The organism is Nitrospirillum amazonense (genome assembly GCF_007828035.1).
Taxonomy (GTDB): domain Bacteria; phylum Pseudomonadota; class Alphaproteobacteria; order Azospirillales; family Azospirillaceae; genus Nitrospirillum; species Nitrospirillum amazonense.
Window position 1 is genome coordinate 797,690 of the sequence record NZ_VITV01000001.1, and the last position, 55,502, is coordinate 853,191.

A 55,502-nucleotide genomic window follows, 5' to 3' on the forward strand; every position below is an offset into this window, starting at 1 on the left:
ACGAAGGGTTATACGAGCCATGGTGTAGCGCTCCTTAAGCGTGGGCGACGCGGGCGCGGACGGCGGCCATGATGGCGTCGACGGTGATGCCGAAGTGGCGGTAGAGGTCGGCCGCGGGGGCGGAGGCGCCGAAGCCCCCCATGCCGATGAAGGCGCCCTGGTCGCCCAGCCAGCGGTCCCAGCCGAAGCGCACCGCTGCCTCCACCCCGATGCGGGGCGCTGAGCCCAACACCAGGGCGCGGTTGGCGGGCGGCTGCCGCTCAAACAGTTCCCAGCAGGGCATGGACACCACGGCGGTGGCGATGCCCTCTCCGGCCAAGCGTTCCGCCGCTTCCACCGCCAGCGCCACCTCCGATCCCGTCGCCAGCAGGGTGGCGTCACGCGGGCCGGGGGTTTCCCGCAGGATGTAGGCGCCGGTGGCGCTGCGGTTCCAATGGGCGTCCCGGCGCAGGGTGGGCAGGTCCTGGCGCGACAGGCACAGGGCCGACGGCGTGTCGGGACTGGTCAGCGCCAGTTCCCAGCACTCCGCCGTCTCCACCGCGTCGGCGGGGCGGAAGACGTGCAGGTTGGGTGTCGCCCGCAGCATGGCCAGATGCTCCACCGGCTGGTGGGTGGGTCCGTCCTCCCCCAGGCCGATGCTGTCATGGGTCAGCACATGGATGACGCGCACGCCCATCAGGGCCGACAGGCGGATGGCGCCCCGGGCGTAGTCGGAAAACACCAGGAAGGTACCCCCGTAGGGGATGACGCCGCCATGCAGGGCCAGGCCGTTCATCACCGCGGCCATGGCATGCTCGCGGATGCCGTAATGGATGTAGCGCCCGGCATAGTGGCCGGCGTTCATCACATCCATTCCCTTTGTTTGAGTCAGGTTGGAATGGGTCAGGTCGGCGGATCCGCCCACGGTCAGGTCGGTGGCGGCGTTCACCACGCCCAGCACCACCTGCGAGGCCTTGCGCGTGGCCATCTTGGGCCGGGACTCCACCAGTTCCTGCCGGTAGGCCGCCAGGGCATCGATCACGTCAGCCCCCGGTTCTGCCGCCATGACGCGCCAGAAATTGGCGCGGGCGGGATGCGCGGCCAGACGCCGTTCCCAGGCCTCGCGGGCTTGCCGTCCCGCCCGGCCCACGGCACGCCAGGAGTCCCGGATGTCGTCCGGTACGGTGAAGGGCGGGCTGTCCCAGCCCAGGGCCTGTGCCGTGGCCTGCGCCTCCTCCACGCCCAGGGGGGTGCCGTGGACGCCGCAGGTGCCGGCCTTGGTGGGGGCGCCATAGCCGATGACGCTGCGGCAGGCGATCAGGGTGGGGCGGTCGCTGGCCTGGGCCCGGTTCAGGGCCGCCTCGATGGCCCCATGGTCGTAGGCGTCCACCCGCTCCACCGCCCAGCCGGAGGCTTTGAAGCGCGCCAGCTGGTCCGTGCCGGTGGACAGGGTGGTGGCCCCATCGATGGAAATGCCGTTGTCGTCCCACAGCACGACCAGGCGGGACAGCTTCAGGTGGCCGGCGAGGTCGATGGCCTCCTGGCTGATGCCCTCCATCAGGCAGCCGTCGCCGGCGATGACATAGGTGCGGTGATCGACCAGGGCGTCACCGAAGCGGGCGTTCAGGTGCCGCTCGGCCAAAGCCATGCCCACGGCGGTGGTGATGCCCTGGCCCAGGGGGCCGGTGGTGGTCTCGATGCCGGCCGCATGGCCGTGTTCCGGATGGCCCGCCGCCTTGGAGCCCAGCTGGCGGAAGCGTTTCAGCTCCTCGATGGGCATGTCCGGATAGCCCAGCAGATGGTGCAGGGCGTATTGCAGCATGCTGCCGTGGCCGGCCGACAGGACGAAGCGGTCGCGATCGGGCCAGTCGGGCCGGGCGGGATCGATGCGCATCACCCGGGTGAACAGCACGGTGGCGACGTCGGCCATACCCATGGGCATGCCCGGGTGGCCGGACTTCGCCGCCTCCACCCCCGCCACGGCCAGCATGCGCACGGCGTTGGCCATGTCGGCCAGATCAGGGGGGGTGTCGGGCTCCGCGCTTTCGATCTGACGCAGCGATAGGGTGGGGGTCATGGCGGTGTCCCTCCTTCAACCGGCGCGGCGCTTGCGTTCGACCAGCTGCAGGATCAGCGGCGTCAGGATCAGCTGCATGGCCAGGTCGAGCTTGCCGCCCGGGATGACGATGGAATTGGCGCGCGACATGAAGCTGCCGGCGATCATGGACAGCAGGTAGGGGAAGTCGATGCCGCGCGGGTTGCGGAAGCGGATGACGACGATGGATTCGTCCGGGGTCGGTATCCACCGCGCAATGAAGGGGTTGGAGGTGTCGACCGTGGGCACCCGCTGGAAATTGATGTCCGTCTGGGTGAACTGCGGGCAGATGTAGCGGACGTAGTCCGGCATGCGCCGCAGGATGGTGGTCATGACATCGTCGGTGCTGTAGCCCCGGCTGGTGCGGTCGCGGTGGATCTTCTGGATCCATTCCAGGTTGATCACCGGCACGACGCCGATCTTGAGGTCCGCATGGCCGGCGATGTCATAGCCGTCGGCTACCACCGCGCCATGCAGGCCCTCGTAGAACAGCAGGTCGCTGGGGCCCGGCAGATCCTCCCAGGGGGTGAAGGTGCCGGGGGGGCAGCCATAGTGTTCCGCTTCGCCTGAGTCGTGGACATAGTGGCGGGTGCGGCCCGTGCCGTCGTCGCCGTAGCGCCGGAACAGCTCCTGCAACTCGCCCAGCAGATTGGCCTGGGGGCCGAAATGGCTGAAATGGTGATCGCCATCCTTGTCGGCCTGCGCGATGGCCTGCTTCATCTGGGCGCGGTCATAGCGGTGATAGGCGTCGCCATCGATGCAGACGGCGTTCACCCCCTCGCGCCGGAAGACGTGCTCGAAAATCTGCCGGACCGAGGTGGTGCCGGCGCCGGACGAACCGGTGACGGAAATGATGGGATGGCGGATGGACATGGTCTGGGCCCCTTCCATCAGGCGCGCAGCAGGCCGCGCTGCCCGAACAAGGGGGCGCGATCGGCCAGGAGGGGCGGGGCGGCATGGTGGTCGGCCACCCGCTCCACCTCGACGCGTGAACCGAAGACCAGGGCCGTGCGCTCATGCAGGTGGCTGGGCGTCAGGTCCAGGATGCGGGTCTGCCCGTCCGTTGCGGCCCCGCCCGCTTGCTCGATGACCAGGGCGATGGGGTTGGCCTCATAGACCAGGCGCAGGCGGCCGGTGTGATATCCCGGACGCTCGTCGGTGGGGTAGAGATAGACCCCGCCCCGGCGCAGGATGCGGAAGGCATCGGCCACCAGGGACGCGATCCAGCGCATGTTGTAGTTCTTGGCCCGCGGCCCATCCGACCCTGCCAGGCAATCGTCGATGTAGCCCCGGATGCTGGGCGCCCAGTGACGCTGGTTCGACGCGTTGATGGCGAATTCCTTCGTTTCCGCCGCCACCGTGATGGGGCCGGCCATGCGGACGAACTCGGCCGTGGGCGTGGGCGGGGGCGGTGCGGCCCAGCCGTTGCCGGCCTGCACCGACACCACGGGCGCCACCGGCCGCTTATCCAGGAAGAAGATCTCGGTGCCCGTTCCCAGGGTCAGGACCAGGGCGGTCTGTGGCCCGTAGACCAGGAATCCGGCCGCCAGCTGGCGGTGGCCGGGTTGCAGCAGCGCCGCCGCCGGGTCGTCGGCATCCTCCACGCCCAAAATGGAGAAGATGGTGCCGACCGAAACGTTGGTTTCGATGTTGCTGGACCCATCCAGAGGATCGATGGCCACCGCCAGTGTGCCTGCGGGATCCAGCAGGACGGGGGCGTCCGCCTCCTCCGACCCCACCACTGCCACCGGGGCGCCGGCCAGGCGATCGATGACGATGTCATGGGCCCTGAGATCCAGTTCCTTCTGGGTGTCGCCATTGCTTTCGCCGCGCACCGCCGCCATCTCGCCCGCCAGGGGGCCCATGGCCACCAGGTCGGCGATGGCCAAGCCGGCGTCGGCCAGGGCCAGGATGGTGCGGACCACGTCCGCCCGCCGATGGGCCGCGCCGTTATGCGCCGCATTGCTCCAGGCTACCAGGTGCCGTGCCAAAGTCGTGGCGTCCGCCATGATGTCCTCCCGTTGTGAGCCGGGTTCCCAGTCCCCGTGTCGTTCTTGAAAGGAGTGTGCGGACGATTGCCTTGTTAGAAAATTCGAATAAACTTAGCTTCTTGTTCAGTTTTTCTGAAAACCTGCTGAGAGGGCCCATGCGCAACGTGACGCTGAAGCAGCTGCGCGCCCTGGCGGCGGTGGCGGAGACGGGTTCGGTGACGGCGGCGGCCAAGCGCCTGCACGTGACGCCGCCGGCCGTCACCATGCAGGTGCAGGCGCTGGAGGATCTGCTGGGCGTGCCGCTGCTGGACCGGCTGGGCGAGCGCTTCAAGCCCACCGATGCGGGGCGCGAGGTCATCGAGACGGTGTCCCGCATCGAGGCGGAGCTGCACAACTGTGCCGCCGCCATGGAGGCGCTGCGCAACCTGTCGGGCGGCCGGGTGGCGGTGGGGGTGGTCAGCACCGCCAAATACTTCGCGCCCTACGCTCTGGGCGCCTTCCGCGCCGAATACCCGCAGATCGAACTGTCGTTGATGGTGGGCAACCGCGAGGACATCATCGCGGCGCTGAAGGCCGACAGCATCGACATCGCCATCATGGGCCGCCCGCCCCGGGATCTGCAGGTGGACATGCATGCCATCGGCGACCACCCGCACATCATGATCGCCCCGCCGCACCACCCGCTGGTGGGGCGCCGCCACCTGAAGCTGGCGGAATTCGCGCATGAGACGTTCCTGGTGCGCGAGGTGGGGTCCGGCACCCGCATGCTGATGGAATGGTTCTTCGCCCAGGCCGATCTGCACCCCCCCATCAGCATGGAGGTGGGCAGCAATGAGACGGTGAAGCAGGCGGTGATGGCCGGCCTGGGCCTGTCCTTCATCTCCGCCCACACCATCGCCGCCGAACTGGAAAGCGGCCGCCTGGCGCCCCTGGATGTGGAGGGCCTGCCCATCGTGCGCCAATGGTTCTTGGCCAAGCGGTCGGACAAGCGCCTGGCCCCGGCGGCGGCGGCCGTTAAAGCTTTTCTGGTGGAACGGGGCCGGGAATTCCTGCCCAGCGTGAAGCCCATCGCGTGATGCATACTCTTTAGGGTTCCTTGCGCGCGGACGGGCAACGCGTTCAGATCTTTGATAGGCGGGCAGGAGCCGCCGAGCCATGCGGATCAGCCGTCTTCCCATCCTTGTCCTGTGCCTGTCGGTCCTGTGCCTTGCGACTGCCTGGCCAGCGGGCGCGCGCGCCCCGGCCGAGGGCGTGCCGGCCTGCAATTACCAGCCCTTCGAACCCGGCCCCAGCCGTATGCGCATGGGCTGGGTCACCCTGGATTTGGGACCGGGCGATAATCCCAAGACGCCGGAGACCTGGCGCGGCCCCATCATCATGACGCGGCCGGACCGCAGCTATTGCATTACCGACCTTCACACGGGTGTGCTGCAGCGGCCCTTCTTCACCGATGGCCAGAACTTCGTGATGACGACCTATGCGGACGAACAGCAGACGGTCTTCTTCATCGAAGCCGCCAGCTGCCGGGTGCTGTGGAAAAGCCCCGCCTTCTCCGGCGACGTGGCGTTGACGGCCACGGTCCTCCACACCGGCCGCAAGGCCTGGAAACTGGGGCCGCGCTGCCTGCCGGAGACTGATCTTCCCTGAGGTCCCCAAGGGGGTAATCCAGCTGAGGAGGTGGCGGCGGCGCCCAGGCAGCGGATCTTGTTAGGCAGACAGGCTATTCCAAGGACCGCCCTGCCCATGAACAAGCCCGCAAAAACATTGCTTCCATTGGCCGTTTCGCTGGTCGTTGCCGCCACCACGGCCCAGGCCGCCCCCCAGCGCCACCTGCCCGTGGTCTGCCCCTACCAGCCGGTGGAACCCGCCTCAGGCAAAGTCCGCGCCGATGTCCTGACCCTGGACCTCGGCCCCGCCACCGGTGGGGACGCCAAGTCGTGGAAGGGGCCGCTGACCATCACCGGCCAGGACGGCACCACCTGCACCGCCGACGCCGCCGTGGCCCCCATCGAGGGCACGCTGTACAGTGACGGCCAGCATCTGCTGGTGACCACCTCCGCCGGCGGCAGCCGCAAGGTGTTCGTGCTCAGCACCACCAGCTGCCAGCCCTTGTGGAAAAGCGGCAGCTTCACCGGTGCCGTCTACCTGAAGGACGGTCAGCTCTACACCGGCAAGACCGCCAACAAGCTGAACCCGGATTGCCTGCCGCTGCCGTAACGGACAAATGACGCTGGCGGCGCGCCTCCCCTTTCGGCGATGATCCCCTCAAATTCCGTGAGGGAGCCCGAACCACCGATGATCGACCAGAACGGCCAGCCCGTCCGCAAGGCGGCGCTCAAGACCTATCTTGAGACCTACAACGCCGGCGCGCGCGGCTCCAAGGAGTTCGGCGGCCTGCCCCGGGCCCTGGTGATCATTTGCGACGGGCTGGTGCTCGGCAAGACCACCTATGTGAAGTGCGTGGACGGCCAGGTGCAGCTGTCCCGCCGCAAGGACGGCTCGGTGGTCGGCGGCGGCCTGTAGACGACGGCCCACGCCGAAAAAGGAAAAGGAATCTGATCATGCTGGGACGTCGTACCGTGCTCGCCGGCGGTGCCGCCGCTGCGACCGCGCTCGCTTTCGGTGGCGCCCGCCGGGCCCTGGCCGCAGAGGCGCCCGCCATCCCCACGGTGCCGCTGGGCGGCGGGGTGGCCATGCCGGCCCTGGGCTTTGGCACCTACGGCCTGCGCGGCGATGTCTGTCGCAGAAGCGTGGCGGACGCCATCGCCGCAGGCTACCGCCTGATCGACACCGCCAAGGTCTATGTCAACGAGGAAGAGGTGGGTGCCGGCATCCGGGACAGCGGCATCGACCGTAAGTCCCTGTTCGTCACCTCCAAGATCTGGGTGGACGACGCTGGCTATGAGTCAGGCAAGCGCGCCTTCCAGACCACTCTGGACAAGCTGGGCCTGGACTATCTCGACCTCTATCTCATCCACCGGCCGCGCGGCGACCTCGCCGGCGCCTGGCGGGCCATGGAAGAACTGCATAAGGCGGGCCGGATCAGGGCGATCGGTGTCAGCAACTTCGACGACGCACAGTTGGCCGGCCTGATGGCCCACGCCACAGTGAAGCCCGCCGTCAACCAGATTGAAACCCACCCCTTCTTCCAGGAGACGGCGGCGCTCAGCTCCCTGGCCGCCGCCGGCATCGCCATGGAGGCCTGGGCCCCCTTCGCCGAGGGCCGCAACGGCCTGTTCACCAACCCCACCCTGCAGGCCATCGGCCGCGCGCACGGTAAGACCGCCGCTCAGGTGGTGCTTCGCTGGCATTACCAGCGCGGCGTGATCGCCATCCCCCGGTCCTCCAACCCGGCCCACCGGCGCGAGAACCTGGCCATCTTCGACTTCCAGCTGGACGCCGAGGAGATGGGCCAGATCGCCAGGCTGGATTTGAACCGGTCACAGTTTCCGGAGTGGACGTGACAAGCCCGAAATTGCCGCCCGAATGGTTTAAGGCCCGCCCTGGATGTCGGGGCGGGCCTTAAGTTTTAAGCTTTATGCGAAGCGGGCGGGTGCTTCATGGCACCGCCCACCATCCCCTCAGCTGCACCCGGTCGTGCTGCCGCAGGTGTCGCACTTCAGGCACGTTCCATTCCGCACCAGGGTCATGTTCTGGCACTCGGGGCAGGGGTCGCCTTCGTAGCCCTTGGCGCGGGCTTCCTTGACGCGTTCCCAGCGGGCGTCACCGCCGCCGGAGACGGCGCCGCCGTAGCTGGTGCCGGTCACCACCTTTTCAGCACGGCTCAGGGCCGAGAAGGCCTGGGCGGCGCCGTGGGTGCCGGTGGCCACGTGGGTCTCGACGCTGGCGGTGGCGGTCGCGGTGGCCGTCTGGAAGGCGGCGACGGCGCGGCCGGCCTGGCCGCCGGGCAGGACCCGCAGGTTGGGCAGGTTGTTGCGGACATAGCCGGTGGAGGTGATGCGCGCCACCGCGTTCAGCGTCTCCTCCGCCACCTCGGCCGCGTGCGGCGGCAGGTCGCTCTGCTTCACGCCGCCGCCCATGGTGTCGGGCAGGATGTCGTCCGGCGTGGCGTGGGCGAGATCCGTGCGCGACAGATAGCTGATGGCCAGCTCCCGGAATACATAGTCCAGGATGGACGTCGCCATCTTGATGGCGTCGTTACCCTGCACCATGCCGGCCGGTTCGAAGCGGGTGAAGGTGAAGGCCTCCACATACTCCTCCAGCGGCACGCCATATTGCAGGCCCAGGCTGATGGCGATGGCGAAATTGTTCATCAGCGAGCGGAAGGCGGCGCCCTCCTTGTGCATGTCGATGAAGATTTCGCCCAGCTTGCCGTCCTCGTACTCGCCGGTGCGCAGATAGACCTTGTGGCCACCCACCGTGGCCTTCTGGGTGTAGCCCTTGCGGCGGTGGGGCAGGCGCTCGCGCTGGGCGCGCACCACCTTCTCCACCACCTTTTCCACGATGCGCTCGGTCACCACCTCGACGCGGACGGCGGTCGGGGCCTCCAGCACCTTTTCCAGCGTGGTCTCGGCGATGGCCTCGTCCTCGTCATCCTCCTCCAGCACCTGGGCGTTCAGCGGCTGGGACAGCTTGCTTCCGTCGCGGTAGAGCGCATTGGCCTTCAGGCCCAGGCTCCACGACAGCATATAGGCGTCCTTGCATTCCTCCACCGTGGCGTGGTTGGGCATGTTGATGGTCTTGGAGATGGCGCCGGAGATGAAGGGCTGCGACGCCGCCATCATGCGGATGTGGCTTTCCGCCGAGAGATAGCGCGTGCCGATCTTGCCGCAGGGGGTGGCGCAGTCGAACACCGGCAGATGCTCGGCCTTCAGGCCCGGCGCGCCCTCCAGAGTCATGGCGCCGCAGCAGTAGACGTTGGCGGCCTCGATCTCGGCCTTGGCAAAGCCCAGATGGGACAAGAGATCGAAGCCGAATTCCTCCAGCTTGTGCGCCGGCACGCCCAAGGCCCCGGTCAGGAAGTCGGCGCCCAGCGTCCACTTGTTGAAGGCGAACTTGATGTCGAAGGCGTTGGCCAGGCCCGATTCCAGCTTTTCCAGCTGTTCCGCGCCAAAGCCCTTGGCCGCCAGCGTCTCATGATTCACGCCCGGCGCGCCCTTCAGCGTGCCATGGCCCACGGCATAGCGCTCGATGCGGGCCACGTCCGTGGCGGAATAGCCCAGGCGAGCCAGCGCTTCCGGCACCACGCGGTTGATGATCTTGAAATAGCCGCCGCCGGCCAGCTTCTTGAACTTCACCAGCGCAAAGTCCGGCTCGATGCCGGTGGTGTCGCAGTCCATGACCAGGCCGATGGTGCCGGTGGGGGCGACCACGGTGGCCTGGGCGTTGCGGTAGCCGTGCTTCTCGCCCAGCTCCAGCGCCTCATCCCAGGCGCGGCGGGCGGCCACGATCAGCCGCTGGTCGGGGCAATCCTCCGCATCCAGCGGCACCGGGGTGACCGACAGGCCCTCATACCCCTCCCCGGCGCCATAGGCGGCGCGGCGGTGGTTGCGGATGACGCGCAGCATGGCCGTGGCGTTGGGGGCATAGCCGGGGAAGGTGCCCAGCTCACCCGCCATCTCGGCGGAGGTGGCGTAGGCGACACCGGTCATGATGGCGCTGATGGCGCCGCAGATGGCCCGGCCCTCGGCGCTGTCGTAGGGAATGCCCTCGGCCATCAGCAGGCCGCCGACGTTGGCGAAGCCCAGGCCCAGGGTGCGGTACTCATACGACAGGCGCGCGATCTCCTTGGAGGGGAACTGCGCCATGAGGACCGAGATTTCCAGCGCCACCGTCCACAGCCGGCAGGCATGGCGGAAGGCGTCGGTGTCGAACGAACCGTCGGCCCGGCGGAATTCCATCAGGTTCAGGGACGCCAGGTTGCAGGCCGTGTCGTCCAGGAACATGTATTCCGAGCAGGGGTTGGACGCGTTGATGCGGCCGGACTCGGGGCAGGTGTGCCAGTCGTTGATGGTGGTGTCGTACTGCACGCCGGGGTCCGCCGACTGCCAGGCGGCGTGGCCGATCTTGTCCCACAGGTCGCGGGCCTTCAGCGTCTTGGCCACCTTGCCGTCGGTGCGGCGGATCAGGTTCCAGTCGGCATCCTCCTTCACCGCGCGGATGAAGGCGTCGGGCACGCGGACGGAGTTGTTGGAGTTCTGGCCGGAGACGGTCAGGTAGGCGCTGGAATCCCAGTCCGTGTCATAGGTCTGGAACTCCATCTCCGTATAGCCCTGGCCGGCGAACTGGATGACCCGCTGGATGTAGTTTTCCGGGATCATGACCTTGCGGGCGTCGATGATGGCCCGCTTCAGCGCCTTGTTCTTCGTCGGGTCCAGGCGATCGGCGTCGGGGCCCATGCCCTCCGTCGCCGCCGCCATGATGGCGTTCAGGTGCTTGTTGGCCAGCTTGGATCCCGCCACCAGGGCGCAGACTTTCTGCTCCTCCACCACCTTCCAGTCGATGTAGGCCTCGATGTCCGGGTGGTCCAGGTCCACCGTCACCATCTTGGCGGCGCGGCGGGTGGTGCCGCCCGACTTGATGGCCCCGGCGGCGCGGTCGCCGATCTTCAGGAAGCTCATCAGGCCGGAGGACTTGCCGCCGCCGGCCAGCCGCTCGCCATCGCCGCGCAGGCGGGAGAAGTTGGAACCCGTGCCCGAGCCGTACTTGAACAGGCGGGCCTCACGCACCCACAGGTCCATGATGCCGCCCTCGTTCACCAGGTCGTCGGCGACGGACTGGATGAAGCAGGCGTGGGGCTGCGGATGCTCATAGGCCGACTTGCTGGCCACCAGCTCGCCGGTCTTGAAGTCGACATAGTGATGGCCCTGGGCGGGGCCGTCGATGCCATAGGCCCAGTGCAGGCCGGTGTTGAACCACTGCGGGCTATTGGGCGCCGCCATTTGGCGGGCCAGCATGTGGCGCATCTCATCGAAATAGGCGCTGGCGTCGGCCTCGCTGTCGAAATAGCCGCCCTTCCAGCCCCAATAGGCCCAGGTGCCGGCCAGGCGGTCGAACACCTGGCGGGCGGAGGTCTCACCACCCCGGCGTTCCTTTTCCGGCAGGGCTGCCAGCGCGTCCTCGTCGGCCACCTGGCGCCACAGGAAGGACGGGACGTCGTTTTCCTCCACCTTCCTCAGGCGGGCGGGTACGCCGGCGCGGCGGAAATACTTCTGGGCCAGGATGTCGCAGGCCACCTGGCTCCAGTCCGCCGGCACCTGGATGTCCTTGGCCTGGAAAACCACCGAGCCGTCGGGGTTGCGGATCTCGCTGGTCGCCGTGCGGAAGGCGATCCCCTCGTAAGCGTCCCGACCGTCGACCGTGAACCGTCTTTCGATGCGCATGGTGCCCCGACCCCCGAATGAAATGGCGCGATGGTGGGGTGGGTGTCGCGGGGGCGCCGATTCCGGAGATCGTTGTCCGGACCTGGGGTCCTGGAAACAGGCAAAACCACCCCAAAACCTGGGCTGGTCCCCGGTGCTCTACGCCGCGACAGCACCCCTAGATGCTGTATGTCGGGGAAGCGTATGCCACCATGTTTCGACCATCAACGACATTTTGTGGTCTCTAAAGGGGAGGTGCATACGGGTTGTGGTTGACTCTTCGGGTAGGGGGCGATTCTTCAACGAAACCGAGCCTTTCATGGTTTTGGCTCACCCTGGTTCGCAAGCTGAAGAATGCGTCTGGCCGCCCACTTCCCGGGCAGTGCGCCCGGCGAGCCGGGAACACCCGGGGCGCGGCCGCGCTTTTGGGTTTCCAACCCCCCTGGAAGATGGCAGGGTGCCCCTCCGGCACCGCAGGTGGTGCGGCGTCTTGGCCCCTTGTTCTTGAGAATCCCCGTCCCGAATGCCCCCTGAGCGCAGCCCAGACCAGCGCCCCAACCGACCGACTTATCATCACCCGGTGGTCATCGATCCGGCGGCGCGCGCCCCGGCGGGGGGAAAACCGGAAGGAAGCGCGGTGGATGACAAGGCGGTGGGCGGTGGCCAAGTGACTGGCGATGGGGCCAAGCCCAACTGGATGAAGCGCCTGACCACCCTGGTCACGGCCCTGGTGCTTGTGGGCCTGGTGGTGCTGGCCATCCGCCATGTCGCGCGCGACTTCCGCCCGGCGGAGGTCTGGGCCTATGTCCGGCTGCTGCCCTGGGCCAGCGTGGCACAGGCGGCGGGCCTGGTGGCCGGCGCTTACCTGGTGATGACGCTCTACGACGTATCCGCCCTTAAATACTTGGGCATCAAGCTACCCTACCGCACGGTGGGCTTCGGCAGCTTCGCCGGCTACGCCATTTCCAACAACGTCGGCTTCGCCGTCATCAGCGGCGGGTCGGTGCGCTATCGCGTCTATTCGGTGGCCGGCCTGTCGGCGGCGGACATCGCCAAGATCGTCGTCTTCTCCACCACCACCTTCACCCTGGGCATCACCTTCACCGGGGCGCTGGGCGTGGCCATCGGGCCGGAGGTGGGGGCCGGCCTGCTGAACGTGCCGGCCTGGCTGCTGCAGGGCGTTGCCGGCCTGGTGCTGGTGGGTCTGGGCGCCATGACGGTGGCGGCGGCGGTGACGCACAAGCCCGTGCGCCTGTGGCGCTGGTCCTTCGCCCTGCCATCCTCCGGCGTGATGCTGTCGCAGATCGTCATCGCCTCGCTGGAAATCCTGTTGTCGGCGGCGGCCCTGTGGACCCTGCTGCCGCCGGAGACGGGCGTGGGCTTCATGGAGTTCACCGCCCTGTTCTGCGCGGGCCTGGCCATCGCCATCGTCAGCCATGTGCCCGGCGGCCTGGGCGTGTTCGAGACCATCCTGCTGCTGGGCCTGCGCGACCACGGCCCTGCCGGCGGCGCCATCGGCGCCCTGCTGGCCTATCGATTCCTGTATTATGTCCTGCCCCTGGTCCTGGCCGGCATCCTGCTGCTGACTTGGGAAATCCGCGCCGACCATGGCCCCGTCGCCGCCTGGCGCCGCTGGCGGGCGCGCAAGGCCGGCCGATCCCAATAGGCGTCACGCGGGGGAGCTACCCGCTGGCTGCGGCCCCTCAGCGTATGGACGCGGGGGGCCGAAACTGCCATAGTCCGGCCGGTCCGTTTCGGGGGGCCCGCTGCCAGGCGCTTGGCCCTGTTCACACTTTTCTGGTTTTGGCCCATGACCCAACGCATCTCCATCCTGACCTGGCTGTCCCAACTGTCGATCCGCCTGCTGATTTCCCGGCGGGGTGAGCTGGTGGGCACCGACCGGTTCGGCAACCGTTACTTCCGGGAAAAGAAGGCGCGTCCGGGCATGAAGGTGCGCCGCTGGGTGCTGTTCGCGGGTGAGCCCGAGGCGTCGGCCGTCCCGGCCGAGTGGCACGGCTGGCTGCACTACTCCATGGAACAGCCCCTGCCGGAGAACAGCGCCTACCACAAGCCGTGGGTGAAGCCGCACGAGGCCAACCAGACCGGCACCGTGGACGCGTACCGTCCGCCCGGTCACACCTATGAAGGTGGCCACCGCGCCGCCGCCACCGGCGATTACGAGCCCTGGACCCCCGCGTAAGGGACGCCGGCCTGCAGGATGCGCGGCGTATCGCCGACGGTGACGCCGCCCCGACGTCGTGACAGGTTGGATGACAGGGCTGGGGACCGGGCAGTGGCACCGGTGTCCCCCCGACAGGCGTCGGCCAAGGCCCCTCCCGGGGCCTTGCGTCTTTCCGGACCTGTCCTATTTCTAGAGTTTTCCAGAGGAAGCGAATGCGCAGCAATGTGATCGAGACCGTGCTGGGGGCCGTCGTCCTGGTGGTGGCGGCGTTCTTCCTCTATTTCGCCTACACGACGGCCAATATCCGTGCCGTGTCGGGCTATGCCCTGCAGGCACGCTTCGCCAGCACCGGCGGCTTGACAGCCGGCAGCGACGTGCGCATCAGCGGCGTCAAGGTGGGCTCGGTCACCAAAGCTTATCTCGATCCCAAGACCTACCAGGCCGTGATCGAGATGCAGATCGACAACCAGGTGAAGCTGCCTGAGGACACCAGCGCCGGCATCGCGTCCGAAAGCCTGCTGGGCGGCAAGTTCCTGAACCTGCAGCCCGGTGGCGAGGAAGAGATGCTGAAGCCCGGCGGCCGCATCCAGTACACCCAGTCGGCGGTGAACCTTGAGGATCTGCTTGGCCGCTTCATCTTCAGCGCTGGCGGCAACAACGCCAACAAGGGCGGCGACGGCCAAGGTCAGCAGAATCAGGGCCAGCCCGCACAGCCGGCCCCGCAGGGGCAGCAGCCCGCCCAGACCCAGCAACCCAAGGCCGACCCGTCCAAGGGGCTGCTGAACGGCGGCGGCAAATGAGCCAGCGCCGCCTGCTGATGGCGGCGGCCTCGTGCCTGGTGCTGGCCGCCGCGGCCGGCGCCTGGGCCCAGAACGCGTCCCAGAACCCGCCTGCGGGTAACGCCCCCACCATTCCAGGCACGCCGCCGGCCCCACCGGCGGTGATTCCGGATCAGAAAAAGTCCGGCGACCAGGCTCCGGAGGAGCAGCCGCCCACCAGCCAGCCGGTGACCGGCCCCGGCGCCGCCGGCCAGCCGCCGCAGCAGGCGCCGGCGGAGGGGGCCGCCGCAGTCCCGGCCGAGGGCGCTGCCCCGCCGGTGACGCCGCTGCCGCCCCTGCCGCCGCAGCCGGCCGTGGCGCGCACCTTCGAGGACATGAAGATCGCCGTGCTGGGTGGCCTGGACAAGGTGACGGGCCGCGTCTCCACCGTGGAGATCGCGGTGGGCCAGAGCGGCCGCTTCGGGCAGCTGACGGTGGCCGCCCGCGCCTGTCGCAAGACCACGCCCATCGAGGAACCGGAATCGGCCGCCTTCCTGGACATCGTGGAGGCCAAGCCGGACGATCCGGCGGCCAAGGTCTTCACCGGCTGGATGTTCGCCTCCAGCCCGGCCCTGTCGGCAATGGAAGACCCCGTCTATGACGTCTGGGTGGTGGACTGCAAAAACCCGGCGACCAAGGCGCCCTCGTCTAAGCCGCAGTGAAACCGGGCTGGCCGGGGCAGCGCCCGGGCCAGCCGCGCCTGATACTCTGCGCGGGGAATTTCCACCGCGCCGAACTGCGACAGGTGGGTGGTGACGAACTGCGTGTCCAGCAGGCTGTAGCCGCCGGCGCGCAGGCGGGCCACCAGGTGGACCAGGGCCACCTTGCTGGCGTCCGTCTCGCGCGAGAACATGCTCTCCCCGAAGAATGCCCCGCCAATGGACACGCCGTAGAGGCCGCCCACCAGCCGGCCTTCGCGCCGGCATTCCACGGAATGGGCATGGCCCTGGCGATGCAGGGCGACGTAGGCCTCCAGGATCTGGGCGTTGATCCAGGTGTCCGGCCGATCGGTGGTGGATTCGCCGCAGGCCCGCATCACCCCTTCGAAGTCGGTGTCGACGCTGACCTGGAAGCGCCCCTGGCGCACGGTGCGCAGCAGGCGGCGCGGCGCGTGGAAGCCGTCCAAGGGCAGGATCCCCCGCTCCGGCGGGTCGAACCAGAAGATTTCGTCGTCATCGGCGGATTCCGCCATGGGAAAGACGCCCATGGCGTAGGCGCGCAGCAGCAGTTCCGGTGTCAGGCGCATCACGGTGTCTCACCTGGCGTTGGATTGGCCGGCGCCCGTGCCGGTGCGAACACCACCCGCTGGTAGACGTAGCCGATGCCCATGAGGCACAGGCCCAGGCCAAGGAAGGACAGGATGCGCAAGAGGCCGGTCAGGTCGGCCATATCGGACAGGAAGACCTTCAGCACCGTCACCAGCAGCACGGCCAGCGAGGCATAGCGCAGGTCCGCCCGGCGTGTGCGCACGCCCAGCGCCAGCAGGACCAGGGCGAAGGCCAGCCAGGCGGCGGAATAGCTGTACCACTCCGCGTCCGTGCGCTCGCCGCCATGGGCCCACAGGGTCAGGGTGCTGCCGTGGAAGGCCTGGCGCACCTCCAGCGACACCCAGGTGAACGCCAGGACCAGCACCAGGATGACCAGGGCGCGGCGGGCCAGTCCGGCTTCCCGCCGCCAAGCCGCCAGGCCAAACAGCAGGGCGGGCAGGGCGTAGACCAGCAGCAGCAGGTTGAACACCGGCCAGGGCCCCACCGGCTCCACCGCCCACAGGGGGTTCAGCACGCCCAGCTGCACCAGCACCACCTGGGCCGCCGCCACCCGTACCAGGATGCGGGCGCCCCAATGGGCGACGGGGTGTGCCACGGGCCCTGCGGCGCTGCCGGCCCGCCCGGTCAGCACCAGCGCCACCGCCAGGAACAGCACGCTGCGGAGGCTGGTGGGCAACAGGGCGAAGGGATCGCTGGCCAGGCTACCGGTCTGCATGACCTGGATTTCCAGGCAGGCGAACAGCAGGCCCAGCACCAGGGCCGCCGCCGCCAGCCCCTGCGCCGGCCGGTCGTCCCGCCGCTGCCGCAACAGCCAGGCGCCGGCAGCGCAGGCCAGCGCCGGCACGCCATAGCCCCACAGCAGCCAGTTGAGGGGGGAGGTGCCGTTCAGCGGATAGTCCAGCAGCCAGGGGTTCAGGGTGAGGCGTGCCACCACCACGACAGCCACGGCCACCGCCCCGCGCCGCAAGGCATTGGCCAGCGGGGCGGCCAGGGGGGCGGCCGTCGTGCGGCTTTCGATCAGCGCCGCTGCCGGCACCAGCAGCGACACCGCCGCCGTCAGCCACGAGGTACGCAGCAGGGCGGCCAGCGCCAACCCAGCCAGGGCCAAGGCCGCCAGCACGAAGGCGCCGGGCACGGGCTGCGGCCGGTCCGCCTGCCCCGCCCAGGCGGCGGCCCAGGCCATGCTGGCGCTCAGCGCCATGGCCACCCCCGCCCAGGCGAGGTCGGGCAGGACGCCAGTATGATCGAAGGTCCAGCCGGCCCAGGCCAGCCCCACCAGGGGCAGGGCGGCACCCCAAGCCCAGGCCCGGGGCAGGCGGTGCGTGCCGGTCAGGGCCCGCAGCCCTGCCGCCGCGAAGCCCAGGCCGAAGGCGGCGGCCACGCCCAGCTGGACGGGGTAGGACAGGCCGGCGGTGCGCACGGTATAGCCCTGGGCCAATGCCAGCGTGGCCAGCAGGGCGGCGATGGGCGCCAGCGCCTCCGTCACCTCCGGCCTGTGGGACGGCGCGCGCGCGGCGGCGACGGCCAGCAGGGCCAGGGCCGCCAGCCCGGCCACGCCAGCGGCGTCATAGTCCGTGGCCACCAGCAACAACCAATCCAGCACCATGGGCAGGCCGCCTAGGGCGGCGACAACCCAGGCATCGGTGACAACCGGCCGCTCCCGCCGCAGGTCCAGCAGGCCGAAGCCCAGCCCGGCGGCGGACAAGGCCACCAGGAACAGGACGATGGGCGTGGCTTCCACGGTATGCGCGGCGGCGGTGACCACCCATAACGCCGCCCCGGCCAGCACGGGCAGGCCCAGCCAGGCGGCCGGCAGGCGCCAGCTTACGGCCAGGGTGGCGGTATTCAGAAGGGCCAGATAGCCGAACAGGGCCCAGGCGGAGGGGTGGTCGCTGGGCACCAGGGCGGGCACGGCCAGGCCGCCGCCCAGGCCCAGCAGGGCGATGAAGGCGCCGGGGGACAGCCCGTCGCCCCCGCCATGGCGCAGGGCCAGCAGGAAAGCCACGGCCGACAGGGCGCCCAGGCCGGCGAAGGCGGCGCCGGGGCCGATCAGCCCGTGCAGGGCGTGCGCGGCGTAGACGCAGGCGAAGGCGATGGCAAGGCCCGCCGCCGTCAGGGCCGCGGGGATGGAGGCGGCGGACAGGGGCGCCTTGGTCGTGGTCGTGTCCCCGGCGCGGCCGCGCATCACGTCACCGGCGATAACGAGGGCCGCGCCGAACAGGCCGCCCAGGGTCAGGCGCACGGCGGGGCCCAGCAGGCCCTGGTCCACGGCATATTTGGCCAGGAACACGCCGGCCAGCGCCACGGCCAGCGCACCCAGCCACACCAGCCAGCGCGTGCCCAGCGCCTGTTCCAGCGACGGGGCGGCGGGCCGGTAAACGGGCTGGAGAACGGCTTTGGGAATGGGCGTCGGCGGCGGTGGGGCGACTGGGCTGAGCGGCGGGACGGAGGCCGGGAGGGTGGGGGCCGGCGGCGGCGCCACCGCAGGCTGGACGGATGGGTCACCCCCCTCCAGGTGGCTCAACCGGCGGGTCAGCGACTCCAGCCGGGCGTTCACCTCCGCCAGACGGCGCTCCGACTTTTCACTACGGATCAGGGCCCACAGGGCTACCATCAGGGCGATGAAGACAAGAAAGGCCATGCCGGTCCCAGGGTCGCGCTCAGTGACAGGAAGGGTAGTGCATTTCCCCGGTCCGTGCAGGCCCGGAAACGCGACGGGCCCGGGACCGACCGTCACGGTCGCTCCCGGGCCCGCGCTGAAGCGATGCCGAAGGATGAAAATCAGCCGGCGGGCTGGTTCTTCATCCATTCCTCCAGCCAGCGGATGTCATAGTCGCCGTTGATGAAGTCCGGCTGGGCGATGATGCGCTGGTGCAGGGGCAGGGTGGTGTCGATGCCGCCGATGACGAATTCCTCGATGGCGCGGCGCAGGCGCATTAGACACTCGTTACGGCTGTTCCCGTGGACGATCAGCTTGGCGATCATGCTGTCATAGTGCGGCGGCACGCGATAGCCATCGTAGAGGGCGCTGTCAACGCGCACGCCCAGGCCGCCCGGGGCGTGGTAGCCGTCGATCTTGCCCGGGCTGGGGGCGAAGGTCACCGGGTTCTCAGCGTTCACGCGGCATTCGATGGAATGGCCGTTGAACTTGATGTCGTCCTGGCCGTAGCCCAACGGTGCGCCGGTGGCCACACGGATCTGCTCACGCACCAGGTCGACGCCGGTGACCATCTCGCTGATGGTGTGCTCAATCTGCAGGCGGGTGTTCATCTCGATGAAGTAGAACTGCCCGTTCTCGTACAGGAACTCCATCGTGCCGACGCCGCGATAGCCGAAGGCCGCCGCCGTCTTGGCTGCCAGGTTGCCGATGAAGGCGCGCTCTTCCGCGTTCAGCGCCGGCGACGGCGCCTCTTCCACCACCTTCTGGTGGCGGCGCTGGATGGAGCAATCACGCTCGCCGAAATGCACCACGGTACCGTGGTGGTCGCCCAGCAGCTGGATTTCGATGTGGCGCGGCTTAGCCAGGTACTTTTCCATGTAGACTTGGTCGTTGCCGAAGGCGGCGCGCGCCTCGCCCCGGGCCAGCTGATAGGCCTCCCGCAGCTCGGACTCGCTCCAGGCCACCTTCATGCCCTTGCCGCCACCGCCGGCCGCCGCCTTGATCAGGACGGGGTACCCGATGCGGCTGGCGTTCACTAGGGCCGCTTCCACCGTCTCCACCGGGCCGTCGGAACCGGGGACGACCGGCAGGCCCAGGTCCAGCACCGTGCGCTTGGCCGTGACCTTGTCGCCCATGATGCGGATGTGTTCCGGGGACGGGCCGATCCAGGCGAAGCCGTGCTCCTCCACCATCTGCGCGAACTGCGCGTTCTCGGACATGAAGCCGATGCCGGGGTGGATGGCGTCCGCCCCGGTGATGGCCGCCGCCGACAGGATGGCCGGAATGTTCAGGTAGCTTTCCTTGGCCGAGGGCGGGCCGATGCACACGCTCTCGTCCGCCAGGCGGACGTGCATGGCGTCGGCGTCGGCGGTGGAATGCACCGCCACGGTTTTAATGCCCATCTCGCGGCAGGCGCGGTGGATGCGAAGCGCGATCTCGCCGCGATTGGCGATCAGGACCTTTTCGAACAGGCCGCCCATGGTCAAACCCTCACTCGATGATCAGCAGGACTTCGCCGTATTCGACCGGCTGGGCGTCGCCAACCTGGATCTGGGTCACGGTGCCGGCCTTGGTCGCCTTGATCGGGTTCATGACCTTCATGGCCTCGATGATCAGCAGGGTCTGGCCCACCTTCACCGCGTCACCGACCTTCACGAAGGTGCCGGCGCCCGGCTCCGGTGCCAGGTAGGCGGTGCCGACCATGGGGGACTTCACCGCACCCGGGTGCTGGGCCGGGGGCACGGCGGCCACCGGGGCCGCGGCGGGGGCGGCAGCCGCCACCGGGGCGGCGGCCACGGCGACCGGGGCCACGGCGGCGGCTGGTGCCGCGCGGGACAGGCGGATGCGCTTTTCGCCTTCCGCGTATTCGATTTCGGTGAGACCGGTCTCGCCGAGAAGCTCGGCCAACTTGCGGACGAATTCGCTGTCGAGTTCGAAGGTCGCCATTGTCATGATCCTGGGTACTGGGCTGCGGTTAAGCCGCCGATGGGTCGATCGATTTGTTGGGTTAGGCCGGTTGCCCGTAGGTGCTGCGCCGGTGCCGGCGTTACGGTTGCCCTGTCACGGGTCACGCGGGTGGTGGGCTGTCGATCAGGCGGGCCGCCGCCTGCAGCGCCAGCAGGTAACCCTGCGAGCCGAAGCCGCAGATGACGCCCTTCGCGACCGGCGACACATAGGAATGATGCCGGAACGGCTCGCGCCGGAAGATGTTGCTCAAATGCACCTCGACCACCGGCAGGCCCACGGCGCTCAGCGCGTCGTGGATGGCGATGGATGTATGTGTGTACGCGCCGGCGTTCAGGATGATGGCGTCGTGTTCGCCACGGGACTCCTGAATCCAGGTGACCAGTTCGCCCTCATGGTTGGACTGGCGGAAATCGACCTCCAGGCCCAGGCGCGCGGCCGTCTCCTGGCAGGCGTTCTCGATATCCTCCAGCGTCTCCGCGCCATAGATGTGCGGCTCGCGAATCCCCAGCATGTTGAGGTTCGGACCGTTCAGGATCAGGACGGAGGGCGCGATGGCCAAGGATGTATCGCCTTTGCGTACGTACGTCTCAAAAACCGAACGTGGGGGGGTATGCGTCCCCCGCGCGCCGTTCGTCGAAGGGCGCTTTATAACACGGGCAGCAGCGGGGGCAAGAATCCACGCACACATGCGGCGGGGACCGCCCATGCGCCCCGCTGTCCGCCTATCGCCCAGAAAACCGGCCTGACGCCTGCTGGCGTGACCGATCGGGGATCAGCTCTTGGCGCTGCGGGCCTTGGCGAACAGATCCTTGAAGGCGTCGGCGCCGATGGCGCCCGGCACCAGGGTGTTGCCGATGACGAAGCCCGGCGTGCCGTGGATGTTCAGCGCGTCGGCCAGCGCCAGGTTGGCGTCGATCTCCTTCTGCACCGCTGGGGACTCCATGTCCTTGGCCAGGCGGTCGGTGTCGGCGCCGGCGTCCTTGGCGATGGACAGGATGCGGTCCTTGTCCAGCTTGCCGGTGGCGGCCATCAGCGCCGCGTGCACGGTGTCGTACTTGCCCTGCATGTTGGCGGCCAGGGCGGCCTTGGCGGCGATGACCGACGCCGGGCCCAGGATGGGGAATTCCTTGTAGACGATGCGGACCTTGCCGTCCTTCTTGATGGCGGCGTCCATCTCCGGCTGGGTGTGCTTGCAGTAGCCGCACTGGTAGTCGAAGAACTCCACCATCGTCACGTCGCCCTTCAAGTTGCCGCCCGCGGGAGAGGTCTTGGAGGCGAACAGCTCATCCTTGTGCTTCACCAGCGCGTCGGCGGCGGCCTTGGCCTCTTCCGCCTCGCTCTTGTCCTGCAGGGCCTGCACCGCCTCGGCGATCACCTCGGGATGGGCCAGAAGGTAGTCGTGGACGATCTGTTCCACCTGCGCCTTGTCGTAGGGGCCCTTGTCGGCCACCGGCCTGTCACTCATCGGTTTGTCGCCCATCGGTTTGTCAGCGGCGAAGACGGGGCTGACGACCGCCAGGCCGGCGAGCGCCACGGTGGCGTAGAGGGTGGCGGCGATGGTACGCGACATCGAGACGAACTCCGGTTTGCGGCCCGAACCTTCGGGGAACGGTGAAGGCCGGCAGCATGGACCAGCCGGCGGCGGGGCGCAATGCCGCAAGCCTTGGCGGGACCCGGGTGCGGCGTCGTGCGCGAACCGGCCGCCGCCTACGTTTGTAGGCTACCTATCGTCGCGCTTGCCAGGGCCGCGGCGCTGTGCGGTCATGGACAGGCCCGGGTCACGAGGGACCGCGCCGGCGGGGATGCGCTTCCGCGCCCGGGCACGACGGTGGGGTTGGCCATGACCATGGCGGATGATGACGACGATTTCCTGTTCCAGGACGAGGAAGAGGACGAGGCCGACGAGGTCTCGGAACTGGTTCCGGGCATGCCGCCCTGGCAGGTGCTGATCGTCGACGATGATCCCGAGGTCCATGCCATGACCCGACTGGTCATGCGCAAGTTCGCGTTCCAGGGCCGCGGCCTGGCCTTCATCTCCGCCTATTCCGCCGCCGAGGCGCTGGAGGTCATGAAGGGGGAACACGACATCGCCATGATCCTGCTGGACGTGGTGATGGAAAGCGACGACGCGGGCCTGAAGCTGGTGCCCCGCATCCGTGACGAGCTGGGCAACCGGGCGGTGCGCATCATCCTGCGCACGGGCCAGCCGGGCCAGGCGCCGGAAGATGCGGTGATCGCCGGCTATGACGTGAACGACTACAAGGCCAAGACGGAACTGACCGCGCGCAAGCTGGTCACCGCCACCATCACGGCGCTGCGGGCCTACCACCATATCCGCACGCTGGAACGCTCCTGCCTGGGCATGGAACGGGTGGCGGGCCTGGGGCTGTGCCAGATGGCCCTGTCCGGCCCGTCCTCGGCGGCGGCCGCCGCGCTGGACCAGATGGCCGAGGTGCTGGAGCAGCCGGCGGATGGCCTGTTCTGCGTCATCTATGGCGCCGACCGGCTGTCGGCGCGCATCCTGGCGGGGCGCGGGCGCTATCAGGACGCGGCCGGCCATCCCCTGGCCACCGTGGCCGATACCGGCGCCCTGGCCACGGCCTTGCGCAGCCCCGGCGACCTGCGGCACGAGTTCACCGACGACGCCATGACGCTGGCCTGGCCGCTGACTCCCCAGGCCTCCAGCGGCGGTGGCGCCCATGCCGGGGCGGTCGCCATGCTGCATCTGCATCTGGCGCGCCCCCTGGATGAGATCGCGCGCCGGCTGGCCCTGCTGATGATGATGCGCATCGCCGATGCGCTGGTCACCGCCTGGGCCCTGGAACAGGCGCGCGACCCCGCCTGACAGGCCCCAGTGAACTGGGCAGTTGGGCTTTGGCGGCGCGGCAAGCCCGCTGCGGTGACTGAAAAAGAAAGCGGCGGATAAGGATCAGCGCCCGCCGGGTTGTGGACCGCCACGGCCCGCGCCGCCCAAGGGCGGTCCCACCATCGGGCCCCCCAGCGGGGTTCCCGTCCCCAACGTGCCCAGGCCCGTGGGGCCGCTGCCGATGGTGGTGGCGTTGGGCAGGTCGGCGACACTGGGAAAGCCCGCCCCGATGGCGGAGATTCCGCCGGTGGACAGCGCGTCTTCCGGCATGCGCCCGGTGGAGATGATGGGCGTGTCGGGCGAGGCCAGGCCGCTGCTGGGCGCTAGTTGCGGACGCATGTTGTGCGGCAGGCGACTTTCCACCAGCACGCGGATGTCCTGGGCCCGCACCCAGTCGGGCGACCCGGCCGGCAGCATCTGCTCAGCCCGGTCGGCGTGATAGCGGGCGGCGCGGATATCGCCCCGGGCCAAAGCCTCTTCCGCGCGGGCATAGGCCAGCTGCGGCGCCATGTCGGCGCGGGCGTAGGCGCTGGCCAGCAACAGCCATGTCAGCTCCACCAACGGCTCATCCCGGGCGGAGGAGCGCAGGACATCGATGGCCTCGCGCACCAGCTTATCATCGCCGGCCTCCAGCAGGGCGTGGCCCAGGGCCATGCGCAGCTGGGCGCTGTCGGGGGCATACTTGACGGCGTTGCGGTAGGGGTCGACCGCTTCCTTGGCGCGGCCGTTCTCGAACAGGATCTGGCCCTTCAGCTCATAGAAGTAAGGATTCTTCGGTTCCTGCTCGATCAGGCCGTCGACGATCTTCAGGCCCTTGTTGATGTCGCCCACCTGGTAATAGGCGATGGACCGGGCGTAGCGCGCCGGGACGCTGGTATCACTCTCAGGATACTTGCGCAGGGCCAGGTCGGGATGGATGAAGCCGTACAGCTTGGCCCGCATGCGCTGGTGCATGTCGTAATAGGCCGAGGGCATCTTGGCGTTGGTGAATTTCGAGATGTGGTCGACGAAGTTCTCGATGTATTCGACGCGGTTCTTGGTCAGCGGGTGGGTCATCAGGAACTCCACCTGCTTGGTCTGCGGCAGGCCGGCGTCCTGGCGGCGCAGCTTCTCCATGAACTCCAGCATGCCCTTGGACGAATAGCCGTTGGCCTCCATGTAGGACAGGCCGGCCTCGTCCGCCGACGCCTCCTGCGCGCGGCTGAAGGCGAAGAAGGACCGGGCGCCCAGTTCCTGCGCGCCGGCGATGCCGCCCATGGCGGCACCACCACCATCGCCCCGACGCGTGCCGCCGATGGCCGCCGCCACGCTCAGCAGCGTGGCCAGGGTGGACAGGATGACGGCGTTCTCGATGGCGTCGCGTGAGCGCACCTGGTGGCCGCCGGCCATGTGGCCGGTTTCGTGGGCCATGACGCCAATCAGCTGTTCCGGCGTGTCGGCCGCCATGATCAGGCCGGTGTTGACGAACATGTTCTGGCCGCCCGCTACGAAGGCGTTCAGCTCGTCATCATTGACCAGGACCAGGGTGACCGCGTCGGGAACGATACCGGCCGCGCGGAAGATGGGGGTGGCGAAGACGCGCAGCGTGTGCTCGATTTCCGCGTCACGCACCAGGTTGATGCCGCGGTCCTGGGCCAGCACCGGCTCCACGGCCAGGGCCGAGGACAGCAGGCTGACCAGGATCAGGCGGGCAAGGCGGCGCGGTCGCAAGAACATTGTCAATTCCATCGGCGGTGCCGTCGATACCCGAACAGGCGAGCGGTAAGGTATGATCCCTACATACTCCAAGGATGAATTTCCACGCGCGGCGAGGCGCCCGGCTGTCGCTATACGCGCCAGCACCATCTCTCCCTTCATGGTGATGGAGGTGCTGCGCGCCGCCAACGCACGGCAGGCCGCCGGCGGCGACGTCCTGCATCTGGAAATAGGCCAGCCGTCCACCCCGGCACCGAAGGGGGTGATCGCCGCGGCCGCCCACGCCCTGGCCGCCGATCGCCTAGCCTACACCGATGCCCTGGGCCTGCCAGCCTTGAGAGAGGGCATAGCACGTTGGTACCAAGATCGCCATGGGGTGGTGATTTCCCCAGACCGGGTGGTGGTGACCACGGGGTCGTCCGGCGCTTTCCTCCTGGCCTTCCTGGCGGCCTTCGACCCGGGCGACCGCGTGGCCCTGGCGGCCCCGGGATATCCCGCCTACCGCAACATCCTGAAGACGGCCGGCCTGGTGCCGGTGGAGCTGCCCACCGGGCCCGAGACGCGCTTCCAGCCCACGCCCGCCTTGCTGGACGGCCTGCTGGCGCAGGGCGGGGGACCCATCCGGGGGCTGATCGTGGCCAGCCCCTCCAACCCCACCGGCACCATGCTGGCCCCCGCCGCCATGGCCGCCCTGGGCGATTGGTGCCGCCGCCATGGCGTCTGGCTCATTTCCGATGAAATCTATCACGGCATCGAGTACGGCACGGTGCCGGCGGCCACGGCGCTGGCGGTGGACGGGGGGGAAGGCGCCATCACCATCAACAGCTTCTCCAAATACTTTTCCATGACCGGCTGGCGCCTGGGCTGGGCGGTGGTGCCGGAGCGGCTGGTGCGGTCGGTGGAATGCCTGGCGCAGAACCTCTACATCTCCCCGCCCACCTTGTCGCAGCACGCGGCGGCGGCGGCCTTCGACTGCGTGGAAGAGCTGGAGGGCCATGTCGCGCGCTACCGCCGCAACCGCGACATCCTGCTGGACCTGCTGCCCGCCGCCGGATTCGGCAAGCTGGCACCGGCCGACGGCGCCTTTTTCATCTATGCCGACATTTCCGACCGCACGGATGATTCCCAGGCCTTCTGCACCCGTCTGCTGAATGAGACGGGGGTCGCCCTGACCCCGGGGGTGGATTTCGACCCCCTGCGCGGCCATCACACCGTACGCATCAGCTTCGCCGGCGCCGAGTCCGAGATGGTGGAGGCCGCGCGCCGCCTCAAGGCCTGGCGGGCATAACACAAAAGGCCGGTCAGCAGCGGTGCTGACCGGCCCTTCGGCACTTCAACCTTCATGAGGAATGCTCGGGTGGGCGGGCCGGTCGTTGGGGTGCCGGCACCTATCCCAATAGGCGCTGATCAGTTCAAGGCGATCAGCTGATGCGGGACGCTACGTCCGGCATGGGCCTTGATGATGGTGGTGGTCGTGGCCTTGCAGGGCACGGCGAGCCCGCCCGCCTTGCCGCCGCCGTCCATGTGGGTGGGCAGGTGGGCAGGGATGACCGTCAGCTTGCCGGAGGGTGTGGCCGCCAGCGTCGCGGCCGGCGCGGGCGTCCCCTGTGCCACGGCGGCGACGTCGGGGCGCGGTGCAGCGACCAGGATGGCGGGGGCGACCAGGAAGGGCAGGCCCAGGAACAGGCCGGTGAGCAGGCTGCGAACGGTCGTCATAATACCACCTCCATAAAACGATCGGCCCTGAGCGGCGTCTGTTGCTAGGCCGAACGACTGATGGGCGTGGAATTGAAATTCACGGCCAACCGTGGCGGAACCATGGCGAGAACCGGAACTTCGCGGGGCAGGCGCAGACTCTTGGTGCCCTGTGGCCGATGAGCAACAGGTCGCCCCCGTACCCCCTGCGGGACACCCATGCGGTGGCGATGTGCGATTGGATGAAAGAGAGGGCTTGCGGCGGCCGGCGGATGTCGATATATACCCGCCCACCCCGAGACGGAGAGTAGCTCAGCCTGGTAGAGCACTGCTTTCGGGAGGCAGGGGCCGGAGGTTCGAATCCTCTCTCTCCGACCATCTCAGGGACGCACAAGCGGCCGGCTTCTCCCGAAGCCGGCCGTTTCGCTTTTGGGGCGATGGCATCCACAGCCAAACAAAAAGGCGCGCCGGTCGAGGGCGCGCCTTTTCGAGAATCTGGCTGAAGCGGGCTGTCAGAAATCCCGGTCGACGACGAAGTCGATCACGTCCAGCAGGGCGCGCTTGATGGGGCTGGCGGGGAACAGGCCCAGGGCGTCGCGGGCCATGGCACCGTAATGGCGGGCGCGCTCAACGCTGTCGCGCAGGGTGTTGTGACGCTGCATGAGGCTCAGCGCGTGCTCCAGGTCGCCATCCCGCTGGTCGATGTCCTCCAGCGTGCGGCGCCAGAAGGCGCGTTCCTCGTCATCGCCCCGGCGGAAGGCCAGGACGACGGGCAGGGTGATCTTGCCCTCGCGGAAGTCGTCGCCGATGGACTTGCCCAAGCGGGCCTGCACGGCGGAATAGTCCAGCACGTCGTCCACCACCTGGAACGCGATGCCCAGGTTCAGGCCGTAGCTGCGCAGCGCCTCCTCCTCCGCCGCGGGGCGGCCGGCCACCACGGCGCCGATGCGGCAGGCGGCGGCGAACAGCTCCGCCGTCTTGGCGCGGATGACCTCCAGATAGGCCTCCTCGCTGGTGGTGGTGTCGTTGGCCGTGATCAGCTGCAACACCTCGCCCTCGGAAATGACGGCGGAGGCGCTGGACAGGATGCGCAGCACGTCCAGCGACCCGTCCTCCGTCATCACCTGGAAGGCGCGGGAGAACAGGAAATCGCCCACCAGCACGCTGGCCTTGTTGCCGAAGACGGCGTTGGCCGAGGGCTGGCCGCGGCGCAGGTCGCTTTCGTCGACCACGTCGTCGTGCAACAGGGTGGCGGTGTGGATGAACTCGACGCAGGCCGCCAGCGGCTGGTGGCGTTCGCCCTGATAGCCGCACAGTCGGGCGGCGGCCAGGGTCAGCACCGGGCGCAGGCGCTTGCCGCCGCTGGCCACGATGTAGCCCGCCAGCTGGGGGATCATCTCCACGTCGGAATGCATGCGGCGGATGATGAGGTCGTTGACCGCCGCCAGGTCGGTCGCCACCAGCTCCACCAGCGCCTCCAGGGCATCGGTGCCAGCCTTCCGGCGCTTGGGATCGAGGGGGGTGACGACGGCCACGAAACGAACTCCTGCCAGTAGGGGCCAACGGTGGCGGAACGCAGACCTGTTGACGGCCCTGGATAGGACAGCGAGCATACCGGCGCAACCCCCGTGGTCAAGCTGGCAGACCACATCGCCGCCCCCCATCTATGCCGCGTGCGTCAATCAGCACCCGATGCATCGCCAACCGGCGCACTTCTTATGAGGCCTTCATGCAACCCATCCTGACCAGCAACAACGCGGTGGAGATATCCTGGGCGCGGGCCGTGCTGGCTGACGCCGGCATCGAGGCCGTGCTGCTGGACGACTACACCGCCGCGGTGGAAGGCAGCATCAGCGCCATTCCGCGCCGCCTGATGGTGGCCGATGGCGCCGTCACGGCCGCCACCGCCGCGCTGGCCGTGGCACGGGCGCAGCTGGAGGCCGCGCCGTGATTCCCGCGCCCGCCGCCGCGGAACCCCGGAGGGAGGATTGCGCGGACGGCGGCATCACCGAGGATCGTCTGCTGAACGGGCGGGTGCGTCTGTTGCAGTCGGCGCAAGGATATAGAGCCGCCATCGACCCCGTGCTGCTGGCCGCCGCCACGCCGGCCGAGGGGGCTGAGCGGGTATTGGACCTGGGCTGCGGCACCGGTGCCGCCTCCTTCTGTCTCGCCGCCCGGCTGCCCGGTGTGCGCATCGCGGGACTGGAGCTGCAGCCTGAGGCGGCGGACCTCGCCCGGCGCAATGCCGAGCTCAATGGTGTCGCGCCGCGCGTACGCATCACCTTGGGCGACGCCGCCCTGGCGCCGGCTCACTTGCCGCCGGGATCGGATCCCGACCTGGTGGGTGGCCGCTTCGACCATGTCATGACCAACCCGCCCTTTTATCCCGGTGGCCGCCATACCCGTTCCCCACGGGCGGGCAAGGCGGTATCGCATGGCGAGGGCACGGCCGATCTCGCCACCTGGGTCGCGGCGGCGGCCCGCCTGCTGGCGCCGCGCGGCACATTGACCATGATCCATCGTGCCGACCGGGTGGATGAGATCCTGGCCCGCCTGGCCGGCCGTTTTGGTGCCGTGGTGCTATATCCCCTGTGGCCCCGCGCCGGGACGGAGGCCAAGCGCGTCATCGTTCGCGCCCGCCTGGGGGCCCGCACCCCGGCCCGCCTGCTGTCGGGCCTGGTGTTGCATGACGAGGGCGGGCGCTACACGCCGGCGGCCGACGCCGTGCTGCGGCACGGCGCGGCCCTGGACTTCTGATGGCCTCCGGCGTATCCCGGGCGGCACGGCACAACCGGCAGATAAAGTGGGAACCCAGCATGGACGTGAAGCGCCTGGACATCGATGGCCTGGTCATGGTGAAGCCCCGTCGCTTCGGCGACGAGCGGGGCTGGTTCGTGGAGACCTGGAACGACGAGAAGCATACGGCAGCCGGCATCACGGGTCCCTTCGTCCAGGACAACCAGTCGCTGTCGCGGATTCAGGGCACGGTGCGCGGGTTGCACTTCCAGTTGGCGCCGGCGGCCCAGGGCAAGCTGATCCGCGTCATTCGCGGCCGCATCCTGGACGTGGCGGTGGATCTGCGCCAGGGCTCCCCTACCTATGGCCGCCACGTCGCCGTGGAACTGGACGCCGAGGAAGGCTGGCAGTTGTGGGTACCGGTGGGCTTCGCCCACGGCTTCTGCACCCTCGTCCCCGATACCGAGATCGCCTACAAGGTGACGGCGCTTTACAGCCCCGCCCATGACCGTGGCCTGCTGTGGAATGATCCGGCGCTGGGCATCCCGTGGCCGGAGTTCGCCGGCGCCGTGCTGTCGGACAAGGACGGCAAGCAGCCCACCCTGGCGGACATCGGCACGCCGTTCCCGGCTTGAATGTTTCAGACCCTGGCCACCTGGGCCAGCGCCGCCGCCAGGCGGGGGCCCAGGACGGCCAAGTCATATTCCCGCGCCACAAGGTCGCGGCCGGCTGCGGCGAGGCGGTTGCGCAAATCCAGGTCGGTGCGTAACGCTTCCAGCGCCTGTACCCAGCCTTCCGGGCTGTCGGCCCAGAGGCCGGTGACGCCATCGGCCACGATGCGGCGGTTCTCTCCCACCGGGCTGGCCACCACCGCCTTGCCGGCGGCCATGTACTGCAGCAGCTTGAAGCCCGACTTGCCCTGCGCGAACGGCGTGTGGGGCAGGGGCATGATGCCGACGTCGATACCGGCCAGGGCCTCCGCCTCGCCCGTCTCGCTCCAGGGGATGAACTCCTCCGGCACGCCGGGCCGGGCGATGGGGCGGCTGGCGACGGTCACCAGGGTCAGGGGGCCGCTGGCCGCGAGCGCCGCCAGCGGCTCGGCCAGTGCCGCCAGGTAGCGGGCGGAGGAGGGTGTGCCGATCCAGCCGACACGGAACCCGGCCGCCGTCCGCTCCGGCGCCGGTGCCGCCTGATACCGGGCCAAGTCCACCGGTGTCGGCAGGCGCAACAGGCGCCGGGCGCCCGCCCCTTCCGCCCACGCGGCCAGGGCCTCGTTGGCCACCACCGTCAAGGCGGCCCCCGCCACCAGCCGTTCCAGCTTGTCGCCCAGCAGCCCGCGCACCGGCGCCAGGCGATGGCCGGCATAGCGCAGGTGCCAGGCGTCGTCGAAGTCCAGCACGTAGGGCCGGCCCCCGAACAGCAAGCGCTCCGCCCCCGCCGGCAGCCAGGGCAGCGCCTCCTTCTCGATCCACAGCAGATCCGTTCGCCCAGCCGCCCTCAGAGCGGCTATGCGCCGACGGTAGCGGCCGGCCAGGGGCCAGCCCTTCGCCGGCTGGCCGGCGTACAGCCGCCGCAGGTAGTCGTCGTCGAAAAAGGGCGCCGTGCTCACGTCGAGGCCCGCCGCCACCAGGTGGGGCAGCGGATCGAAGAAGCGCAGCCGGCTGCTCGCGCCCAGCCGGTCATAGCGGGGCAAGGCCAATACCCGCCCCGTAGGGTTGGGGGCGGGGGGCGGAAGTGGCGACATGGCGGGCGGACGCAAGGGGGTCGTGATCAGCCCTTGCGGGCCACGACCAGCAGACGCTCCACCCCGGCGGCGGTGGCGGGCGGCAGGGGTACCGCTTCAACGACCGCCAGGCCCGCCTGGCGCAGGGCCGTCTCCACGGCGTCGCGGCGATGCAGATAGCGGCCGTTTTCCTTCAGCGTCACGGCGGGGGCCCAGGGCTCCGCCGCGTCCATCACCAGGGCCAGGACGCCGCCGGGCAGCAGCGCGTCGGCGGCCGCGGCGGCCAGGGGCGCCAGGTCGCCCAGATGGTTGGCGATGTCGGTCGATACGATCAGGTTGGCGCTGTCGGCCGACTGTTCCAGCACCTGGGCGTGGTCGCCATGCACCAGCTGGTCATACAGTCCGCTGCGGGCCGCCATTCGCAGGGCGGGGTCGGACGGGTGCACGCCCACCAGATGGCTGGCGTACGGCTTCAGCAGCGGCGCCAGGGCGCCCACGCCGCAATCGATCTCCAGCACCTGCAGGGTGCCGGCCGCCGGTCCCAGGTGACGCGCCAAGGTGCTGGCCAGGGTCGGCGACAGCGTGGCGGCGGCGCTGGCCACCGTCTGCTCCGTCAACATCGCGACCTGGGCGTCGTACATCTGCTGCAGATAGGCGGGGTCGGCCCTCGGGGGCGTGGGGGCCACGCCCAGGGCGGCCTCGGTATGGCGCAGGATGGGGGTGACGCCGCAGGCCCGCCACGCGCCCACCAGGGCCTGGGCGGCGGCTCCGTTGCCGCCGGCCTGCAGGGCGGCCGCGATCTGCGCCGCTTCCAGCTCCGCTGAAATGGTCGGTTCCGGCCGGCTCAGCGCCTGGCGGATGGCGGTGGCCGCCTCGGTCAGGTGTCCCAGGCCGCGTAGGGCGTGGGCGCGGCCCACATGCGGGGCGGCCTCGAAGGGGCGCAGCGCCGCCAGCCGATCGAAGGCGGCCAGTGCCTCCTGGTACTGGCCGGCCTCGTTCAGGACCAGTCCCAGGTTGGAGAAGGTCTGCGCCACGTCGGGCTGGGCTTGGGCCGTGGCGCGCAGGTAATCCAGCGCCTCGCCCAGGCGGCCCAGGCGGCGCAGGACTAGGCCCAGGTTGGCGGCGGCCTCGACATAGGCCGGTCGCGCCTCCAGGGCGTTGCGATAGTGCTGCTCGGCGATGTCCAGATGGCCGGCGTCCTGGAACAGGGTGGCCAGGTTGAAATAGGCCTCCGCCAGCATGGGTTCGCGCTCCAGCGCGTCCAGGTAATGGGTGGCGGCCTCATGGCCCTGGCCCAGGCGCTGGCAGGCGGCGCCCAGGTTGAAGCGATAAATGGGGTTGTCTGGATCCAGCGCCACGGCCATGGCGTAGGCGCCCTTGGCGCCCTCGTTATCCTGCTGGCGTTCCAGGGCCATGCCCAGGTCGGCCCGCAGGACGGCATCGTCGGGGCGCAGGCCCACGGCCTGGGTCAGCAGGGATACCGCCTGGGCGTTGTCGCCGCTTTCCAGTGCCGCCAGGCCTTCCGCCTGCAGGGTCAGGGCGGCCGCGTCTTCCGGGGTGGCGGGCGTGCTGTCGGTCGTGTCGGTCATGCTTCCTCCGCCGGCCGGCCCCGTCCCGGGATTGCCCCTGGGGCCCGCCTTGCTTCTCTCATCGCGAGAGGATAGGGGGCGCCGCCGCTGGTGAACAGAGGCAAGATATGCCCACTGGGCGCCGATTCACCGGTTATTTCAGGGATTTCGCCCGGCCGGCGCATCCCCCAGCAGACCGTGGCGGGCCAGTGCGTCACCATGGCGCGTCACATGATCATGCAAAAGGTCCGTCTGCAGGGCGCGCAACGCCGGATTATGCAGGATGCGGAAATACCCGGCCAAGGCCCGTCCGTTGACTTCGACATGGCTTTTATAGACATCCATGAACCAGTAGCCGCAGGAGGTGCAGTGCACCAGCCGCACGGTGCGGCCCCGCACCCCATAGCCGTCGCCGGACGGGCGGATCAGCGGCAGCAGATGGTTTTGCGGTTGCCATTCCACCGGATCCAGCAGCAGCGCCCGGCCGGCATGGCCCCAGCGTGGCCCGTGGATCAGCAGGGCCATGACGTTCTGCTCAAACAGGGAATGCGGCCGCATCCCCCGGCTGCGCCGGTCCCATTCGACCAGCAGATCCCGTGACCGGCACAGCCAAAAGCCCACGCTGATATAGGGCGCGGCGGGGGTGGCGGCGCTCTCGGCCAGCAGGGCGCGGAAGGGCGCCATGCCGGTGCCCCCCTTGTCCATGGCCGCCACGTCGGACAGGGTCAGGCTGTTGATGTCGGTGGTCAGCGCGATGTCGGCGCCGCCCGCCTCCAGGCGCTGGAGGAGCTGGGCCATGACGGCGTCATTCAGACCGACCGCCAGCATGTCGGCATCGATCCAGCAGAGCGCCCGCCAGGGCAGGTCGCCGACATAGTCCAGGATGGCGGCCTTCTTGGCATAGGGATGCAGGGTTTCCGGCAAACCGGGGGGCCGGGGCAGAAGCTGTCCGCGTTCCGCCAGATAGGCGCGCTGCCCGGGGCCCAGGCCATAGTCGCAGACCATCAGCCGCGCGTCCGGCAACTGCCGGGCGAAGCTTTCCAGCAGCAGCAGGGTGGTGGCGAAATAGCGCTCATCGGCGCCGGTGACATAGAGGATGCCGCTCATGACGGCGATTCCAGGTTCGGGCCCAGGCTGGCGGGCCAGCTGGCGGCATGGACCAGGCGCAGCGACGGGTACCACGGGGTGCGCTCGGCCGCCGCCGGCCAGCGCCAGTCGGCATCCAACGGCACCAGCACCACGCCTGGGCGGCCCATGGCGCCGGCCAGGTGGGCCAGCGGGCCGGCCGGCAGCGCCACGGCGTCCAGCGCGGCCAGGGTTGCCGCCAATCGGCCCCAGGCTTCGGGCTGGTTTGTGTCGGGCACGGCCAAGGGCACGGCCGTCACGCCCGGCGGCAAGGGCGGCGCCAGGTGTGGCGGCACGTTGGCGGCCACCCCCACCCCCCGCCCGGTGAAGGGCTGCGGCGGTATGCCGGCCGGCGCCGCCAGGTAAGGGCCGGTCCAGAAGTCACCGGCATCCCACAGCGACAAACGGTCGGGCAGTTCCTGCAGGGGCACCTGCAAATCGGCGCGCACCGCATCCGTTCCCCGCGTGGCGACGGTGATGCCGGCCAACGGCTGGCCCGGCCCCGTGGGCAGCAGGGCGGCCCAGCCGGGCGACACCTCCACGATCACCTCCGCGCCCCGATCCCGCAGGCGGGGCAGAAAGCGGGCCAGGTGGGGCAGGACATCCAGCTCCGCCTCGTCCCAGACCAGCAGACGTCGTCCGGAAACGTCCTGGTCGGCCCGTTCCCACAGGGGGATGGAGCCATAGAGGCGGGCGGCGGTCGGACGCATCCAGCGCCAGGAAAGATCGGCGAAGCCGTCCCGCCACGCCCCCAGGCGCAGGCAGGCCTCGGCATGCGCCAGCCGGGCCTCGGCGTGACCTGGCTCCAGCGCCAGGGCCTGGGCGTACAGGGCACGGGCGCCCGTGATATCTCCTTGGGTCTGAAGGAGCTTGCCCGACAGGTGGCGCAATTCGGCGCTGGCACCCCCGATGCTTTCCATATGGACCAGGGCGGCAGCGGCGTCCTCCGGCCTTGAAGTCATCAACAACTGCGCGCGTAGGCCCTGGGCCACGGCTTGGGCGCTGGGATTGGGTGTGGCCTGGGGCGAATCCGGTGGCGGCAAGCCGTCCAGCAGGGACAAGGCCTCGGCCCGACGTTGCCGGGCGATCAACAATTGGGCGAGACCCACCCGGGCCGGCAGATTCTGAGCGCTTGCGACTGGGCCAGCCGACAGCAGGGCGCGGTAATGCCCCTCCGCCTCCGTTCCCGCCTGCACCAGCGACAAGTTATCGGCTAGGGTCAAACGGTCGGCCGGCGTCAGGGGCAGGCCCAGCTCCTCCACCTCCAGCAGGGTTTCCAGCGCCCGGGTCCGGGCGTCCGTTCTGGCATATGCGCGGGCCAGGGCGCTCAATCCGCGCCCCAGGTTGGTGGCGATGTCGGGGATGGCGGTGGCGCCCGGCTGGGCATGGGCGCGGCGGATCAGGTTCACGCCGGCCGCGATTCGGGCGGGGTCGGCTGGCGTCATGCTAACCGCCCGCTGCAGTCTCAGGACTCCCGTCAGGTGCAGGGCGTCGATCTGGTCCGGCACCTGCTCGAGGATGGCTGCGTAAATGGCCTCCGCTTCATCCAAGCGGCCGGCGCCATGATGGGCGACTGCGGTGGACAGTACTTCGGACAGGGACGCCAAGGGGGGTCAGGCGCTGATGTCGACCAGCTGGCCGCGACCGTCGGTGGGGGCGGGGCCGGCGCTCTGCCCGGTCAGCAGTTCGGTGGCGACGGCGGATTGGGCGTCCGTGGTCTGCTTCAGGGCCTGCACCTGGAACTTCAGGCTGGCCTGAAGCACGTTGGCGGCGGTGGCCGCGGCGGCCTGGCTGTCGATCTGCATCTCAACTACTCCGGGGGTGTGCCCTTCGGGGCCGGCCCATCATTCGCACTATCGCGCCGATCGGCCGGCCGCTCAAGAGATAGAGTCGTGAAGGTTTGGCTAGCTGAGCGAGCTCATGATGCTGAAGCACAGCTGGTCACCCTGGGCGTGTAGGGTTTTCAGCGCGTCCTTGGGCAGGGGGATGCGCTTCTTCTGGCAGTAGGCCACGATCAGGCGAGCCAGCTGGTAGGATTCCAGCTGCATCACCTCACGCCCGCCGCCGGTGGGCAGCTCGCTGGTCAGCTTCACCGTCGGGGGGGGACCTTCGACCACCTGAATGCTCAGGATGCGGCGGCCGGCGTCGAATTCCTCCGGCGGCACGGTCTGGAAGATGAGCTTCAGCTCGTCATTGGAGAAGATGATGTGCCGGATTTCCGTGATCATGACCGTTTCCTTGGACGTCAGGCCGTGGCGCGCTTCTTCTGGCGGCGGCGGTAAATGGTGCAGGGGTTGATCTCCAGCAGCGCGGCAGCGCGGGTGATGTTGCCCTGGCAGAGGCGGATGGCTTCCTCGATCGTCTCCTCCTCCACCATCCACAGCGGCCGGATGCGGCGCTCAGGATTGGGATCGGTCTCGAGGGCGGCGGGCGCATCGTCCAGCGGAATGGGGGCGGCCCAGCTGGTTGCGCCGGCGGGAACGCCGGGGATGCGGGCACCGCCCACCGACACCCCCCCCGGCGCCGGTGCCGACGGCGCCATCGGCGGCAGGCCGAATCCGGTTGGCGCCACGCCGCCCAGCGTTCCCCCAGAGGCGGGGCCGGCCAGATTCGCGGCCGGCGGCGGCGTGAAGGGGAAGGGCATGGGCCCCGCCATGGCCGCCCAACGCGGGTCGTTCAGCATGGGCGGGACGATCATGGTGGGCTTGTTCAGCGGCGGCGGCAGCATGAAGGGCTGGATGACGGCGCCATCGTTCAGCACCACGACGTTGCGCACCACGTTCAGCAGCTGGCGGACGTTGCCCGGCCAGTTGTAGGTGCGCATGATCTCCTCCGCCTCATCGCTGAAGCCGGTGAAGGACTTGCGTTCCTCCTGCGTGTACTTGGCCAGGAATTCCCGCGCGATCATCAGGATGTCGTCGCCGCGGTCGCGCAAGGGCGGCAGCTCGATGGAAATGACCTGCAGGCGGTAGAACAGGTCCTCGCGGAAGCGGCCGGCCTGCACCTCGGCGAAGGGGTCGCGGTTGGTGGCGCAGACGATGCGCACGTCCACGGCCTCCGCCTTTTCGCTGCCCACCTTCTTGACCATGCCGGTCTGCAGGAAACGCAGCAGCTTGGCCTGCAGCGACAGGTCCATCTCGCCGATTTCGTCCAGGAACAGCGTGCCGCCGTCGGCCTGCAACGCCGCGCCTGCGTGATCCGTCGTCGCCCCGGTGAAGGCGCCCTTCACGTGGCCGAAGATCTCGCTTTCCATCAGGTCTTTGGGAATGGCGGCGCAGTTCACCGGGATGAAGGGGCGCCCGGCGCGCGGGCTGCGGCGGTGAATGGCCTCCGCGCAGACCTCCTTGCCCGTGCCGCTCTCGCCGGTGATGAACACCGTGGCCTTGGATGGCGCCGCCGCCTCGATCATGCGGTAGACGCCGCGCATGGCGGGCGAGGTGCCGACGAAGCCCAGATAGCCCAGCGGATCCTCCACCGGGGCGGCGGGCGGGGCGGCTTCCAGCACCTTCGCCCGTTCGGCCAAGGCGGCGGCCATGGCCTGGCGCAGGCGCTCCGTACCCGCCGGCAGCAGCAGCACGTCGACAGCACCCGCGCGCATGACGTCCACCGCCATCTGCACCGAGCCCTGGGCCGTCAGCGCCACCACCTGCGGCGCCTTGGCGTCGGCCTTCAGCTCCTTCAGCAGATCCAGGCCGTTGCCGCCCGGCAGCTGCAGGTTCAGCAGCACCACGTCGGCCGGCGCCTCCGCCAGGGCGCGGCGGGCGGCCGGCGCCGTGTCCACCACCTGCAGGGCATGCCCATCCTTGCGCAGCGCCTGGCTGTAGGCGGCGGCCAGGGACGGCGTGGGTTCGACGATCAGGACACGGCGCGGACGGGTTTCCATAGGGCGGACGCTTTCACCGGGACTTGAAGCCAGCGCCTATCCATACCGGAAATGCGTCAGGCATTGCAGCTTGCAGTTTCTCAAGCAATCGCCCAGCGCTGTCAACGCCGGACCTTGCAGGATGCAACGACGCCGACGTGTTCTTTGGGTTAGGGTCGGGCGGCCGTTGATGCCCCCGCTTCTACCCTATGGGGCTTATTTGGGCGCGTCCGCCATACGGATGGGTAGGGGAATATTACAAACGTCCACGTGGCCCGCCGGCACGGGGAAGAAGTCCTCCCGCCGGTTGCGCCGTGCCTCGACATAGGCGGCCCAGGTGGGGGTGTCGGTGCGCAGCACCGTCAGCTTCTCGCGTTGGTCGGCCGGCAGGTCGGCCGCCAACCGCACCTTGGTGATGGGAACGCGCTGTTCCGGCTTGTCATAGAAGCCCAGGGCGGCGGTGCCGCGCGGTAGACTGCTCAGGATGTCCATGCCGCGCAGGACCCGGCCCACGACGGTGATGTTGCGGTCCAGGTGGCGCGGCGCCTGGCCGATGACGGCGTACAGTTCCGCCCCGCTGCCCGTGTCCAGCGCCATGTCGCGGCCCACGCCCACCATGCCGTAGCAATGGACCAGCCAAGCCTGCTGCCCCTTGGCGTCGCGTGCTGCGGGGAAGCCGTCGCTGTAGCCCGCCTCGGGGGCGTAGGTGTCGCGGTCGGGCAAGGGGGTGAAGGCCAGCTTGGCCACGGCGGCACCACGCACCACGAATTCGGGCGCCAGCTTGGTCTGCGCCGTCCTGGGCGTGCGGGTGTTGTCGGCGTCGCCCCACTGGGTGACGTAGTTGTCCTGCACCCGGTCAACGGCCAGGCCGTCGAACCAGCCCTCGCGCACCAGCTTGCGGATGTTGTCGATATGCGCCGGGGCGAAGGCGGGCGCCAGCTCGATGATGACCCGGCCCTGGGCCAGATCCATGTACAGCAGGTTTTCCGGGTCGGGGGAGCGCCAATCCGAGGGGCTGGAAGCGGCCAGCACGTCGGCCGCGATGGGGCCGGTCTTTGCTGGCTTGGGCGCGGCGGGTTTGGCCGCGTCCGCGGCGTTGACGGTGGCGGACAGGCAAACCAGGGCTGCCGCCAGGTGGGCGGCTACCATCGAACGACGCATCGCTTCCCCTTCATTCATCGTGGCGGCCATCTCACCCGGAAAAGGGGGGCCACCTTTCAGGCCGCAGGATCGGTCCTGGGCCTGGCCAAGGGCAAGTGATTTGAAGGGCTATTTCGCGGCGATCGAAATGGTGACCGTGTCCTGATACTGCCCGGCCACGGCCTGGTTGTTGCCCGGCAAGCTGACGGCCAGGGTGCCCTGGCGGGCCTGCCCGGAACCGGACCGGTCCGTGGTCAGCGACCCGTTCTTGGCGGCGGCCGTGTTGTCGTAGGTCAGGTTGTAGGCTACGGCGCCGGATCCGGTGGCACTGCTCTTCAGCGTGCCGCTGTTGGCCGATGCGACCGAGACGGTATAGCCGCTGCCGGCGTTGCACTGCTCCGTCACCGATCCCACGGTCACGGCGTTCTGGCCGTTGACCAGGTCCAGCGTGGCGTTGCTGTCGGTGACCGCGACGGTGCACACGGTGGGCACGGTGGCGCCTATGTGGATGGTGCCGCTGGTGCCGGCCGCCCAGGCGGCGGAGGCCAGGGCCAGGGTGGCGGCGACGGTCAGGGCCAAACAAACACCATGCGCGGGGGCATGGGGCGTATCGGGCAGATGCTGGGACATTTTAGTCTCCAAGGACACCGGCGGGGCCGGGGCCATCTGTCGTTCATGTGGGGTCACCGCCTTCTGCGGCCCCCGCGTCGGATCACATGGGCGATCCTGGACGCTGATCCAGAGCTTACGTCAGTTCGCCGTAACCGTCATCAACAGATAGTCGGTGTAGGTGCCGGCGATGACCTTGGTGACGTCGCCGATGACGACGATGAAGGTGTGCCGGTCCAGGCTGGAATAGCTGTAATAGGTCAGGGTGGTGCCGCTGGACGGCACGCCCCGGCCGTCCACGGTCATGCTGTAGGGAATCGAGGTGCCGGCGCTGTCATTCACCAATCGGCCGCCGTTCTGCGACTGGATGGAGACGCTGTAGCCGGTGTTGCCCGACACCTCCAGGTCGAAGCTGCGGCTGGCGCCGGTGGTCAGCTCCCCGAAATCCACGTTGGCGGCCGACGCGCCCAGGTTGGTGCGCACGCCGCCGACATTGACGGTGGCGGAGACGGAGGTGCGCACGGTCGCCCGCACCTGGACGATGGCGCTGTCCATGACGGCGACGATGTTGCCCGAGCTGTTCAGCTGGTACAGCGTCACCGTCACCTGATCGAAGTAGTAGTTGGATCCCACCAGCTGGCCGGCGGGGACGGAGGCATAGAAGCCGGTGGTGACCGTCTGGGTGCCTCGGCCGTTGTTGACCGAACCGGTGATCAGGTTGCTGACGTTGCCGGTGCCATAGTCGCCCACCCGCTGGGTCAGCGCCGCGTCCTTGTACAGGTCATAGCTCAGCCAATTGCCGCTGAGGCCCAGCATGCGCCGCGTGCTGCCCCACAGGCCGCTGTCGATGCCGATGCCGAAGGTGCAGTTGCTGCCGGCGATATACTGCACCGTCACCGTGTTGTAGGTCGGGGGTTGCAGGGCCGCGAACGGGTCGTAGCTGGTAACCGGCGTCACCTGCGACAGGCCGCTCAGCTGGGCGAAGCACGTTTGCAGCGCGCGGGCCGGGGTGGCAGGCAGGGCCATCAGCAGGGTCAGCGCCAGCAGGGCCCATAAATGGACGCCCTGGAACCGGGCGGCAAAGGGAGGGCGAAGGCGGGTCGGCTGGTCCATGGCATCCAAAATAGCGGCGTCCCCGACCGGGCGCACCCGGTCAAGGGGATGGGCCCGGCGGCGGAGGCCGTCGGGCGATGCCGCGTCATCAAGCAAGAAACGTTCCGGCCGGGCATGCTTCGCGGCTTGGCGGCCCAACCCTATCCCCATGATCCCCAAGGTCTGGTTTCTCATGAGGGTCCGCCTCCCGTCGTCGATGCCGGCTTGGTGGGCGACAGGTTGATGGTCTGGCCGGGCAGCGCCTCCAGCTTCAGCGTGCCCAGCGGGAACATGCCTTCGGCCTCGGCCGGCACCGTCACTGGGATGGGCTTGTGCGGCACGCCCATCAGCTGCATCTGCCACTCGCCGGGGCGCACGCCCTCCACCCGGAAGCGGCCCTTGCGGTTGGTGAAGAACTGCACCTCTTGCCCGGCCTTGGGGTCCTTGGCGTTGGCGGCCTTCACGCCCTTGCCGTCGGTGCGGTGCAGGACGCCGGCCGCCAGCGGCACGGGCTTGCCCTCCGGGTCCAGCAGCACCCCATCCAGCGACACGGTGGCGTCGGTGCCGATGGGCACCAGGGTGCCGGTGTGGTTGCCGGGGACGATGGCCGGGCGGTCGTTGCCGATGTCATAGCCCATGGGCGCGTCCGGCACGTCCAGCAGCAGCGGCCGCACCAGGTAGGCGGAGATGTTGGGCACCACCGGCGGGCCCAGCCAGTCGCTGGACGACAGGTAGTGGCCGGTGACGGGATCGACGCCGATCTCCTCATCCGCGATGCGGGGATGGGGCACGACCAGGGCGAAGCTGTTGGTCACGGGCCGGGTGACGCCGACATGGCCATCGGCGAAGACTAGGCCGGTGGCGAAGTTCAGGGTGGTGCGCTCATCATTCTGCAGCGGCCCGTCCAGGGTGGACAGGCGCTGGCTGTAGTCATGGCGGACGGAGGCTTCGAACCGGTCCATGGTGTACCCGACGGAGCCGCTGGCCTGGTAGGTGCCGGTGGTGTTGGTCGCGTCCACGCCCAGGTTCCAGGAATTCGTGGGCCAGGGATCCTGGTAGCGCCAGTCCAGCTCGCGCTGGCGGCTCAGCGTGTCCATGGTGAAGCCGGCGGACTGGACGCCGTCGCCGAACGTGTAGCGGAAGGCGAGGTAGGCGCTGTTGTCGGCCTCGCGCGTCACGGTGTTGCGCGCCCGGCTGAAGGTCAGCTCCAGCGTGGCATGACGCCCGAAACGGCGGCGGAAGCCCAGATCGACCGAATAGCCGTCGATCTGGCTGTCATCGCGCACCAATTGGTAGCGGCCGCTGAGCGTCGCGGTCAGATCCTCGTCCAGCGGCTGGCCATAGCGGGCGGCCAGGTCGTAGGACACGGTGTTGCGCGGGTCCAGGGTGCCCAGGCTGGCATAACCGCCGGACCGCCAGCTGCCCTGCGCCGTCAGGGTGCGCTGCTGATAGAACTGCTCGTCATTCGTATAGTTGCGGTAGGTCAGGTCCACCGACGCCCCGCGCGACGCGCCCAGGCTGGCGCCGGGGTTGATGCCGATGGTGCCCAGGCCGGTGACGAACAGCACCTCAGTGCCTATGACCTGCTGGCTTTTGTCCGCCTGCAGGCTGGCGCCCAGGGTCAGGTCATCGGTGATGCCCTGGCGGTGATAGGCGGAAAAGGTGGGGCGGCTGCGGTCGTAGATCAGGCGATCGCTGCCGGTGGTGTAGGGAATGCCCACCGTGTAGTTGAACTCCGACACGCCTTCGGCCAGCAGCTCGGAATCGAAGAAGAAGGGGAAGTCGATGGTCCGCGTCTGGCCATAGGCGTCGGTGATGCGCACCTGCACATCGTTGGTGCCGGACGTGCCGGGGAAGTCGGACAGGTTCACGGGGCCCGCGTCCTCACGGAAGACGCGGGTGGGGCGGCCGTTCACCAGCACCTCCACCGTCGATGGCGAATCCAGGATGAAGTCGCGGCTGCCCGTGGGCTGGATGGCGCGATAGGGCTGCAGAGTGTAATTGCGGGCGATGGACAGGCCGGTCAGGGGCCGGTTGGTCTGGATGCCGGTGATGGAATAATCCAGGTCGCCGGCCTGCAGGCGCACGGCGTCCTCGGGAAAGTCGCGGATCAGCCGGGCGGTGCCGCGCATGAAGTGGTGGCTGTACTGTTCCTGGTACTGCCCCTCCCATTCGAAGGACCAGCCGTCGATGTTACCGCCGCCATCCAAACCGATGTTCAGGGGCTGACGGTAGTTGCCGCTGTCGGTGGCGGGTTGGGCCAGGAAGACCTGGGCGGTGCGCAGGTTGATGTAGGCGGCGGCGTCCGCCGGCTCCAGCACCTGGTAGCCGCTGGCGGCGTTGGCGCGGTTCACCACCGTCAGGTTGCGCACGGCGCGCAGCTGCGGCGGCACCTTGACCGACAGGGTCAGCTCCTTGGGGTCCACCGTGATGGAAATGGCGGCCGCACCCGGTCCGCTTCTGGGGCCGCCGGCCGGCCCACCCAGGCTTAGCGCGCCCAGCTTGGCATAGCCGTCGGGCCCGGCCTGGGCCACCAGGTCGCTCAGCACCTTGGCCTGGACGAAATCGCGCAGCAGCAGGGCCAGGCGGTTCAGGTCCACCTGGGTTTCGGCGGCGTCGGGCGCCACCTTGGCCGGCACCTGCCCGACCTCACGCCCCTCCACTTTCACCGGCAGGTCCAGGGTGGTGGGTTTCTCCGCCTTCTTCTTCTTACCGAAGGCCTTCTCGAACAGAGCCTCCGTGTTCTGGTTGGCCGGCGGGGCCGTCTGGGCCCGCGCCCCCCCACACACGACCAGCGCCGGCACAGCGGCCAGCAGCGCCATGAGGGTGCAAACAAGGGCGCCCCGGCGCAGTCGGCCGGGGCGGTCAAGGGGAAAGGCGCCGCCAGTCAAGCGGTTACCGGTATTCAGGCGCGACAGGCGCAACGCCGTCCTCGTATCAGGGCACCGACAGGGTCACTGTGGCGGGGCCCTGGGGCAGATCCGCCGGCCAGGGGATATGGAAACGGCGGGTGACCCCGGCAAGGACGTTTTCACCGACCATGCCCGTCAGCTGCTCCTTGCGCAGGGTGACGGTCTTGCCGTTCACCTGGGCGGTCACCTCCAGGTCGCGCATGACCTGGCGCGAGGTGCCGTCGTTGCGCACCACCACTTCCATGACGGTACCGGTGGCCGGTGCCGCGGCGGGCTTGGGCCCGGCCGACACCACGGTCAGCTTGGGCTTGGCCCCTTCCGGCACGACGTAGAGCGAGGCGACGTACTTCACCAGCAGCTTCACCTGCCCGCCCTGCACGGGCGTGCCGCCCAGGTCGATGGGCAGCTGTTCGGCCACCAGGCGGAAAGGCAGTTCCTTGACCGGCTTGGGATCGTCCGACCATTGCACGCGGATGGACTGGTTTTCGCCGGGCTGCAGGATGATCTGCTCGGGCACGATGGCGAAGCTGTCTTCCGCGTCGGTCAGGACATCCTGGCCATCTTGGTCCATGCCGCGCGCCATGACCTTGACGTCGATGGCCACGGGGTCCTTGCCGTCATTCTCCACCCGGAAGATCTGGGTGGCGCCGCGCCCGCTGGGCTCCATGTCCATCTCTATGGGGATCAGGCGGAACGAGGCCAGCGCGCCGGTGGACAGCAGCCCGGTGAACAGCATCAGGGCGCCCGCCAGGGTCGTGGCCAGGACCCGCGTGAAGCGGAAGAAACGGAACCGGTGAAGTGCCGACATGGATGATCGCCCGACTCTTGTAGCGTTTTAGTACAGCGCGTGTGAATGCGGCCGCAGGTGTTAAATAACGGTGTATGGGTCTACTTGAACGCCGCCCCCGGCGTTTGCGGCCTCACCATACCCACATGCGGGCGGCGTTGCATCCGCTTCCGTGACCCGTTTGCGCGAATTCCGAAAGTGTCGCGATTGGGGGCGGCTAAATCTGGTCTCCGCAGGCGCCCTGGGGTAGACCAGGGGATCGCCTTTCAACAACAGACCGGTTTCCATCATGGCCACCCTGTTCGTCGCGCGCAGTGCCAACCTGTCGAAATGGGCGTCCGATGTCGGCCTGCCCAAGAACATCTTCAAGGTGGGCGTGGTCGAGGGCGGCGCCGATGCCGTGGCCGCGGCGCTGGCCGCCGGCTGGGCGGCGGAAAAGGACTGGACCCTGGTGAAGAAGGTCGAGGTCGGCGACTGGACGGAGGAAGAGGCGCTGGAACGCCTGTCCGCCAAGGAAAAGCCCGTTGACCCCAACTACTACCCCCGCCTGAGGGGGGCTGCCGGCGTCTACAAGCTGACGCCCACCACGGTGGGCAACCACCTGATCGTGGCCCGCGCCATGGCCGGCAACGAAAGCCTGGACTTCAAGCTGAAGGTCGCCGACTACGCCAATTACCTGATCCAGTTTGCCCAGCCGCCGAAGGCGGCGGGTGAATAAGAGGGCCGAAGGCGGCGGGTGAATAAGAGGGCCGAAGGCGGCGGACTAATAAGGCGGCTGAGGCATCGGCCCGGTGGGAAAACTGCCGGGCCGTTTGTTATCCGGCGGGGATGATTGACGTCGGAATATTGTCTGACTAAAGTCAGAGATATGGACGACGACCAACTCTCCCGCGTGCGCCGTTTCAACCGGGCGGTCACCCACCGCATCGGTGTGCTGGACGGCAACTACCTGGGCAGCGGCCGCCCGCTGGGAGAGGCCCGCCTGCTGTTCGAGATTGGCCGGGAAGGGACGACGGTGCGCGAGCTGCGCGCCCGCCTGGGCCTGGACTCGGGCTATATCAGCCGGCTGCTGCGGACCTTCGAGGCAGAAGGGCTGACGAGATTGGAACCCGACGCGCGGGACGCGCGGGTGCGGCGGGTCACCCTGACGCCCAAGGGCGAGCGGGAGTGGGACATGCTGGACCAGCGGTCACGGGACCGGGCGGCAGCACTGCTGGAACCGCTGGGCCCCTCGCAGCGCCAGCGTTTGCTGGACGCCATGGCAGAGGTGGAGCGGTTCCTGCGGGCGTCGGCCGTGGCCATCCAGCCGGCCGACCCTTTCAGCGACGAGGCTCAGGCTTGCCTCCAGGCGTATTTCCAGGAGTTGGCGGCGCGTTTCGACACCGGCTTCGATCCGGCGCGCAGCGCCCCAGCGGAGCCTGGGGACCTGGTGCCGCCGTCGGGCTGGTTCCTGGTCGCGCGGCTGGACGGGGCGGCCGTGGGGTGCGGGGCCCTGAAAATCCAGGGGGATGGCTACGGCGAGATCAAGCGCATGTGGGTGGCGCCCCCCGTCCGTGGCCTGGGTGTCGCCCAGCGCCTTCTGCGAGCGCTGGAGGAGCGCGCGGCCGCCGCCGGCGTGGACGTGCTGCGGCTGGACACGAACGGCAGCCTTACCGAGGCGCGCAAGCTCTACGCCCGCAATGGCTATGGCGAGATTCCGCCGTACAACGACAATCCCTATGCCCAGCACTGGTTCGAGAAGCGGGGACTGCAGTCCGCCCGCTGACCCGGCTGGTCAGGACGCGGCGATCTTCTTCAGGGCATTCTCATAGGCGTCGGGCGGCTGGCCGCCGGAGATGAGGTAGCGGCCGTTGACGATCACGGCGGGCACCGACTGGATGCCGCGTGACAGCCACAGCTGTTCCGCCTCGCGCACCTCGGCGGCATAGCGGTCTCCGGCCAGGAGAACGCGGGCCTCCTCTACATCCAGGCCGGCCTGGGCTACGGCTGCCAGCAGCACGCCGGTGTCGGACGGATCCTCCCCCCGGGTGAAGTAGGCCTCAAACAGGGCCAGCTTCAGGGCCAACTGGTGCTCGGACCCCTGGGTTTCGGCCCAGTGCAGCAGGCGGTGGGCGTCGAAGGTGTTGTAGATGCGGCGCTTGCCGCCATTGGCGCCAGTGGCCGACATGGTGAAGCCGACGGCCGCCGCGCGGGCGCGGATCATCTCCCGCGTCTGGGCCATCTGGTCGAGGGTGGAGCCGTACTTCTGGCTGATGTGCTCATCCAGGTCCTGGCCCGCCGCCCCCATCTGGGGGTTCAGCTCGAACGGCTGGAAGTGGATGTCGGCCTCAACCTCCCCCTCCAGCCGCGCCAGCGCCGCCTGCAGACCCTTCAGCCCGATGACGCACCAGGGGCAGGAAACGTCGGAAACGAAGTCGATGCTGAGATGCTTGGACATGGGGGACAGGCTTTCCGGCAGACGGGGGCTGAGGCGGGCACCCTGCATCAGTCAGGGTCGCTATGCCGTGGTCCCCATCACAGCAACGGTATGAAGCAGAGACTTCCGCCGTTCAGGCCCAAGCGACAACCCTAATACACCAGCTCGTCGTCACCCTTGCCGGAGGCGATGACGATTTCGCCGCGGGCGGCCATGTCCTTGGCCAGCTGCACCATGTACATCTGTGCCTCGTCCACATCGCGCAGGCGCACCGGGCCCATGGCGGCCATGTCCTCGCGCATGATCTTGGCGGCGCGCTCGGACATGTTGGTGAAGAACAGGTCCTTCAGGGTTTCCGAGGCGCCCTTCAGCGCGGTCGCCAGCTTGGCCTTGTCGACGGAGCGCAGCAGCGACTGCACGCCGGACGGGTCCAGCTTGCCCAGATCCTCGAAGGTGAACATCAGGGCCCGGATGCGCTCCGCACTGTCGCGGTTGCGCTCCTCCAGTGCTGCGATGAAGCGGCTTTCCGTGCTGCGGTCCAGGCTGTTGAAAATTTCCGCCATCATCTCATGCGCGTCGCGGCGGTTGGTGCGCGCCAGGTTGGACATGAACTCGGTGCGCAGCGTGCGCTCGATGTCGTCCACCACTTCCTTCTGCACCGATTCCATGCGCAGCATGCGCATGATGACTTCCATGGCGAAGCTTTCGGGCAGCAGCTGCAGCACGCGGCCGGCATGGTCGGCCTTGATCTTGGTCAGGATGACGGCGACGGTCTGCGGGTATTCGTTCTTCAGGTAGTTGGCCAGCACCTGCTCGTTCACGTTGGCCAGCTTGTCCCACATGGTACGACCCGCGGGACCGCGGATCTCTTCCATGATGGTGTCGACCTTCTCCTTAGGCAGAACCTTCATCAGCAGGCGTTCGGTGCTGTCGAAGGTACCGACCAGGGAGCCGGTGGAACTGATCTGCTCCGCGAACTCGACGAACAGGCGCTCCACGATGTTGGAACTGACCGAGCCCAGGTTGGCCATGGTCTGGGACAGTTCCTTGATCTCGTCTTCCGCCATCAGGGCGAACAGGCGGCTGGCATGCTCCTCGCCCAGCGCCAGCATCAGCACGGCGGCCTTTTCCGGCCCCGTCAGACCCCGGTAATCTTCACGTACCCGGATCGCCATGTATCGTCGTCTCCTGTCCGGCGGATGATGCTGCCGGATTGTTCCGTAAGGGCCGGGCTTTAGTCATGCCACGGTCCCTGAACCACTAGGGAAAGTACACCCGGCCCCGGCGGCAGGATAGAATTTTTGTCGCAAGCGGGTCCGGCCGGGACTCCCCCGTATAAGGGGTGTGGAACCGGGGCCTTCCAGGGCCGTTTCCACGGCAATTCGGGAGTAGGACGATGACCAAGCGGTACGTGCAGATATGGGCGGTGATGGCTTTGGCCTTGGCGGGTTGCCAGTCCGCTCCGCCGGACGCGGCCACCAAGAACGGCCCCGCCGGGGGAGCCGTAGCCCGGGCGAATGAGGCGCCCGGCGCTCAGCCCATGGCGGCGCAGCCGGCCTGCTTCTTCACCCGTGACATCGATGGCTGGAACAGCATCGACCCCTACACGGTGCGTATCCGCGTGGGCGTCAACAAGCGTTATGACTTGAAGCTGTTCATGCCGCAGCCCGACCTGTCCACCCGTCTGCAGTTGGCCATCGTGACCAAACCCGGCGGGTCGGATTGGGTCTGCTCCCCCATGGATATCGAGATCATCGGCGAGCCCCTGCACCTGCGCGTGCCGGTGCGGGAGATCATCGCCGTGCCGCCGGACCCGAAGGGCAAGGGCGGGGACCATGACAGGGATGGGGATGGTGCGGCGAAGGATGCGGCGCCCCAGGATGCTCCGAAGCCAGGAGCGACCGGCGCCTGAGGCCGAAGACAGCGGGGCACGGGCATAAGGCCCGGCCCCACGATCCCTGACGTTTACTCTTCGCTGTCGCTGTCGGCGGCCGAACCCGGTGCGGCGCGGCGGCGCGGGGGGAAGCGGTCGCCCCCGGCGGGGCCGCCATGGCTGCGTGGCGGCGCCTCGGCCCGCTGGGCGGCGGCGCCGTCGATGGAACCAGTCCAGCCGGACGACCGCGGACGCGCGCTGCGCTCCTCGGCGGCGGCGATGGTGCCTTCCAGTTCGCGGATACGCTCCTTCAGGGGGGCGATCATCGGGCTGCTGCGATTGCGGGCCAGATATTGTTCCAGGTCGCCCTTCAGGCGCTGCAACTGATTGCGCAAGGTCGCCAGGTCCGTTTTCGGCTTGGCGGAGCGGAAAACCCGTTCCTCGTGTCTGGTCACACCCGTCCTCCATTCGCGCCGGCGTCAACTGTCGGCGGCTGGTCTGCCCCCCAGATATAGCAGCGACGGGCGTTTCATGAAACCCGGCGCGATGGGGGAGGGGTGACGCCGTTCTTATCGGGGTAGTCCTGCTTCCGGGGCGGCGTACGCTACCGGGCGCCCAGACAGCGGGATATCGCCTGCCGCAGCTGGGTGCTGTCCAGGGGTTTGGGCACGATGGCGAAGCCCAGGCTCTCCGCCTCCGCCACGCGGTCGCCATAGCCGCTGACCAGCAGGACGGGCAGGCCGGGGTGCAGGTGGCGCACGGCCTGGGCCAGTTCCAGGCCGTTGCGCCCCCCGGGCAGCACAATGTCACTCACCATCAGCGAGATGTCCGGCCGGTCGGCCAGCAGCGACTGGGCGGCGTCGGCCGTCGTGGCCGCCAGCACGCGGAAGCCCAATGCCTCCACCATGTCCCGCATGACCTTGGCCACCGTCGGATTGTCCTCCACCAACAGGATCTGACGTCCGTTGCCGGCGACCTCTGGAACGCCGTTGGCCGCAACGCCTTTGGCCGGGACGGTGCCGGTACCCGTGGCGGTGGCGGCGTCCTCTTCGGCCCGGGGAAGGTAGAGGGTGATGGTGGTGCCGGCCGCGGCGCTGTTCGGGACGGCCGCGTTCAGGCTGTCGGCCAGCGCCGCGCCGCCGGACTGGCGGGCCAGGCCGTGCACCTGAGCCAGCCCCAGGCCCGTGGACTTGCCGTCCCGCTTGGTGGTGAAGAAGGGGTCGAAGACCCGGTCCAGGATGTCCGGCGGAATGCCCGACCCCGTGTCGCAGACCGTCAGGCGTACGAAGTCGCCCATCAGGCCGCCGGTACGGTCGCTTTCGTGGCTGGCGGGATCGATGTGGACATTGGCGGCCGCCAGGCGCAGCACGCCGCCCCGGGGCATGGCGTCGCGGGCGTTGACCGCCATGTTCAGCAGCGCCAGGTCGAACTCCGTCCTGTCCACGCGCAGGGGCCACAGGCTGGGCGGCAGCGCCGTTTCCAGGCGGATGTCGCCGCGCAGCGCCGGGCGCAGCAGATCGGCGATGTCGCCGGCCATGTCCGACAGCCGCACCAGATCCAGGTGCAGGCGGGGCCGGCGGCTGAAGGTGCGCAGATTGTGGGTCAGCCGCTCCCCCCAGGCGATCGCCTGCAGCATGGCGTCCAACACCTCGCGCTGGGGTTCGGTGTGCGGGCGGCGGCACAGCACCTCCGCCCCGCTGCGCACGGTCATCAGCAGGTTGGCGAAGTCGTGGATGATGCCTCCCGTGATCTGGTCCAGCGCCTGCAGCCGCTGGGTGCGCAGCAGCGCGCCCTCCGCCTGCTCCCGTCGGGTCTCCGCCGCGCGCAGGGCCTGGGCCGCCAGCCTTTCCCGCCGGGCGCGGCGCATGGCCAGCAGCGTGGTGGCGCACAGCGCACCCATGACCGGCAGGGCCAGCAGCGCCAGCCATCCCAGGCGCCGGTGCCATTGGCGGTCCAGCTGGGCCCGGTCCACGCCCACCATCACTGTCAGCGGCGCGTTGGCGATAAGTCGGCAGGCCGTCAGCCGCTGTTGCCCCTCACTCGCGGCGCCGGCATCCGGCGGACTGGCGTCCCGGGAACCGGCATCCGGGGCGCCCTCGGCGCCAGCGGCGGGCCCAGTGGCGGGCCCAGCGGCGGGCCAGCCGGCGCGCCAGGCCGCGTGAAGGCCGGGACAGATGGGATCGACCTGCGCCCCGTCCATCGCGACTGGGCGGCCCGCCATGATCATGCCCTCGCGGTTGACCAGCAGGACGGTCGTCGCCGGGTCGTCTTGCGTCACCCGCCGGTAGAAATCGTCGAAATAGGCCAGCGACATGGAAACGGCGGCGATGCCGGCCAGGCTGCCGTCGGGGTGGCTTAGGCGGCGGGCCAGGCTGAAGACGCGCTGATCGCCCGATGTTCCGCTGGTGGCTGCCAGGCTGTCGGACGGGGGAATCAGCATCTCCGTCTGGCCGGCGCGCAACTGACCGTAGGCGGGGCTGTCGGTGATGTCGGGCCTGCCGGCGGCGGCGGTGTGGCGGCTGACGGCCAGGGGGCGGCCCTGTGCATCCCACAGCCACAGCGCCTGGATTTGGGGAATGCCGGCCACCATGCCGGCCAGGGCGGCACCCACCTGATTCGCGTCCCGGGGGCGGGCGAGGACGAGATGGGCGGGGTCGAGGTCGCGCACCCGGTCCAGGATCAGCCGGTCGCTCTCGATCACCTTTTGGGCGTGTTCGTCCACCGCGGCGGCGATGCGCTCCACCCGGTCGCCGGCTTGTGCGACGATGTCCCTGCGGCTTTCCAACCCCGCCGCGGCCAGCAGGGCCAGGGGGATCAGCACGGCGGCCAGCATCTGCAGGCGCAGGGCCGCGATGGTGGAGGGCGCCCGCGGCAGCTCCGCCTCCGCCACCCGCGGCGCCCCGATGTCGGAATTGACCGTCACGACCGCCCTTGCGTCCCTCAGTCCACGCCAGGCCCGATCATATGGTCCGGTTTACGCAATCTCCAATGGCGTTGCAGCCTATCCTTTTAGTTGAACTCAGGGTAGGCCGACAGGCTCGGTGGGAAAGGCCAGTTCGTGCCGCGCCCGCCACTCCGGCTTCACATAGTTGATGATGATGGTGCGGCGGATGCCCTGGAAGGGGCGTCGGGCGAAGCCGTGCCAGGTGTCGCTGCCGGGAATGAACACCAACCCGGTGTTGAAGCGGCCCGACGCCCGGCCGGCATGGCCGCCCTCGGGCCCGTCCATGATGTCGGTGCCGAGGTTTTCCGCGTCCGGCCCGGTGCTGAGGTAGACCAGCATGGTGAACAGCTTGGCGCCGATGTCGGTATGCGGCTCCAGCCAGAACCCCTCGCGGTCCAGGCAATATTCGATGCGCAGCGATGATCCGCCGAGATCCACGCCGAACTGGCGCGCCAGGGTGGCCACCGTCTCAGGCGCCTGGAAGGCGGCCGCCACGGCGCCGCACACCGGATATAGCAGCTGGTTGTCGGTCGACAGGAAGGTGCGGGTGGAGTTGTGCGTCTCCCGCCGGCCCCGGGTATCGTCGATCTCCGGCGCCGCGAAGGGCAGGGTGGCCAGCGCCTCCGCCACGGCGGACGGGAAGACGCTGTTGAGATACCAGTGGCGGTATGGACGATCGTCCCGGTCCGCCGCGTCCAGGCAGGCGCGCACATGGCGGCCGGTGGCGGCATCGAAGGCCTGCGGGTCGAAGGCAGGCGTGTCGGCGCGAGGATGCGGGGCGCCAAGGTGGGGTGCTGGAAAGCTCATCACATCTCCCCCTTGCCGGAGAAGGCGCTGCCCAGGCGCTTCAGGCCGGCGGTGACGCCGTGGCGCAGGGTCTCGCGCCGGGCGGTGCCGGCATCCACCATCCAATTCAACATGATGTAGCGTCTCACGCCGTCGTGCGGCTTGTGGCCGTGGAAGGAATTGTCGGTGCGACGGAACGCCACCAGCGTGCCGTCCAAGGGCAGCACCTCGGCCAGCATGTCCTCCATATCGTCGGCGCTGCGCAGCAGGCGCAGGCGGCCGCCCGGCGCCGTCCAGGTGTCGTTCAGGTACAGCAGCGCCGTCAGGCGCTTGGTGACGCTGTCGGTGTGGATGCGCCCGTCCTTGGGCACGCAGCGGCTGCGCACCGTCACCATCAGGGCATCGGGGTCCAGGTCCAGGCCGAAGGTCTCGGCGAAGGCCTGCGTCGTCTCCGGCGCTGTCAAGGCGGCCAGCAGGCGGGTGAAGCCGTCCAGGTCGCCCCGCTCCAGCTCCGCGCGCGATGGGGCCGGCACCAGGCCGCCATGGGGGCTGTCGGGAAAGTCATGGCGGGCGGTGACGGCCACGACGGGAGCGATGAAGCCGGTCATCACCAGGTGGGGAAACGGCTCCATGGCCGGGCGCAGGGCGCGCAGACCATCCAGGTTCAGGACACCGTCCGTCCGATTGGCCGGCGGCACTGGGGCCACGGACGGGGCGGGGGAGGAAAGGGCGGGCATGGATTGGAAACCTTGAGAGGAGCCAGCCGGGACGGACCCCCTGGCGATGCCCCCTTTTCCACCTGTCCCGCCGGCGGGGCGTTGATCCAGGTCAAGGCCATATCCCTCCGCATATGTCGCCCACGTTAACGGAATCCACCAGACTCATCATGGAGAATGCCGGCAGCGAGGGGACGCCCCGTACGGGGTTCGCCCTTTGCGATTTCGGGAGTGGTGGCGATGCGTTGGATTTCCGATCTGGCCTTGACCCGCAAGATGGCCATACCGCTGGGCATGCTGTTGATCGTGGTCTGCGGCCTCATTCTCTATGCCGGGGCGGCGATGACCACGCTGAACCGCCAGGCGGACCAGTTGGTCGACGTGCTGGCCCTGCGCCGGCAGACGGTGATGCAGCTGGCCAACGCCATGAATGAGGGCACGATCGCCGAGAAGAACCTGCTGCTGGAGCGCAACGCCGAGGCCCGCGCCGGCTTCGACAAGCAGCGGCACGACTACTTCGCCCAGGCCGTGGACCTCGCCAACCTGCGCTTGGCCCAGGTGGACACCGCCGCCGACCGCCAGCTGACGGAGGATATGGTCAAGGCGGTGAAGCGCCGGGCCGAGGTGTCGGACATCGTGGCGCCCATGGGCCTGCGCCAGGAACTGGACCAGGCTTACGACTTCTCGGCCAAGGAAGGCCGTACCGCCCGCAAGGCCGCCGCCGCCGCCATCGCCCTGCAGGTCAAGATGACGGATGGCGAGCTGGTGGCCGGCAAGGCGGCGGCGGCGGAACAGGGCCGCCGTGCCGTCATGCTGCTGGTTGTGGCCAGCGCCATCGGCCTGGGTGCTGCCGTCACCGTGCTGTGGCTGATCGTGCAGCGCCTGGTGGCGCGTCCGCTGGTGCGCATGGCGCACACCATGGAACGCCTGGCCGGCGGCGACCAGGACATCATCGTGGAGGGCACGGACCGCAAGGACGAGGTGGGCTCGCTGGCCCGCTCGCTGGAGGTGTTCAAACAGAACGCCCAGCGGGCGGAGATGCTGGCCCTGGAACAGATGGCGGCGCAGGAACAGCGCATGCGCCGCACCCAGGTGGTGGAGCGGCTGATCATGGACTTCGACCATGCCGTCGCCGTCGTGCTGGACAATGTCTCGACCTCCGCCGACCGTCTGCACGGCGCCGCCGGCACCATGAACAGCATGGCCAACGAGACGCGGGAGCAGGCGACCGTGTCGTCCGCCGCGGCGGAGCAGACCTCGGCCAATGTGCAGACCGTGGCGGCGGCGACGGAGGAGATGACCAGCTCCATCGCCGAGATCGGGCGGCAGGTGGTGCGCTCGTCCCAGGTGGCGTCGCGCGCCGTGGATGACGCCCGCATCACCAACCAGACCATGCAGGGCTTGGCCGAGGCTGCCACCCGCATCGGCGCCGTGGTGCAGATGATCCAGGACATCGCCGGGCAGACCAACCTGCTGGCGCTGAACGCCACCATCGAGGCGGCCCGGGCGGGTGAGGCCGGCAAGGGCTTCGCCGTCGTGGCGGGCGAGGTGAAGAGCCTGGCCAACCAGACCGCCAAGGCCACGGAGGAGATTTCCGGCCAGATCGCCGCCATCCAGACGGCCACGGGCGGGGCGGTGGACGCCATCCAGGCCATCGCCGCCACCATCGGCGACATTTCGGAAATCACCACCACCATCGCCTCGGCCGTGGAACAGCAGAACGCCACCACCACCGAGATCAGCCGTAGCGTCGCCCAGGCGGCGGTGGGCACGCAGGAGGTGACCAGCAGCGTGGTGCATGTCACCCGTGCCGCCGGCCAGGCGGGCGCTGCGGCCGGCGAGGTGCTGTCCGCCGCCGGCTCCCTCTCCGGCCAAGCCGCCACCCTGAAGCGCGAGATCGAGGCCTTCCTCACCGGCATCCGCGCGGCGTGACGTTCAATCGGGCCTGAAGCGGGGCAGGACTGTCGATGGGTGGTTCCATCCCGCCCGTCTGGCCCGCCCATTTGGCCTGTCCGTTTCGGTGGAGAGTCCGGATTCAAGCGGCAAGGGGTGTCCGCATCCGGACACTGTTCGCAAACGGACGCGGGGAATTCACGTTCAATCCATTGATAAATAAACGAGTCTGGATCTGGCATACCCTTTGCCATTGGAAGCCCGCAGCGTCCGCCTTGTGATGGGATGCTGGCGGGGTGGCCCTTCCCGGCCCGCCCTGTCCGACTGAAAAGGAAGTGGGGTTATGATGGTCCGGAACGACATCCTGATGGATATGCAAGAGGTCGCTGACACCCGGTCGCTGATCGAGCGGGTCGAGGATGCGCTGCTGTCGGTCAATCCGGACCTGTGGCTGGTGAGCGCCCTGCTGGTGGTGGCCATCCGCTGCCTGGGGGCGCTGTGATGGGCGCGCCGGGTTCCTCCAGCGCGGAAGGTTCCGTTGGTGGTGTCCACATCGTCAAGGGGACGGGCGTGGGTGGCACCGGCGGCATGGGCATTGGCATGGACCGCCGGGTGGAGAAGCCCAAGGGCTGGAAGGGTTGGGTGCACCGCGCCCGCACCGACAGGCGCGCCTGGGCGGCGGGCGTGGCGCTGCTGGCGCTGACCGGCGGGGCGGTCGTCCTGACCCAGACCCAGGGAGGCCAGACCGTTCGTGTGGCGGAGTCCCGCCTGACCGTGGCCAC

The 55,502-nt window shown here is 69.0% G+C and carries 52 protein-coding genes and 1 tRNA gene (2 of these 53 running past the window's edge); 21 read left to right on the forward strand and 32 right to left on the reverse strand.

The window, feature by feature from the left end:
* The 4 genes in view from fba to FBZ87_RS03375 are tightly spaced (at most 17 nt apart) and all read right to left on the reverse strand, a layout consistent with a single transcriptional unit that may run on beyond the window.
* Positions 1-21 carry the beginning of a class II fructose-bisphosphate aldolase gene (gene fba, locus FBZ87_RS03360; RefSeq protein WP_145608923.1) on the reverse strand. Its footprint begins 1,065 nt before the window's first position, so the window shows 21 of its 1,086 coding nt (coding positions 1-21); the start codon lies at positions 19-21; the stop codon falls past the left edge of the window.
* A 13-nt stretch (positions 22-34) separates the two neighbouring features.
* The gene (gene tkt / locus FBZ87_RS03365) at positions 35-2,056 is read right to left on the reverse strand and encodes a transketolase (RefSeq protein WP_246134211.1); all 2,022 of its coding nucleotides are present in this window, start codon (positions 2,054-2,056) and stop codon (positions 35-37) included.
* A gap of 15 nt (positions 2,057-2,071) precedes the next feature.
* A complete protein-coding gene (locus tag FBZ87_RS03370) occupies positions 2,072-2,947 on the reverse strand; it encodes a phosphoribulokinase (RefSeq protein WP_145608924.1) in 876 nt (291 codons plus the stop codon).
* A gap of 17 nt (positions 2,948-2,964) precedes the next feature.
* Entirely contained in the window at positions 2,965-4,083 is a 1,119-nt protein-coding gene (locus tag FBZ87_RS03375; RefSeq protein WP_145608925.1) for a class 1 fructose-bisphosphatase, read from the reverse strand.
* A gap of 137 nt (positions 4,084-4,220) precedes the next feature.
* On the opposite strand from FBZ87_RS03375, the gene FBZ87_RS03380 reads away from it, so the two are divergent.
* The 5 genes from FBZ87_RS03380 to FBZ87_RS03400 all read left to right on the forward strand — a co-directional run bounded on the left by FBZ87_RS03380 (position 4,221) and on the right by FBZ87_RS03400 (position 7,529).
* Positions 4,221-5,141: a LysR family transcriptional regulator gene (locus FBZ87_RS03380; RefSeq protein WP_145608926.1), complete on the forward strand. Its 921-nt coding sequence runs from the start codon at positions 4,221-4,223 to the stop codon at positions 5,139-5,141.
* 79 nt (positions 5,142-5,220) lie between these two features.
* Positions 5,221-5,712 carry a hypothetical protein gene (locus FBZ87_RS03385; protein ID WP_145608927.1) on the forward strand — a complete coding sequence of 164 codons (492 nt, stop codon included), beginning with the start codon at positions 5,221-5,223 and terminating at the stop codon, positions 5,710-5,712.
* Between the two features lie 96 nt (positions 5,713-5,808).
* A complete protein-coding gene (locus tag FBZ87_RS03390; protein ID WP_145608928.1) occupies positions 5,809-6,282 on the forward strand; it encodes a hypothetical protein in 474 nt (157 codons plus the stop codon).
* Between the two features lie 78 nt (positions 6,283-6,360).
* Positions 6,361-6,588, forward strand: a complete 228-nt coding sequence (locus tag FBZ87_RS03395; protein ID WP_040847748.1) for a hypothetical protein — start codon at positions 6,361-6,363, stop codon at positions 6,586-6,588.
* Positions 6,589-6,626: 38 nt separating this feature from the next.
* Positions 6,627-7,529: an aldo/keto reductase gene (locus FBZ87_RS03400; RefSeq protein ID WP_145608929.1), complete on the forward strand. Its 903-nt coding sequence runs from the start codon at positions 6,627-6,629 to the stop codon at positions 7,527-7,529.
* A 117-nt stretch (positions 7,530-7,646) separates the two neighbouring features.
* Here FBZ87_RS03400 and FBZ87_RS03405 read toward each other — a convergent pair whose 3' ends face one another.
* Entirely contained in the window at positions 7,647-11,408 is a 3,762-nt protein-coding gene (locus FBZ87_RS03405; protein ID WP_145608930.1) for a vitamin B12-dependent ribonucleotide reductase, read from the reverse strand.
* Between the two features lie 616 nt (positions 11,409-12,024).
* Here FBZ87_RS03405 and FBZ87_RS03410 point away from each other — a divergent pair.
* The 4 genes from FBZ87_RS03410 to FBZ87_RS29600 all read left to right on the forward strand — a co-directional run bounded on the left by FBZ87_RS03410 (position 12,025) and on the right by FBZ87_RS29600 (position 15,049).
* Positions 12,025-13,053 carry a putative bifunctional lysylphosphatidylglycerol flippase/synthetase gene (locus FBZ87_RS03410; protein ID WP_145608931.1) on the forward strand — a complete coding sequence of 343 codons (1,029 nt, stop codon included), beginning with the start codon at positions 12,025-12,027 and terminating at the stop codon, positions 13,051-13,053.
* Positions 13,054-13,197: 144 nt separating this feature from the next.
* Positions 13,198-13,587 (forward strand): NADH:ubiquinone oxidoreductase subunit NDUFA12, encoded by a 390-nt coding sequence (locus FBZ87_RS03415; protein ID WP_004272057.1) that lies wholly within the window; start codon positions 13,198-13,200, stop codon positions 13,585-13,587.
* A gap of 194 nt (positions 13,588-13,781) precedes the next feature.
* On the forward strand, positions 13,782-14,369 hold the full coding sequence (mlaD, locus tag FBZ87_RS03420) for an outer membrane lipid asymmetry maintenance protein MlaD (protein ID WP_145608932.1): 588 nt from the start codon (positions 13,782-13,784) through the stop codon (positions 14,367-14,369).
* Positions 14,366-15,049, forward strand: coding sequence for a DUF2155 domain-containing protein (locus tag FBZ87_RS29600; RefSeq protein ID WP_246134212.1), 684 nt, complete (start codon positions 14,366-14,368; stop codon positions 15,047-15,049). Before mlaD ends, FBZ87_RS29600 begins: the two co-directional genes overlap by 4 nt.
* Here FBZ87_RS29600 and aat read toward each other — a convergent pair.
* The 6 genes from aat to FBZ87_RS03455 all read right to left on the reverse strand — a co-directional run bounded on the left by aat (position 14,983) and on the right by FBZ87_RS03455 (position 21,852).
* Positions 14,983-15,633, reverse strand: coding sequence for a leucyl/phenylalanyl-tRNA--protein transferase (aat, locus tag FBZ87_RS03430; protein ID WP_145609092.1), 651 nt, complete (start codon positions 15,631-15,633; stop codon positions 14,983-14,985). The genes FBZ87_RS29600 and aat overlap by 67 nt on opposite strands.
* Positions 15,633-18,296: a DUF2339 domain-containing protein gene (locus tag FBZ87_RS03435; RefSeq protein ID WP_145608933.1), complete on the reverse strand. Its 2,664-nt coding sequence runs from the start codon at positions 18,294-18,296 to the stop codon at positions 15,633-15,635. The genes aat and FBZ87_RS03435 overlap by 1 nt, the downstream gene beginning before the upstream one ends.
* Positions 18,297-18,436: 140 nt before the next feature.
* On the reverse strand, positions 18,437-19,786 hold the full coding sequence (gene accC, locus FBZ87_RS03440) for an acetyl-CoA carboxylase biotin carboxylase subunit (protein ID WP_145609094.1): 1,350 nt from the start codon (positions 19,784-19,786) through the stop codon (positions 18,437-18,439).
* A 19-nt stretch (positions 19,787-19,805) separates the two neighbouring features.
* Positions 19,806-20,261, reverse strand: a complete 456-nt coding sequence (gene accB, locus FBZ87_RS03445) for an acetyl-CoA carboxylase biotin carboxyl carrier protein (protein WP_145608934.1) — start codon at positions 20,259-20,261, stop codon at positions 19,806-19,808.
* 121 nt (positions 20,262-20,382) lie between these two features.
* On the reverse strand, positions 20,383-20,841 hold the full coding sequence (gene aroQ / locus FBZ87_RS03450; protein ID WP_145608935.1) for a type II 3-dehydroquinate dehydratase: 459 nt from the start codon (positions 20,839-20,841) through the stop codon (positions 20,383-20,385).
* Between the two features lie 213 nt (positions 20,842-21,054).
* Positions 21,055-21,852, reverse strand: coding sequence for a DsbA family protein (locus FBZ87_RS03455; RefSeq protein ID WP_145608936.1), 798 nt, complete (start codon positions 21,850-21,852; stop codon positions 21,055-21,057).
* Positions 21,853-22,122: 270 nt separating this feature from the next.
* On the opposite strand from FBZ87_RS03455, the gene FBZ87_RS03460 reads away from it, so the two are divergent.
* Positions 22,123-23,127, forward strand: coding sequence for a DUF3369 domain-containing protein (locus tag FBZ87_RS03460; RefSeq protein ID WP_211106829.1), 1,005 nt, complete (start codon positions 22,123-22,125; stop codon positions 23,125-23,127).
* Between the two features lie 84 nt (positions 23,128-23,211).
* On the opposite strand, the gene FBZ87_RS03465 is transcribed toward FBZ87_RS03460, so the two are convergent.
* A complete protein-coding gene (locus tag FBZ87_RS03465) occupies positions 23,212-24,864 on the reverse strand; it encodes a M48 family metalloprotease (protein ID WP_246134213.1) in 1,653 nt (550 codons plus the stop codon).
* Positions 24,865-24,916: 52 nt separating this feature from the next.
* Here FBZ87_RS03465 and FBZ87_RS03470 point away from each other — a divergent pair, with 52 nt between their 5' ends.
* The gene (locus tag FBZ87_RS03470) at positions 24,917-26,131 is read left to right on the forward strand and encodes a pyridoxal phosphate-dependent aminotransferase (protein ID WP_246134214.1); all 1,215 of its coding nucleotides are present in this window, start codon (positions 24,917-24,919) and stop codon (positions 26,129-26,131) included.
* Between the two features lie 119 nt (positions 26,132-26,250).
* Here FBZ87_RS03470 and FBZ87_RS03475 read toward each other — a convergent pair whose 3' ends face one another.
* The gene (locus FBZ87_RS03475) at positions 26,251-26,559 is read right to left on the reverse strand and encodes a hypothetical protein (protein ID WP_145608939.1); all 309 of its coding nucleotides are present in this window, start codon (positions 26,557-26,559) and stop codon (positions 26,251-26,253) included.
* Positions 26,560-26,839: 280 nt separating this feature from the next.
* On the opposite strand from FBZ87_RS03475, the gene FBZ87_RS03480 reads away from it, so the two are divergent.
* A tRNA-Pro gene (locus tag FBZ87_RS03480) sits at positions 26,840-26,916 on the forward strand.
* Between the two features lie 134 nt (positions 26,917-27,050).
* Here FBZ87_RS03480 and FBZ87_RS03485 read toward each other — a convergent pair.
* Positions 27,051-28,073 (reverse strand): polyprenyl synthetase family protein, encoded by a 1,023-nt coding sequence (locus FBZ87_RS03485; RefSeq protein ID WP_145608940.1) that lies wholly within the window; start codon positions 28,071-28,073, stop codon positions 27,051-27,053.
* A gap of 194 nt (positions 28,074-28,267) precedes the next feature.
* On the opposite strand from FBZ87_RS03485, the gene FBZ87_RS03490 reads away from it, so the two are divergent.
* From FBZ87_RS03490 to rfbC, 3 genes are read left to right on the forward strand one after another with little or no spacing between them, the layout of a single operon-like run.
* Positions 28,268-28,489: a putative signal transducing protein gene (locus FBZ87_RS03490; protein WP_088872728.1), complete on the forward strand. Its 222-nt coding sequence runs from the start codon at positions 28,268-28,270 to the stop codon at positions 28,487-28,489.
* Positions 28,486-29,295, forward strand: a complete 810-nt coding sequence (locus FBZ87_RS03495; RefSeq protein ID WP_338424088.1) for a tRNA1(Val) (adenine(37)-N6)-methyltransferase — start codon at positions 28,486-28,488, stop codon at positions 29,293-29,295. The genes FBZ87_RS03490 and FBZ87_RS03495 overlap by 4 nt, the downstream gene beginning before the upstream one ends.
* A gap of 59 nt (positions 29,296-29,354) precedes the next feature.
* Positions 29,355-29,909 (forward strand): dTDP-4-dehydrorhamnose 3,5-epimerase, encoded by a 555-nt coding sequence (gene rfbC, locus FBZ87_RS03500; RefSeq protein WP_145608941.1) that lies wholly within the window; start codon positions 29,355-29,357, stop codon positions 29,907-29,909.
* Positions 29,910-29,914: 5 nt separating this feature from the next.
* Here rfbC and FBZ87_RS03505 read toward each other — a convergent pair whose 3' ends face one another.
* The 12 genes from FBZ87_RS03505 to FBZ87_RS03560 all read right to left on the reverse strand — a co-directional run bounded on the left by FBZ87_RS03505 (position 29,915) and on the right by FBZ87_RS03560 (position 44,113).
* The gene (locus FBZ87_RS03505) at positions 29,915-30,967 is read right to left on the reverse strand and encodes a glycosyltransferase (RefSeq protein WP_145608942.1); all 1,053 of its coding nucleotides are present in this window, start codon (positions 30,965-30,967) and stop codon (positions 29,915-29,917) included.
* Positions 30,968-31,044: 77 nt separating this feature from the next.
* Positions 31,045-32,586 carry a tetratricopeptide repeat protein gene (locus FBZ87_RS03510; protein WP_145608943.1) on the reverse strand — a complete coding sequence of 514 codons (1,542 nt, stop codon included), beginning with the start codon at positions 32,584-32,586 and terminating at the stop codon, positions 31,045-31,047.
* Positions 32,587-32,724: 138 nt separating this feature from the next.
* Positions 32,725-33,672, reverse strand: coding sequence for a hypothetical protein (locus tag FBZ87_RS03515; RefSeq protein WP_145608944.1), 948 nt, complete (start codon positions 33,670-33,672; stop codon positions 32,725-32,727).
* A complete protein-coding gene (locus FBZ87_RS03520; protein WP_145608945.1) occupies positions 33,669-35,297 on the reverse strand; it encodes a tetratricopeptide repeat protein in 1,629 nt (542 codons plus the stop codon). Before FBZ87_RS03520 ends, FBZ87_RS03515 begins: the two co-directional genes overlap by 4 nt.
* A 6-nt stretch (positions 35,298-35,303) precedes the next feature.
* The gene (locus tag FBZ87_RS03525; protein WP_145608946.1) at positions 35,304-35,495 is read right to left on the reverse strand and encodes a hypothetical protein; all 192 of its coding nucleotides are present in this window, start codon (positions 35,493-35,495) and stop codon (positions 35,304-35,306) included.
* A 99-nt stretch (positions 35,496-35,594) separates the two neighbouring features.
* On the reverse strand, positions 35,595-35,918 hold the full coding sequence (locus FBZ87_RS03530) for a hypothetical protein (RefSeq protein ID WP_145608947.1): 324 nt from the start codon (positions 35,916-35,918) through the stop codon (positions 35,595-35,597).
* A 17-nt stretch (positions 35,919-35,935) separates the two neighbouring features.
* The gene (locus FBZ87_RS03535; RefSeq protein ID WP_145608948.1) at positions 35,936-37,573 is read right to left on the reverse strand and encodes a sigma-54-dependent transcriptional regulator; all 1,638 of its coding nucleotides are present in this window, start codon (positions 37,571-37,573) and stop codon (positions 35,936-35,938) included.
* A gap of 195 nt (positions 37,574-37,768) precedes the next feature.
* On the reverse strand, positions 37,769-38,713 hold the full coding sequence (locus FBZ87_RS03540; protein WP_211106830.1) for a peptidylprolyl isomerase: 945 nt from the start codon (positions 38,711-38,713) through the stop codon (positions 37,769-37,771).
* Between the two features lie 108 nt (positions 38,714-38,821).
* Positions 38,822-39,322: a spore coat protein U domain-containing protein gene (locus tag FBZ87_RS03545; protein ID WP_186454548.1), complete on the reverse strand. Its 501-nt coding sequence runs from the start codon at positions 39,320-39,322 to the stop codon at positions 38,822-38,824.
* A gap of 120 nt (positions 39,323-39,442) precedes the next feature.
* Positions 39,443-40,414: a spore coat protein U domain-containing protein gene (locus tag FBZ87_RS03550; protein WP_186454549.1), complete on the reverse strand. Its 972-nt coding sequence runs from the start codon at positions 40,412-40,414 to the stop codon at positions 39,443-39,445.
* A gap of 170 nt (positions 40,415-40,584) precedes the next feature.
* The gene (locus FBZ87_RS03555; RefSeq protein ID WP_246134215.1) at positions 40,585-43,215 is read right to left on the reverse strand and encodes a fimbria/pilus outer membrane usher protein; all 2,631 of its coding nucleotides are present in this window, start codon (positions 43,213-43,215) and stop codon (positions 40,585-40,587) included.
* Between the two features lie 115 nt (positions 43,216-43,330).
* Entirely contained in the window at positions 43,331-44,113 is a 783-nt protein-coding gene (locus tag FBZ87_RS03560; RefSeq protein ID WP_145608951.1) for a fimbrial biogenesis chaperone, read from the reverse strand.
* Between the two features lie 268 nt (positions 44,114-44,381).
* Here FBZ87_RS03560 and FBZ87_RS03565 point away from each other — a divergent pair, with 268 nt between their 5' ends.
* Together FBZ87_RS03565 and FBZ87_RS03570 are read left to right on the forward strand one after the other, a co-directional pair.
* Positions 44,382-44,810, forward strand: a complete 429-nt coding sequence (locus tag FBZ87_RS03565) for a hypothetical protein (protein WP_145608952.1) — start codon at positions 44,382-44,384, stop codon at positions 44,808-44,810.
* Positions 44,811-44,960: 150 nt separating this feature from the next.
* Positions 44,961-45,857: a bifunctional helix-turn-helix transcriptional regulator/GNAT family N-acetyltransferase gene (locus FBZ87_RS03570; protein WP_145608953.1), complete on the forward strand. Its 897-nt coding sequence runs from the start codon at positions 44,961-44,963 to the stop codon at positions 45,855-45,857.
* Positions 45,858-45,866: 9 nt separating this feature from the next.
* On the opposite strand, the gene FBZ87_RS03575 is transcribed toward FBZ87_RS03570, so the two are convergent.
* Positions 45,867-46,529, reverse strand: coding sequence for a DsbA family oxidoreductase (locus FBZ87_RS03575; RefSeq protein ID WP_145609099.1), 663 nt, complete (start codon positions 46,527-46,529; stop codon positions 45,867-45,869).
* A gap of 131 nt (positions 46,530-46,660) precedes the next feature.
* On the reverse strand, positions 46,661-47,683 hold the full coding sequence (gene fliG / locus FBZ87_RS03580) for a flagellar motor switch protein FliG (RefSeq protein ID WP_004271656.1): 1,023 nt from the start codon (positions 47,681-47,683) through the stop codon (positions 46,661-46,663).
* 221 nt (positions 47,684-47,904) lie between these two features.
* Here fliG and FBZ87_RS03585 point away from each other — a divergent pair, with 221 nt between their 5' ends.
* Positions 47,905-48,420 (forward strand): DUF6491 family protein, encoded by a 516-nt coding sequence (locus tag FBZ87_RS03585; protein ID WP_145608954.1) that lies wholly within the window; start codon positions 47,905-47,907, stop codon positions 48,418-48,420.
* A gap of 53 nt (positions 48,421-48,473) precedes the next feature.
* On the opposite strand, the gene FBZ87_RS03590 is transcribed toward FBZ87_RS03585, so the two are convergent.
* From FBZ87_RS03590 to FBZ87_RS03605, 4 genes are all read right to left on the reverse strand, one after another.
* Entirely contained in the window at positions 48,474-48,836 is a 363-nt protein-coding gene (locus FBZ87_RS03590; RefSeq protein ID WP_145608955.1) for a hypothetical protein, read from the reverse strand.
* A gap of 149 nt (positions 48,837-48,985) precedes the next feature.
* Entirely contained in the window at positions 48,986-51,304 is a 2,319-nt protein-coding gene (locus FBZ87_RS03595) for an ATP-binding protein (RefSeq protein WP_145608956.1), read from the reverse strand.
* 96 nt (positions 51,305-51,400) lie between these two features.
* Positions 51,401-52,132: a 2OG-Fe(II) oxygenase gene (locus FBZ87_RS03600; RefSeq protein WP_338424087.1), complete on the reverse strand. Its 732-nt coding sequence runs from the start codon at positions 52,130-52,132 to the stop codon at positions 51,401-51,403.
* On the reverse strand, positions 52,132-52,848 hold the full coding sequence (locus tag FBZ87_RS03605; protein ID WP_145608957.1) for a 2OG-Fe(II) oxygenase: 717 nt from the start codon (positions 52,846-52,848) through the stop codon (positions 52,132-52,134). Before FBZ87_RS03605 ends, FBZ87_RS03600 begins: the two co-directional genes overlap by 1 nt.
* A 219-nt stretch (positions 52,849-53,067) precedes the next feature.
* Between FBZ87_RS03605 and FBZ87_RS03610 the strand changes: the two genes are divergently transcribed.
* The 3 genes from FBZ87_RS03610 to FBZ87_RS03615 form a co-directional block, all read left to right on the forward strand.
* On the forward strand, positions 53,068-54,759 hold the full coding sequence (locus FBZ87_RS03610; RefSeq protein WP_145608958.1) for a methyl-accepting chemotaxis protein: 1,692 nt from the start codon (positions 53,068-53,070) through the stop codon (positions 54,757-54,759).
* Between the two features lie 304 nt (positions 54,760-55,063).
* Positions 55,064-55,222: a hypothetical protein gene (locus FBZ87_RS29080; RefSeq protein ID WP_157999591.1), complete on the forward strand. Its 159-nt coding sequence runs from the start codon at positions 55,064-55,066 to the stop codon at positions 55,220-55,222.
* On the forward strand, positions 55,222-55,502 hold the beginning of the coding sequence (locus FBZ87_RS03615) for an efflux RND transporter periplasmic adaptor subunit (protein ID WP_145608959.1). The gene runs 1,096 nt beyond the window's last position; 281 of the gene's 1,377 nt are visible here — the first part of the coding sequence; its start codon is at positions 55,222-55,224; its stop codon lies off the right edge, out of view. Before FBZ87_RS29080 ends, FBZ87_RS03615 begins: the two co-directional genes overlap by 1 nt.

What these genes read in the sequence shown, in the direction of transcription:
- FBZ87_RS03395 (WP_040847748.1), top strand. Translation starts at nt 6,361, where the DNA reads ATGATCGACCAGAACGGCCAGCCCGTCCGCAAGGCGGCGCTCAAGACC.
- mlaD (WP_145608932.1), top strand. Translation starts at nt 13,782, where the DNA reads ATGCGCAGCAATGTGATCGAGACCGTGCTGGGGGCCGTCGTCCTGGTG.
- FBZ87_RS03490 (WP_088872728.1), top strand. Translation starts at nt 28,268, where the DNA reads ATGCAACCCATCCTGACCAGCAACAACGCGGTGGAGATATCCTGGGCG.
- tkt (WP_246134211.1), bottom strand. Translation starts at nt 2,056, where the DNA reads ATGACCCCCACCCTATCGCTGCGTCAGATCGAAAGCGCGGAGCCCGAC.
- FBZ87_RS03610 (WP_145608958.1), top strand. Translation starts at nt 53,068, where the DNA reads ATGCGTTGGATTTCCGATCTGGCCTTGACCCGCAAGATGGCCATACCG.
- aat (WP_145609092.1), bottom strand. Translation starts at nt 15,633, where the DNA reads ATGCGCCTGACACCGGAACTGCTGCTGCGCGCCTACGCCATGGGCGTC.
- FBZ87_RS03575 (WP_145609099.1), bottom strand. Translation starts at nt 46,529, where the DNA reads ATGTCCAAGCATCTCAGCATCGACTTCGTTTCCGACGTTTCCTGCCCC.
- FBZ87_RS03390 (WP_145608928.1), top strand. Translation starts at nt 5,809, where the DNA reads ATGAACAAGCCCGCAAAAACATTGCTTCCATTGGCCGTTTCGCTGGTC.
- FBZ87_RS03435 (WP_145608933.1), bottom strand. Translation starts at nt 18,296, where the DNA reads ATGGCCTTTCTTGTCTTCATCGCCCTGATGGTAGCCCTGTGGGCCCTG.
- FBZ87_RS03540 (WP_211106830.1), bottom strand. Translation starts at nt 38,713, where the DNA reads ATGCGTCGTTCGATGGTAGCCGCCCACCTGGCGGCAGCCCTGGTTTGC.
- FBZ87_RS03600 (WP_338424087.1), bottom strand. Translation starts at nt 52,132, where the DNA reads ATGAGCTTTCCAGCACCCCACCTTGGCGCCCCGCATCCTCGCGCCGAC.
- accB (WP_145608934.1), bottom strand. Translation starts at nt 20,261, where the DNA reads ATGGCGACCTTCGAACTCGACAGCGAATTCGTCCGCAAGTTGGCCGAG.
- FBZ87_RS03560 (WP_145608951.1), bottom strand. Translation starts at nt 44,113, where the DNA reads ATGTCGGCACTTCACCGGTTCCGTTTCTTCCGCTTCACGCGGGTCCTG.
- FBZ87_RS03405 (WP_145608930.1), bottom strand. Translation starts at nt 11,408, where the DNA reads ATGCGCATCGAAAGACGGTTCACGGTCGACGGTCGGGACGCTTACGAG.
- FBZ87_RS03510 (WP_145608943.1), bottom strand. Translation starts at nt 32,586, where the DNA reads ATGACCGACACGACCGACAGCACGCCCGCCACCCCGGAAGACGCGGCC.
- FBZ87_RS29080 (WP_157999591.1), top strand. Translation starts at nt 55,064, where the DNA reads ATGATGGTCCGGAACGACATCCTGATGGATATGCAAGAGGTCGCTGAC.
- FBZ87_RS03455 (WP_145608936.1), bottom strand. Translation starts at nt 21,852, where the DNA reads ATGTCGCGTACCATCGCCGCCACCCTCTACGCCACCGTGGCGCTCGCC.
- FBZ87_RS03400 (WP_145608929.1), top strand. Translation starts at nt 6,627, where the DNA reads ATGCTGGGACGTCGTACCGTGCTCGCCGGCGGTGCCGCCGCTGCGACC.
- FBZ87_RS29600 (WP_246134212.1), top strand. Translation starts at nt 14,366, where the DNA reads ATGAGCCAGCGCCGCCTGCTGATGGCGGCGGCCTCGTGCCTGGTGCTG.
- FBZ87_RS03380 (WP_145608926.1), top strand. Translation starts at nt 4,221, where the DNA reads ATGCGCAACGTGACGCTGAAGCAGCTGCGCGCCCTGGCGGCGGTGGCG.
- FBZ87_RS03585 (WP_145608954.1), top strand. Translation starts at nt 47,905, where the DNA reads ATGACCAAGCGGTACGTGCAGATATGGGCGGTGATGGCTTTGGCCTTG.
- FBZ87_RS03530 (WP_145608947.1), bottom strand. Translation starts at nt 35,918, where the DNA reads ATGATCACGGAAATCCGGCACATCATCTTCTCCAATGACGAGCTGAAG.
- FBZ87_RS03470 (WP_246134214.1), top strand. Translation starts at nt 24,917, where the DNA reads ATGATCCCTACATACTCCAAGGATGAATTTCCACGCGCGGCGAGGCGC.
- FBZ87_RS03385 (WP_145608927.1), top strand. Translation starts at nt 5,221, where the DNA reads ATGCGGATCAGCCGTCTTCCCATCCTTGTCCTGTGCCTGTCGGTCCTG.
- FBZ87_RS03570 (WP_145608953.1), top strand. Translation starts at nt 44,961, where the DNA reads ATGGACGACGACCAACTCTCCCGCGTGCGCCGTTTCAACCGGGCGGTC.
- FBZ87_RS03545 (WP_186454548.1), bottom strand. Translation starts at nt 39,322, where the DNA reads ATGTCCCAGCATCTGCCCGATACGCCCCATGCCCCCGCGCATGGTGTT.
- FBZ87_RS03535 (WP_145608948.1), bottom strand. Translation starts at nt 37,573, where the DNA reads ATGGAAACCCGTCCGCGCCGTGTCCTGATCGTCGAACCCACGCCGTCC.
- FBZ87_RS03555 (WP_246134215.1), bottom strand. Translation starts at nt 43,215, where the DNA reads ATGGCGCTGCTGGCCGCTGTGCCGGCGCTGGTCGTGTGTGGGGGGGCG.
- FBZ87_RS03605 (WP_145608957.1), bottom strand. Translation starts at nt 52,848, where the DNA reads ATGCCCGCCCTTTCCTCCCCCGCCCCGTCCGTGGCCCCAGTGCCGCCG.
- FBZ87_RS03550 (WP_186454549.1), bottom strand. Translation starts at nt 40,414, where the DNA reads ATGGACCAGCCGACCCGCCTTCGCCCTCCCTTTGCCGCCCGGTTCCAG.
- FBZ87_RS03370 (WP_145608924.1), bottom strand. Translation starts at nt 2,947, where the DNA reads ATGTCCATCCGCCATCCCATCATTTCCGTCACCGGTTCGTCCGGCGCC.
- FBZ87_RS03460 (WP_211106829.1), top strand. Translation starts at nt 22,123, where the DNA reads ATGACCATGGCGGATGATGACGACGATTTCCTGTTCCAGGACGAGGAA.
- FBZ87_RS03475 (WP_145608939.1), bottom strand. Translation starts at nt 26,559, where the DNA reads ATGACGACCGTTCGCAGCCTGCTCACCGGCCTGTTCCTGGGCCTGCCC.
- FBZ87_RS03525 (WP_145608946.1), bottom strand. Translation starts at nt 35,495, where the DNA reads ATGCAGATCGACAGCCAGGCCGCCGCGGCCACCGCCGCCAACGTGCTT.
- FBZ87_RS03515 (WP_145608944.1), bottom strand. Translation starts at nt 33,672, where the DNA reads ATGAGCGGCATCCTCTATGTCACCGGCGCCGATGAGCGCTATTTCGCC.
- FBZ87_RS03465 (WP_246134213.1), bottom strand. Translation starts at nt 24,864, where the DNA reads ATGTTCTTGCGACCGCGCCGCCTTGCCCGCCTGATCCTGGTCAGCCTG.
- fliG (WP_004271656.1), bottom strand. Translation starts at nt 47,683, where the DNA reads ATGGCGATCCGGGTACGTGAAGATTACCGGGGTCTGACGGGGCCGGAA.
- FBZ87_RS03415 (WP_004272057.1), top strand. Translation starts at nt 13,198, where the DNA reads ATGACCCAACGCATCTCCATCCTGACCTGGCTGTCCCAACTGTCGATC.
- rfbC (WP_145608941.1), top strand. Translation starts at nt 29,355, where the DNA reads ATGGACGTGAAGCGCCTGGACATCGATGGCCTGGTCATGGTGAAGCCC.
- FBZ87_RS03565 (WP_145608952.1), top strand. Translation starts at nt 44,382, where the DNA reads ATGGCCACCCTGTTCGTCGCGCGCAGTGCCAACCTGTCGAAATGGGCG.
- FBZ87_RS03375 (WP_145608925.1), bottom strand. Translation starts at nt 4,083, where the DNA reads ATGGCGGACGCCACGACTTTGGCACGGCACCTGGTAGCCTGGAGCAAT.